57 protein-coding genes (2 of these 57 running past the window's edge) are annotated in these 54,223 nt (G+C 73.2%); 27 read left to right on the top strand and 30 right to left on the bottom strand.

Annotation, left to right across the window (positions count from 1 at the left end; genetic code table 11):
• A protein-coding gene (locus tag ACIQWA_RS33940; RefSeq protein WP_402489243.1) for a fatty acid desaturase family protein crosses the window boundary here: on the top strand, positions 1 to 424 show its 3' end. 623 nt of this gene lie to the left of the window's left edge; the window shows 424 of its 1,047 coding nt (coding positions 624-1,047); its start codon lies beyond the left edge, outside the window; it ends in the stop codon at positions 422 to 424.
• A gap of 153 nt (positions 425 to 577) precedes the next feature.
• Here the strand turns inward: ACIQWA_RS33940 and ACIQWA_RS33935 are convergent, their stop codons facing one another.
• From ACIQWA_RS33935 to ACIQWA_RS33925, 3 genes are all read right to left on the bottom strand, one after another.
• Entirely contained in the window at positions 578 to 1,750 is a 1,173-nt protein-coding gene (locus ACIQWA_RS33935) for a methyltransferase domain-containing protein (protein WP_402489179.1), read from the bottom strand.
• Between the two features lie 288 nt (positions 1,751 to 2,038).
• Positions 2,039 to 2,881, bottom strand: a complete 843-nt coding sequence (locus tag ACIQWA_RS33930; protein ID WP_402489177.1) for a helix-turn-helix domain-containing protein — start codon at positions 2,879 to 2,881, stop codon at positions 2,039 to 2,041.
• Positions 2,878 to 3,630 (bottom strand): DUF6879 family protein, encoded by a 753-nt coding sequence (locus ACIQWA_RS33925; protein WP_402489174.1) that lies wholly within the window; start codon positions 3,628 to 3,630, stop codon positions 2,878 to 2,880. The genes ACIQWA_RS33930 and ACIQWA_RS33925 overlap by 4 nt, the downstream gene beginning before the upstream one ends.
• Positions 3,631 to 3,790: 160 nt before the next feature.
• Between ACIQWA_RS33925 and ACIQWA_RS33920 the strand changes: the two genes are divergently transcribed.
• Positions 3,791 to 4,054: a DUF6879 family protein gene (locus ACIQWA_RS33920; protein WP_402489171.1), complete on the top strand. Its 264-nt coding sequence runs from the start codon at positions 3,791 to 3,793 to the stop codon at positions 4,052 to 4,054.
• A gap of 15 nt (positions 4,055 to 4,069) precedes the next feature.
• On the opposite strand, the gene ACIQWA_RS33915 is transcribed toward ACIQWA_RS33920, so the two are convergent.
• From ACIQWA_RS33915 to ACIQWA_RS33890, 6 genes are all read right to left on the bottom strand, one after another.
• Positions 4,070 to 4,777, bottom strand: coding sequence for a carbon-nitrogen hydrolase family protein (locus ACIQWA_RS33915; RefSeq protein WP_402489168.1), 708 nt, complete (start codon positions 4,775 to 4,777; stop codon positions 4,070 to 4,072).
• Positions 4,778 to 4,851: 74 nt separating this feature from the next.
• A complete protein-coding gene (locus ACIQWA_RS33910; protein ID WP_402489166.1) occupies positions 4,852 to 5,043 on the bottom strand; it encodes a DUF397 domain-containing protein in 192 nt (63 codons plus the stop codon).
• A 56-nt stretch (positions 5,044 to 5,099) separates the two neighbouring features.
• On the bottom strand, positions 5,100 to 5,291 hold the full coding sequence (locus tag ACIQWA_RS33905) for a DUF397 domain-containing protein (protein ID WP_402489163.1): 192 nt from the start codon (positions 5,289 to 5,291) through the stop codon (positions 5,100 to 5,102).
• A 29-nt stretch (positions 5,292 to 5,320) separates the two neighbouring features.
• Positions 5,321 to 5,527: a DUF397 domain-containing protein gene (locus ACIQWA_RS33900; protein ID WP_402489160.1), complete on the bottom strand. Its 207-nt coding sequence runs from the start codon at positions 5,525 to 5,527 to the stop codon at positions 5,321 to 5,323.
• A 57-nt stretch (positions 5,528 to 5,584) separates the two neighbouring features.
• A complete protein-coding gene (locus ACIQWA_RS33895) occupies positions 5,585 to 5,776 on the bottom strand; it encodes a DUF397 domain-containing protein (protein WP_402489158.1) in 192 nt (63 codons plus the stop codon).
• Entirely contained in the window at positions 5,769 to 6,632 is an 864-nt protein-coding gene (locus tag ACIQWA_RS33890) for a helix-turn-helix domain-containing protein (RefSeq protein ID WP_402489155.1), read from the bottom strand. The genes ACIQWA_RS33895 and ACIQWA_RS33890 overlap by 8 nt, the downstream gene beginning before the upstream one ends.
• Positions 6,633 to 6,896: 264 nt before the next feature.
• Between ACIQWA_RS33890 and ACIQWA_RS33885 the strand changes: the two genes are divergently transcribed.
• Both ACIQWA_RS33885 and ACIQWA_RS33880 read left to right on the top strand, forming a co-directional pair.
• Positions 6,897 to 7,262, top strand: a complete 366-nt coding sequence (locus tag ACIQWA_RS33885; protein WP_402489153.1) for an ATP-binding protein — start codon at positions 6,897 to 6,899, stop codon at positions 7,260 to 7,262.
• An 11-nt stretch (positions 7,263 to 7,273) separates the two neighbouring features.
• A complete protein-coding gene (locus tag ACIQWA_RS33880; RefSeq protein WP_402489150.1) occupies positions 7,274 to 7,537 on the top strand; it encodes a hypothetical protein in 264 nt (87 codons plus the stop codon).
• Between the two features lie 196 nt (positions 7,538 to 7,733).
• Here ACIQWA_RS33880 and ACIQWA_RS33875 read toward each other — a convergent pair whose 3' ends face one another.
• Positions 7,734 to 8,102, bottom strand: coding sequence for a nuclear transport factor 2 family protein (locus ACIQWA_RS33875; protein WP_402489148.1), 369 nt, complete (start codon positions 8,100 to 8,102; stop codon positions 7,734 to 7,736).
• Between the two features lie 70 nt (positions 8,103 to 8,172).
• Between ACIQWA_RS33875 and ACIQWA_RS33870 the strand changes: the two genes are divergently transcribed.
• Positions 8,173 to 9,048: a LysR family transcriptional regulator gene (locus ACIQWA_RS33870; RefSeq protein WP_402489146.1), complete on the top strand. Its 876-nt coding sequence runs from the start codon at positions 8,173 to 8,175 to the stop codon at positions 9,046 to 9,048.
• 65 nt (positions 9,049 to 9,113) lie between these two features.
• Positions 9,114 to 9,569, top strand: a complete 456-nt coding sequence (locus ACIQWA_RS33865) for a nuclear transport factor 2 family protein (RefSeq protein WP_402489144.1) — start codon at positions 9,114 to 9,116, stop codon at positions 9,567 to 9,569.
• Between the two features lie 9 nt (positions 9,570 to 9,578).
• Here the strand turns inward: ACIQWA_RS33865 and ACIQWA_RS33860 are convergent, their stop codons facing one another.
• A complete protein-coding gene (locus ACIQWA_RS33860) occupies positions 9,579 to 10,166 on the bottom strand; it encodes a TIGR03086 family metal-binding protein (RefSeq protein ID WP_402489141.1) in 588 nt (195 codons plus the stop codon).
• A 102-nt stretch (positions 10,167 to 10,268) separates the two neighbouring features.
• Between ACIQWA_RS33860 and ACIQWA_RS33855 the strand changes: the two genes are divergently transcribed.
• A complete protein-coding gene (locus ACIQWA_RS33855) occupies positions 10,269 to 11,060 on the top strand; it encodes a DUF6597 domain-containing transcriptional factor (protein WP_402489139.1) in 792 nt (263 codons plus the stop codon).
• Positions 11,061 to 11,072: 12 nt separating this feature from the next.
• On the opposite strand, the gene ACIQWA_RS33850 is transcribed toward ACIQWA_RS33855, so the two are convergent.
• From ACIQWA_RS33850 to ACIQWA_RS33830, 5 genes are all read right to left on the bottom strand, one after another.
• Positions 11,073 to 11,780, bottom strand: a complete 708-nt coding sequence (locus ACIQWA_RS33850) for a VC0807 family protein (RefSeq protein WP_402489136.1) — start codon at positions 11,778 to 11,780, stop codon at positions 11,073 to 11,075.
• 116 nt (positions 11,781 to 11,896) lie between these two features.
• The gene (locus ACIQWA_RS33845) at positions 11,897 to 12,886 is read right to left on the bottom strand and encodes an ABC transporter substrate-binding protein (RefSeq protein ID WP_402489134.1); all 990 of its coding nucleotides are present in this window, start codon (positions 12,884 to 12,886) and stop codon (positions 11,897 to 11,899) included.
• A gap of 70 nt (positions 12,887 to 12,956) precedes the next feature.
• A complete protein-coding gene (locus ACIQWA_RS33840; RefSeq protein WP_402489132.1) occupies positions 12,957 to 13,817 on the bottom strand; it encodes an ABC transporter ATP-binding protein in 861 nt (286 codons plus the stop codon).
• Positions 13,817 to 14,863, bottom strand: a complete 1,047-nt coding sequence (locus ACIQWA_RS33835) for a FecCD family ABC transporter permease (protein WP_402489130.1) — start codon at positions 14,861 to 14,863, stop codon at positions 13,817 to 13,819. Before ACIQWA_RS33835 ends, ACIQWA_RS33840 begins: the two co-directional genes overlap by 1 nt.
• The gene (locus tag ACIQWA_RS33830) at positions 14,860 to 15,891 is read right to left on the bottom strand and encodes a FecCD family ABC transporter permease (RefSeq protein WP_402489127.1); all 1,032 of its coding nucleotides are present in this window, start codon (positions 15,889 to 15,891) and stop codon (positions 14,860 to 14,862) included. Before ACIQWA_RS33830 ends, ACIQWA_RS33835 begins: the two co-directional genes overlap by 4 nt.
• A 99-nt stretch (positions 15,892 to 15,990) precedes the next feature.
• Here ACIQWA_RS33830 and ACIQWA_RS33825 point away from each other — a divergent pair, with 99 nt between their 5' ends.
• Positions 15,991 to 16,644 carry an HAD family hydrolase gene (locus ACIQWA_RS33825; protein ID WP_402489125.1) on the top strand — a complete coding sequence of 218 codons (654 nt, stop codon included), beginning with the start codon at positions 15,991 to 15,993 and terminating at the stop codon, positions 16,642 to 16,644.
• 24 nt (positions 16,645 to 16,668) lie between these two features.
• Here the strand turns inward: ACIQWA_RS33825 and ACIQWA_RS33820 are convergent, their stop codons facing one another.
• Positions 16,669 to 16,908, bottom strand: a complete 240-nt coding sequence (locus ACIQWA_RS33820; protein ID WP_360239341.1) for a hypothetical protein — start codon at positions 16,906 to 16,908, stop codon at positions 16,669 to 16,671.
• A gap of 498 nt (positions 16,909 to 17,406) precedes the next feature.
• Here ACIQWA_RS33820 and ACIQWA_RS33815 point away from each other — a divergent pair, with 498 nt between their 5' ends.
• The gene (locus tag ACIQWA_RS33815; RefSeq protein WP_350504961.1) at positions 17,407 to 17,790 is read left to right on the top strand and encodes a cold-shock protein; all 384 of its coding nucleotides are present in this window, start codon (positions 17,407 to 17,409) and stop codon (positions 17,788 to 17,790) included.
• 29 nt (positions 17,791 to 17,819) lie between these two features.
• Here ACIQWA_RS33815 and ACIQWA_RS33810 read toward each other — a convergent pair whose 3' ends face one another.
• From ACIQWA_RS33810 to ACIQWA_RS33795, 4 genes are all read right to left on the bottom strand, one after another.
• A complete protein-coding gene (locus ACIQWA_RS33810; RefSeq protein ID WP_402489120.1) occupies positions 17,820 to 18,677 on the bottom strand; it encodes a menaquinone biosynthesis family protein in 858 nt (285 codons plus the stop codon).
• On the bottom strand, positions 18,670 to 19,431 hold the full coding sequence (locus ACIQWA_RS33805) for a futalosine hydrolase (RefSeq protein WP_402489117.1): 762 nt from the start codon (positions 19,429 to 19,431) through the stop codon (positions 18,670 to 18,672). Before ACIQWA_RS33805 ends, ACIQWA_RS33810 begins: the two co-directional genes overlap by 8 nt.
• Positions 19,432 to 19,442: 11 nt before the next feature.
• Positions 19,443 to 19,973, bottom strand: a complete 531-nt coding sequence (locus tag ACIQWA_RS33800) for a hypothetical protein (RefSeq protein WP_360239332.1) — start codon at positions 19,971 to 19,973, stop codon at positions 19,443 to 19,445.
• Positions 19,974 to 20,056: 83 nt separating this feature from the next.
• Positions 20,057 to 21,421, bottom strand: a complete 1,365-nt coding sequence (locus ACIQWA_RS33795) for an MFS transporter (RefSeq protein WP_402489241.1) — start codon at positions 21,419 to 21,421, stop codon at positions 20,057 to 20,059.
• A gap of 599 nt (positions 21,422 to 22,020) precedes the next feature.
• Here ACIQWA_RS33795 and ACIQWA_RS33790 point away from each other — a divergent pair.
• Together ACIQWA_RS33790 and ACIQWA_RS33785 are read left to right on the top strand one after the other, a co-directional pair.
• On the top strand, positions 22,021 to 22,902 hold the full coding sequence (locus ACIQWA_RS33790) for a DUF3027 domain-containing protein (RefSeq protein ID WP_360239398.1): 882 nt from the start codon (positions 22,021 to 22,023) through the stop codon (positions 22,900 to 22,902).
• A gap of 334 nt (positions 22,903 to 23,236) precedes the next feature.
• Positions 23,237 to 26,533: a sacsin N-terminal ATP-binding-like domain-containing protein gene (locus ACIQWA_RS33785; RefSeq protein ID WP_402489112.1), complete on the top strand. Its 3,297-nt coding sequence runs from the start codon at positions 23,237 to 23,239 to the stop codon at positions 26,531 to 26,533.
• A 24-nt stretch (positions 26,534 to 26,557) separates the two neighbouring features.
• On the opposite strand, the gene ACIQWA_RS33780 is transcribed toward ACIQWA_RS33785, so the two are convergent.
• The 3 genes from ACIQWA_RS33780 to ACIQWA_RS33770 all read right to left on the bottom strand — a co-directional run bounded on the left by ACIQWA_RS33780 (position 26,558) and on the right by ACIQWA_RS33770 (position 29,749).
• Positions 26,558 to 26,767: a hypothetical protein gene (locus ACIQWA_RS33780; protein WP_402489109.1), complete on the bottom strand. Its 210-nt coding sequence runs from the start codon at positions 26,765 to 26,767 to the stop codon at positions 26,558 to 26,560.
• Between the two features lie 95 nt (positions 26,768 to 26,862).
• On the bottom strand, positions 26,863 to 29,322 hold the full coding sequence (locus ACIQWA_RS33775) for an HAD-IC family P-type ATPase (protein WP_402489107.1): 2,460 nt from the start codon (positions 29,320 to 29,322) through the stop codon (positions 26,863 to 26,865).
• A 52-nt stretch (positions 29,323 to 29,374) separates the two neighbouring features.
• Positions 29,375 to 29,749 (bottom strand): DUF2530 domain-containing protein, encoded by a 375-nt coding sequence (locus tag ACIQWA_RS33770; RefSeq protein WP_402489104.1) that lies wholly within the window; start codon positions 29,747 to 29,749, stop codon positions 29,375 to 29,377.
• Positions 29,750 to 29,933: 184 nt separating this feature from the next.
• On the opposite strand from ACIQWA_RS33770, the gene ACIQWA_RS33765 reads away from it, so the two are divergent.
• The 3 genes from ACIQWA_RS33765 (at position 29,934) to ACIQWA_RS33755 (ending at position 32,119) form a co-directional block, all read left to right on the top strand.
• Positions 29,934 to 31,394, top strand: coding sequence for an NCS2 family permease (locus ACIQWA_RS33765; RefSeq protein WP_402489101.1), 1,461 nt, complete (start codon positions 29,934 to 29,936; stop codon positions 31,392 to 31,394).
• Positions 31,395 to 31,502: 108 nt separating this feature from the next.
• The gene (locus ACIQWA_RS33760) at positions 31,503 to 31,703 is read left to right on the top strand and encodes a type II toxin-antitoxin system VapB family antitoxin (RefSeq protein WP_380611173.1); all 201 of its coding nucleotides are present in this window, start codon (positions 31,503 to 31,505) and stop codon (positions 31,701 to 31,703) included.
• Positions 31,700 to 32,119, top strand: coding sequence for a PIN domain nuclease (locus tag ACIQWA_RS33755; RefSeq protein WP_402489097.1), 420 nt, complete (start codon positions 31,700 to 31,702; stop codon positions 32,117 to 32,119). The genes ACIQWA_RS33760 and ACIQWA_RS33755 overlap by 4 nt, the downstream gene beginning before the upstream one ends.
• 64 nt (positions 32,120 to 32,183) lie before the next feature.
• On the opposite strand, the gene ACIQWA_RS33750 is transcribed toward ACIQWA_RS33755, so the two are convergent.
• Positions 32,184 to 32,633, bottom strand: a complete 450-nt coding sequence (locus tag ACIQWA_RS33750) for a VOC family protein (protein ID WP_402489094.1) — start codon at positions 32,631 to 32,633, stop codon at positions 32,184 to 32,186.
• Positions 32,634 to 32,763: 130 nt separating this feature from the next.
• Here ACIQWA_RS33750 and ACIQWA_RS33745 point away from each other — a divergent pair, with 130 nt between their 5' ends.
• Positions 32,764 to 33,687 carry a DUF4231 domain-containing protein gene (locus tag ACIQWA_RS33745; RefSeq protein ID WP_360239312.1) on the top strand — a complete coding sequence of 308 codons (924 nt, stop codon included), beginning with the start codon at positions 32,764 to 32,766 and terminating at the stop codon, positions 33,685 to 33,687.
• 194 nt (positions 33,688 to 33,881) lie between these two features.
• Entirely contained in the window at positions 33,882 to 35,591 is a 1,710-nt protein-coding gene (locus ACIQWA_RS33740; RefSeq protein WP_402489091.1) for a hydrogenase maturation protein, read from the top strand.
• 180 nt (positions 35,592 to 35,771) lie between these two features.
• Here ACIQWA_RS33740 and ACIQWA_RS33735 read toward each other — a convergent pair whose 3' ends face one another.
• Together ACIQWA_RS33735 and ACIQWA_RS33730 are read right to left on the bottom strand one after the other, a co-directional pair.
• The gene (locus ACIQWA_RS33735; protein ID WP_402489088.1) at positions 35,772 to 36,599 is read right to left on the bottom strand and encodes an MHYT domain-containing protein; all 828 of its coding nucleotides are present in this window, start codon (positions 36,597 to 36,599) and stop codon (positions 35,772 to 35,774) included.
• Between the two features lie 302 nt (positions 36,600 to 36,901).
• Positions 36,902 to 37,324 carry a VOC family protein gene (locus tag ACIQWA_RS33730; RefSeq protein ID WP_402489085.1) on the bottom strand — a complete coding sequence of 141 codons (423 nt, stop codon included), beginning with the start codon at positions 37,322 to 37,324 and terminating at the stop codon, positions 36,902 to 36,904.
• 122 nt (positions 37,325 to 37,446) lie between these two features.
• Between ACIQWA_RS33730 and ACIQWA_RS33725 the strand changes: the two genes are divergently transcribed.
• Positions 37,447 to 37,881 (top strand): MarR family transcriptional regulator, encoded by a 435-nt coding sequence (locus ACIQWA_RS33725; protein ID WP_360239300.1) that lies wholly within the window; start codon positions 37,447 to 37,449, stop codon positions 37,879 to 37,881.
• A gap of 79 nt (positions 37,882 to 37,960) precedes the next feature.
• Positions 37,961 to 39,535 (top strand): MFS transporter, encoded by a 1,575-nt coding sequence (locus tag ACIQWA_RS33720; protein WP_402489083.1) that lies wholly within the window; start codon positions 37,961 to 37,963, stop codon positions 39,533 to 39,535.
• A 74-nt stretch (positions 39,536 to 39,609) separates the two neighbouring features.
• Here the strand turns inward: ACIQWA_RS33720 and ACIQWA_RS33715 are convergent, their stop codons facing one another.
• Positions 39,610 to 40,176: a GNAT family N-acetyltransferase gene (locus tag ACIQWA_RS33715; protein ID WP_402489080.1), complete on the bottom strand. Its 567-nt coding sequence runs from the start codon at positions 40,174 to 40,176 to the stop codon at positions 39,610 to 39,612.
• Here ACIQWA_RS33715 and thpR point away from each other — a divergent pair.
• Positions 40,175 to 40,762 (top strand): RNA 2',3'-cyclic phosphodiesterase, encoded by a 588-nt coding sequence (gene thpR, locus ACIQWA_RS33710; protein WP_402489077.1) that lies wholly within the window; start codon positions 40,175 to 40,177, stop codon positions 40,760 to 40,762. The genes ACIQWA_RS33715 and thpR overlap by 2 nt on opposite strands.
• Positions 40,763 to 41,108: 346 nt before the next feature.
• On the opposite strand, the gene serC is transcribed toward thpR, so the two are convergent.
• Both serC and ACIQWA_RS33700 read right to left on the bottom strand, forming a co-directional pair.
• Positions 41,109 to 42,233: a phosphoserine transaminase gene (gene serC, locus ACIQWA_RS33705; protein WP_402489074.1), complete on the bottom strand. Its 1,125-nt coding sequence runs from the start codon at positions 42,231 to 42,233 to the stop codon at positions 41,109 to 41,111.
• 150 nt (positions 42,234 to 42,383) lie between these two features.
• Positions 42,384 to 43,484 (bottom strand): citrate synthase 2, encoded by a 1,101-nt coding sequence (locus ACIQWA_RS33700; protein ID WP_360239288.1) that lies wholly within the window; start codon positions 43,482 to 43,484, stop codon positions 42,384 to 42,386.
• Between the two features lie 416 nt (positions 43,485 to 43,900).
• On the opposite strand from ACIQWA_RS33700, the gene pdxH reads away from it, so the two are divergent.
• From pdxH to ACIQWA_RS33660, 8 genes are all read left to right on the top strand, one after another.
• Positions 43,901 to 44,533, top strand: coding sequence for a pyridoxamine 5'-phosphate oxidase (gene pdxH / locus ACIQWA_RS33695; RefSeq protein WP_402489238.1), 633 nt, complete (start codon positions 43,901 to 43,903; stop codon positions 44,531 to 44,533).
• Positions 44,534 to 44,741: 208 nt separating this feature from the next.
• The gene (gene fxsA, locus ACIQWA_RS33690; protein WP_350504982.1) at positions 44,742 to 44,936 is read left to right on the top strand and encodes an FxSxx-COOH cyclophane-containing RiPP peptide; all 195 of its coding nucleotides are present in this window, start codon (positions 44,742 to 44,744) and stop codon (positions 44,934 to 44,936) included.
• 133 nt (positions 44,937 to 45,069) lie between these two features.
• Positions 45,070 to 46,467, top strand: a complete 1,398-nt coding sequence (locus tag ACIQWA_RS33685; RefSeq protein ID WP_402489069.1) for a TIR-like protein FxsC — start codon at positions 45,070 to 45,072, stop codon at positions 46,465 to 46,467.
• Positions 46,464 to 50,477, top strand: a complete 4,014-nt coding sequence (gene fxsT, locus ACIQWA_RS33680) for an FxSxx-COOH system tetratricopeptide repeat protein (protein ID WP_402489067.1) — start codon at positions 46,464 to 46,466, stop codon at positions 50,475 to 50,477. The genes ACIQWA_RS33685 and fxsT overlap by 4 nt, the downstream gene beginning before the upstream one ends.
• 44 nt (positions 50,478 to 50,521) lie before the next feature.
• The gene (locus tag ACIQWA_RS33675) at positions 50,522 to 51,700 is read left to right on the top strand and encodes an FxsB family cyclophane-forming radical SAM/SPASM peptide maturase (RefSeq protein WP_402489064.1); all 1,179 of its coding nucleotides are present in this window, start codon (positions 50,522 to 50,524) and stop codon (positions 51,698 to 51,700) included.
• Positions 51,701 to 51,923: 223 nt separating this feature from the next.
• Positions 51,924 to 53,012, top strand: coding sequence for an aKG-HExxH-type peptide beta-hydroxylase (locus tag ACIQWA_RS33670; RefSeq protein WP_402489062.1), 1,089 nt, complete (start codon positions 51,924 to 51,926; stop codon positions 53,010 to 53,012).
• Between the two features lie 349 nt (positions 53,013 to 53,361).
• Positions 53,362 to 53,547 (top strand): hypothetical protein, encoded by a 186-nt coding sequence (locus tag ACIQWA_RS33665; protein ID WP_402489059.1) that lies wholly within the window; start codon positions 53,362 to 53,364, stop codon positions 53,545 to 53,547.
• 53 nt (positions 53,548 to 53,600) lie between these two features.
• Positions 53,601 to 54,223: the start of an FxsB family cyclophane-forming radical SAM/SPASM peptide maturase gene (locus ACIQWA_RS33660; protein ID WP_402489057.1), read on the top strand. The gene runs 1,780 nt beyond the window's last position; the window shows 623 of its 2,403 coding nt (coding positions 1-623); its start codon is at positions 53,601 to 53,603; the stop codon falls past the right edge of the window.

Genomic DNA, 54,223 nt, shown 5'->3' with positions numbered 1-54,223 from the left:
CTTCGCGGCCTACTTCGGCCTGGTCTTCGGCGCGCTGCCGTTCGGCAAGGCCCTGGCCTTCGTCGCCGTGCACCAGGCGCTGCTCGGCGTCTACCTGGGCTGCGTCTTCGCGCCGAACCACAAGGGCATGCTGATGGTGACGCCCGGGATGCGGCTCGACTTCCTGCGCCGCCAGGTGCTCACCTCACGCAACGTCCGCGGCGGGCCGCTGCTCGACGTGGTGATGGGTGGCCTCAACTACCAGGTGGAGCACCACCTGTTCCCCAGCATGCCGACCCCCGCACTCGGGCGGGCGGCCCGGATCACCCGGGAGTTCTGTGCGGAGAAGGACATCCCGTACTACGAGACCGGGCTGCTCCGCTCCTACCGGGAGATCCTCACCCACCTGCACCGCACGGGCGAGCCGATCCGCTCCGGCGACTGAGCGGCGCCGCCCGGGCCCGTGTGACGGGCTGCGGCGCGAGGCGGGGCGAGACGGGGCGAGGCGGGGCGATGCGCAGGAAGTCGGCGGGGTCGACTTCCTGCGCATCGGAGCGGTCACCAGGCCGCCCGGTGCGCGGGGTGGATGGACACCCCGTCAGGACTGGGGCAGCATCGAGCAGCCGGGGTCGTCCAGCCACACCTCCTGGCCGTCCGGCGAGACGGTGAGCCCGAACCGATCGAAGCCAGGACGGCCGTGCGCGGCCCACCGGCGCCAGGCGGCCTCGACCTGGTCCCAGAGCCGTCTGGGGCCGGACTGCACCACCTCGTACGTGGTGCGGTCGGGCTCCCAGTCGACGGTGGCCCAGGAGGTGACGGCCGTGTCGTGCAGCCACAAGGTGTAGCTGCCGTCGGCGTACCGCTCGACCAGGGGGAAGGCGTCCGGCACCTGCACGCCGACTGCGAACATCGCCGGCCAACTGCTGACGGCCTCCGGCGAGAGCGAGGTCGAGGACCGCACCCCGTCGGCCGGCCACGGGCCGGACAGGTACTCCAGGCTGTGCGGCCGGACGGTGCGCTGGCGGCGCAGCCGCATGAAGGCGGACGAGCCGGTGAACTGCCCGCTCGCCGTGCCGTCCGGGCCCACGGTGAGCCGGGCGATCGCCTCACCGCCGTACTCGGGCCCCCACGGCGCGACGACCACGGCCCCCGGGCGGGACTGCGCCACCCAGGCGTACGGGAGTTCGCGGACCGAGCAGGTGGCGATCACCCGGTCGAACGGCGCGCCAGCGGGGTGTCCCTGGAAGCCGTCGCCGACGACGCAGGTCGGGGTGAACCCGGCGCGGGTGAGGCGGAGTCGGGCGCCGGCGGAGACGTCTTCGTCCACGTCGACGGTGACGACCTGATCGGAGCCGAGCCGGTGGGCGAGCAGAGCGGCGTTCCAGCCGGTGCCGGTGCCGATTTCCAGCACCTGGTGGCCGGGGTCCACGGAGAGTGCGGCGAGCATCGAGAACACCATGGTCGGCATGGAGTTGGAGGACGTGGGGGTCGTGCCCCGGCCGGTGCCGCAGTGCGCGCCGTCGTCCCACTGGGTGGTGAGCGGGACGTCCGAGTAGACGGCGTTCCACCAGGCGGCCCGATCCACGTGCCGGTTCACGGCATCCCCCTGGCGGATCCCGTCCCCCTGGCCGGGCCAAACGAGCGTGGGGACGAACCAGTGCCGCGGCACGGCGTGGAAGGCTGACAGCCAGTCCGGGGTGAGCGACCCGTTCGCGGTGAGCGCGGAGGCCAGCCGGGCCCGGCCGACCTCCGCTTCGTGCTTCTCGCTCACGCGTCAGCGACCCGACGCCGGACCGCTGCCGTCCGAGGAGTTGCCCCCTCGTCGCTGCCGCCGCCCCCATGCTTGTTGCCGCTGCTGGAGTCGTCCTGCTGCCCGCCACCCTGGCCGTTCCCGGACCCGCCACCGTGCTTGCCGTCGCTGGACATGGGCATGTGCTTCCCCTTTCTTCGGCGATGCCTGATGCATCGTCAGGTGCAACGGTAGGTGGACGACAGGCCTGGAAGGACGGCTGATTCTCGAATATTCCGGCACCCGGCAGGTGCCTTTCTCGGGGATTCCTCAGACGGTTCCGAGCGCTCTACGGCAGCGTGTTATGACCTTGTGGGCGTCCGCGCCGTAGACCGCTGCGTTCTCCAGGGTCTCCCAGACGCGCAGGTACAGCGCCACGTTCTCGGGTTGGTCGAGCCAGAGCTCGGCGTGCCAGTCCTCGACGACGACGAGTCGTTCGTCGTGGATCCAAAATCCGTTGGCAGGTGGCAACTTGAGTGAAGCCTCGAACGGGACGATGCCGAGGGTGACGGTGTCCAGGCCGATCACGCCGCTGAGGCGATCGAGTTGCGCGGCCATGACGGCCGGCGGGCAGACCTGTGCGCGCAGGGCTGCTTCCCACATGATGATGTGGTACTTCTTGCCTGGCCGGTACAGGGCTTCCTGCCGCTTGATTCGAGCTCGAACGGCATCTTCTATGTCACGCGGCGACCGGTGCAGATCGACGTATCCGGTGAAGACGCGCCGGGCGTAGTCGGCCGTCTGGAGCAGGCCGGCGATCATGGAGTTCTCCCATGCGCGCATGACAGCCGAGCGTTCGTACTCAACGGTCAGCGTGTCCTGGACCGGGCGATGTCCGGCGGCCAGTTGTCTTCGCCAGGAGCGTGTTCCCGACTCGAAGGCTCGAAGCTTGGCCGACAACTCGGCGGCGGTGTGGGGTTGTCCGACGCCCTCGGCCCAGGCGTCGAGGTCGCCGTGTGTCGCCGTCTGTCGGCCGGTCTCCAGCTTGCTGACCTTGGACTGCGTCCAGCCGAGCCGGTCGGCCAGTTGCCGACCAGTGAGACCGCCCTCGGTCCGCAGCTCACGGAGCCGCTGACCGAGGGCGATCCTGGCTTGCTGGAAGTCGGTGCTCACACGTCGGACGGTACCCCAGTGCTGAACTCGCGACTCGGGATGGCGTAGTGCCAGGCGGCATCCCGGACCTGGCACGCACGGGCGACCTGCACCGGGTCGGTGATGAGCTCGATCTTGGTGATTTCGTCATCGTCGTCGAAGTGCAGCAGGGCGATGACGCGGGAGTCGAACAGCCAGGCGTCCTCGTGCGGGAGGTTCAGCCGCTCGGCGTCGGCCCGCCAGAGGTACCGGGTGTCCTCGCCGACGGCGTTGTTCCGCTCGGCGTTGTTGAGGAGGTAACGCTGCCCCAGGGTGGGCGGGTTGTCCATGATCCGGACTCGCTCGAACCGCTTTCCCAGGGCTGACTGTTCGCGGCGCGAACGGCACCAGGGGTGGTCGAGGTCCCACTCGGGGTCCAGCCCGGCGGCGAACCGACGGTAGGTCTCGCTCTGCTCGTCGGAGCGGTACTGGCGCCGGGTTTCCAGCCGGAAGGCGGTGTGCTGGAAAGTCGTGAACATTTCTTCGAACTCGTCATAGCTGATCAGCACGGGTTCGCGGGCCACGTCGCGCGGTCCGAAATCGGCGATCAGCGCGCGCGGTACGACCACGAAACCCTCGCTGGGTTTGACGTCACGGAGTTGGGCGATCTCGGCAGGGTCGGTCACGGCGTCGCCCTGGACGATCACGTCTCCGGTTTCCGCATCCTCGTAGAGGGTCGGGCATCCGCTGTGTCCCGAGGTGCTTCCGATGTACCGCAGTCGTCGGCTCATGGCCGGCTCCCTTCGCTGTCGGTCAGGCGAAGTCAGGATGCCCTCAACCTGCCTTGGCGCGGGCGGTGATTCTCGAATATTCGCCCATGGGGCTGGAGTTGTGCGCGTTGCGGATGCGAGCGTTCTCGGACGCAGGTCTCGTACTCGCGCGAAAAGGGCGATGCCGGTGCCCGAATTCGTGCCGCAGCGGAGGAACACCGAGTTCGCCAACGACGGATTCGATCACACCGCTCGGCGGTTGGAGGCCAGGACCGGATATCTCTCCGACCAGCGGATGCCTTCCTACGCCGAGTTCCTGCGCACGGGCGACACCGCCGGTGAGGTCGGCCATCCCTGGTTCGACAACGTCCGCCGGATGGCCGGCAATGCGGTCCGCCACGCGGAGTTCCGGTCTCGGCTGCCGGAGTTCAGGGGCGGCGGCTGAGCCCGGCAGGGTCCGCTACGGGATGTCGGCGATGGCGACCGTGGTGGAGTGGTCGTCGGCCTCGGTGAGGGGGGTGCCGTCCGGGGCCCAGAGGGCGGCGCCGCCGCAGCCGGTCCAGGGGCCGGAGGGGCCGACGTGGTTGGCGAGGACGACGTGCATGCCGGTGGACTTGGCGATGCCCGGGTAGACGGTGGCCCGCTCGTGGATGCCGCCGCCGGTGCCGTAGAGGGAACTGGCGAGGTGGATGGCGCAGCCGTCGGCGGCGCCCCGGCCGGTGAGGTCGGGGAAGTGGTTGTCGAAGCAGGTGGCGAGGGCGAAGCGGTGGCCGCCGAGTTCGAAGCGGCCGTCCTGGTCGCCAGCGGTGAAGATGCCCTGCTCGTTCTCGTAGAGATGCTGCTTGAGGTAGGCGGTGATCAGTTCGCCGTCGGGCCCGTAGACGTACGTGCCGATGGCGGGCCGGGGTCCGCCGGTGGGGACGGCGCAGTTGAGGACGATGGCGATGCCGGTGGCTCGGAGCGGGGCCAGGCGCGGGTCGTCGGGGGTGACCCAGAGGGCGGGGTCGGCGGCGAGGGCTTCGAGTTCGTAGCCGGTGAGGGCGAACTCGGGGAAGACGATCAGCTCGGCGCCCTGGGCGCGGGCCTGCTCGGCGAGGGCGACGAGCTGCCGGACGTTGGCGGGGATGTCGGCGGGGGTGCAGGACAGCTGAGCTGCGGCGATCTTCATGGCGGTCAGAATGGCACGGGCGGGGAGTGGGAAGTCGATGGGGTCGACTTCCCACTCCTGGGACGTGCGGAGGGTCAGGCGTGGTGGTCGAATTCGCCGGCCTTGATGCCGCTGAGGAGGGAGGAGAGGGCGCCCGGGGTGGTGCGGAGGATGAGGTGGCCCTCGTCGGACTCGCGGAGTTCGACGGCTTCGCCAACCGTGCGGACCTCGATACACGCGTTACTTGCACCGGAGTAGCTGGACCTCTGCCACTCTGACTTGCGCATTCGGCCCTCCTTGGCTCGGTTGGCCCGTCGCGCGGTCGGGCGCGACGGGCCGGAGGTTAGGTGTGGTGGTCGAATTCGCCGGTCTTGACGCCCTTGAGAAGGGCGGCGAGGGCGGCCGGGGTGGTGTGGAGGATGAGGTGCCCCTCGTCGGACTCGCGGAGTTCGATCAGGTCGCCCGTCGCACGGACTTCGACGCACTCATTGCCTGAGGCGCTGTAGCTGGACTTCTGCCACGCAGAATCACGCATATGGGCCTCCGTGGTTTGGGTTTGGCTCGTCAGCGGCTTGGAGGTTGGGCGTGGTGGTCGAACTCGTCAGCTTTGATGCCGTGGAGGAGGGCGGCGAGGGCGGCGGGGGTGGTGTGGAGGATGAGGTGGCCCTCGTCGGACTCGCGGAGTTCGACCGCCCGGCCGGCGGCACGCACCTCCACGCACTCGCTGGACGCCCCGCTGTAGCTGGACTTCTGCCACTCTGACTTGCGCATTCGGCCCTCCTTGGCTCGGTTGGCCCGTCGCGCGGTGGGCGCGCGACGGGCTGGAGGTTAGGCGTGGTGGTCGAATTCGCCGGTCTTGACGCCCTGGAGGAGGGCGGCGAGGGCGGCCGGGGTGGTGTGGAGGATGAGGTGCCCCTCGTCGGACTCGCGGAGTTCGATAGCGCCGTCTACGGCGCGGACTTCGACACAGGTGTCGTTTGCTCCGGAGTAGCTGGACTTCTGCCACTTGAACTTAGTCATGTTTGTCTTCCATCTCTGCCTTGACAGCTTGCATGAACGATCGAGACTCATCCTCCGACAAGGCGACGGACTCCATGCGGGCGAGAGTCTCCCGGAACGCGGCCAGGTGGGGTGGAGCGTCATAGAGGTGGTTGCCGTGGCCCGAGTCCATTTGGACAGTGTCGAGCTCGGGCACTGCACCGTTGGCGTAGGTGAAGTTCTCGCTGGGGCCGGGCAACGTCTCGATGTCGAACGGTACGACTCGGATCGAGATTCCCGGAGTGTAGGAGTCTTCGATGAGAGCGCCGAGCTGGTCGGCGAGGATCTTTGGACCGCTGAACTGCATCCGCAGTGCTGCCTCGTGGATGAACCCTGTGTAGGGAACGTCTCCGGACCTGATGATCTGCTGCCGCTGCATGCGGAAGGCGGTTCTGAGATCGACTTCATGAGGAGCTGGGGCGGGGAAAGCCCGACTGAAGACTGCCGAGGCGTAGGCGCTTGTCTGAAGTAGCCCAGGGAGGAAGGTGATCGTGAAGGTGGCGAGTCTTTGCGCGTGGCCCTCAACTTCGGCCACATCGAGGAAGTCGTCTGAGAGGGTGCCGCGATACTCCTCCCACCACCCCTTGCCTCGCTCACCGATGAGGGTGGCGAGAGCTTCGATGAGGGGCTCGTTGACACAGCTGCAGGCAGCGGCGATCACGCGCAGTCGGTCAGTGCTGATGCCGATTCTGCCTGACTCCATCTGCGTCACCTGGGCTGGGCTCATGCCGACCATCCGGCCAAGTTCAGTGCCGCCGAACCCAGCCTGCTCGCGCATCCTCCGAAGCTCGATTCCGAGTCGGCGCTGGCGGAGTGTTGGGTTCGAACGAGGAGGCATGGCTTCCTTCCAGGTGCAGTGTGGCCCAGTCTGCCGCGCTGGCTGAGCGCGAGGTCATCAGTTACCACCGTAGAGGGAACTTTCCGCGAGAGTAGTAATTTGGATACTCGTGTGCGTTATGGTCGATGTCACATCGATCCGACGGATCGTCAGTAACGCTTGCCAGCAAGCGCCGCAGAGCAGCCATGCCCATCTGCCTGGCCTGGCTCACGGCGACATCCATCCGCCGGATTCCCCTTCTCAACCACGCCCGGGAGAACTCCCATGCGTCACCTCAACACGCCCTCGCTCGCCCTGGGCCGTCAGGCCCTCCAGGACGCCATGGTCCGCCTCGGCTGGCCCGCCTCCACCATCTTCGAGGCCGAACTCTGCCTCTACGAACTCCTCGTGAACGCCTGGCGGCACGGCGCCACCCCCGCCCCCGTCGTCCAGATCCTCGCGATGACCCGCAACACCCTCCGGGTCTCCGTCTCCGACGAGAGCCCGCTCTTCCCCGGCCTCCACGCCCCCTCCGTCCTCGCCGAGTCCGGGCGCGGTCTCCAACTCGTCGAGGGCCTCACCACCCGCTGGGGCGTCGACCCCCGGGAGCACGGCAAGTCGATCTGGTTCGAGCTGGACGGTGCCCAGTGACCCGCCACCCCATGCAGCCCACCGACCCCCGGATCCGGGCCTTCACCGAGGACCACATCCTCAGCCTCCTCGCCGAACTCCACGAGCGCGGCCGCCGGTTCGGCCTGATCTTCCCCTCGGCCGCCACCGACCGGACCCTCGACGGCCGCGTCCTGGTCTGCTTCAACACGGCCCCGGCGTCGACCCTCCTCAACCTCCTCACGCTGCTCCTCGACGCCGACCGCGAGCGAGACCGGGACCGAGACCGCGACCGCGAGCGCCCGTGCGATTCCTGATCGCCGCCGCCTTCGCGACGCTCCTCGCCCTCGCGATCGCCACGGTCGCCCTGGGCGTCGTCACCGCCCTCCGCGCGGCCCCGCCCGATCCCGACGAGGACGCCTGAGCGCGAACAGCGGAAGAGGGCCGCCACCGCCCCCCGGCGATCACGACCCTCGTCTCCCGTGCTGTTCTGCCCGCCCCGCTCGGCCCTCCTCAGGCCTTCTTCTCGAATCCCGCCAGCACCTCGCGCGGGTCGAAGGTGACCCGGATCCGCGCGATCTTCCCGTCCTCCACGTGCATCCAGTTCGCCGTCGGCGCCGGCGGCGCGATGCTGGTGTTCAGTTCGAACCAGGTGATGACCTCGTCACCCTCCGCCACCCGCACCTTCACGTCGATCTTCTCCAGCACCTGACCGAGCCCCCGCAGCCCGCCCAGCGCCTGGTCGATCCCGGCCGCCTTGCCGAGCGGTCCCACGAAGTCGACGTCCTCGGCCAGCAGGCCCCGGATGGTGTCGAAGTCGCCCGCCTCCCAGGCGGTGAAGTAGGTCTCGGCCAGCTCTCGCGCGTTCTTCGTCGTCGTCATGCCTCCATCCTTCCGCGACCTCTCCCATCCGTCCAACAGATAGAACCGATGCCAGCTATCATCCTCAGATATGGAGATGCACCAGCTGCGCTACTTCGCCGCCGTCGTCGACGAGGGCTCCTTCACGGCCGCCGCAGCCCGCCTGCACGTCAGCCAGTCCGGCGTGAGCACCCAAGTCGCCAAGCTGGAAAAGGAGTTGGGCCAGCAGCTACTGGATCGCGCCGGCCGCCGCATCCATCTCACCCCGGCCGGGGAGGCCATCCTCCCGCTCGCCAAGAACGCCCTGGCCACCCTCGACGCCATCCGGCACACCGCCGCCGAGTTCGCCGACGCCGTACGCGGCCGGGTCCGGCTCGGCATGATCATGGGCTGCTCGATCCCGCCCTTCCTGGACACCGTCGCCGACCTCGGCCGCACTCACCCCGGCATCGAGCTGAGCCTCCACGAGGGCCACTCCGACCTGCTCCAGGCCCAGGTCCTGGCGGGCGCCCTCGACCTCGCCCTGATCGGTTACGCGGGCGAGGTGGCCGCCGGGCTGGAGGTCGGCGTGGTCGTGGACGACCCGATCGCCGCCGTCGTCCCCGTCGGCCACCGCCTCGACCGCCCCGGCCTGACCCTCGCCGACCTGCGCGGCGAGAAGATCCTCTGCCTCTCCCCGGGCACCGGTCTCCGCGCCGCCTACGACCGCTCCTGCGCCCAGCTCGGCCTTGATCCGCGCGTGGACATCGAGGCCAGCTCCCCGGCGGCCGTGCTCCGCCTGGCCGAGCGCGGCGCCGGGGTGGCCGTCCTCAGTGCCTCCGCCGTGGAGGGCCCCGGCCTGCGGGCCGTCCCGCTGACCGACGCCGGTACGAACGCCCGCCTCGGCCTGGTCGCCCGCCGCGACCAGCACTCCCCGGCCGTCCGCCTCCTCCACACCAAACTCACGACGGCGATGCGCACCGACTGAAACCGCTCGCCCCGCGCCGGCCCGTGATTGGGTGGCCTCCTGTGCCCGAGCCCGAGGAGGCCGCCGTGTCCCGCACGCCGCAGCAGATCTTCCAGAGCTACGTCCACGCCGGTGCCCTGACCCGCGACGCCGACGCCCTCGCCGAGTGCTTCACCGAGGACGGCGTCTTCGAGGCGCCACTGATGCCCGCCGGTGCCGCCTTCCCCCGCCGGCTGGTGGGCCGCGAGGAGATCCGCACCGCCATGGCGGCGTACTACGAGCAGCAGCAACAGGCCAAGAACGACCGCGTGCCGAACCTCGAGAAGTCCGGCTACGTGCTGCACACCACCGCCGACCCCGACGTGTTCATCGCCGAGATCGACACCGTCTTCGACGGGGACGAAAGCGGAGACGAGGGCAGGGACGAGGGCAGGGACGAGCGCAGGGGCGACGAAGTCGTCTCCCTGGTCCAGATCTTCCGCATCCGGGACGGCAGGATCGCCCGCCTCCGGGACTACTTCGCCCCCGCCCTCATGAGCTGACCGGGCCGGTCAGGCCTTCCAGCGCGGGTCACGACCCGAGGCCGCCAACGCGCGCTCCCACGCCGAGGCGTCCTCGGGCACCGCGACGGGCTCCGCGAACCCGCCGTACTGCCGGAACAGTTCGGCGTTCTCCGCGACGATCTCGCCCACCAGCAGTGCGAGTTCCTCGTCCACCTCGATCCGCTGCCCGACCGCCCGGGCCACGTCCCAGCCGTGCAGCAGCAGCTCCAGGAGCAGCATCCGGGCGATCCCCACCGCCGGGAACGGCGACCCGCCGAGGTCGACGTCCCCCTCCCAGGCCGCCGGGTCGCCCCAGGCCGCCACGGCCCGCTCCAGCTGCGCCGCGTACTCGGCGCGCCAGTCCGGGTCCGCCGTGAAGTCCCGCTCGATCAGTGCCGCGGGCAGTTCGGTGCGCCGGGCCCGGTGCTCCAGGCCGTGCGAGGTGTACAGCACCCAGTGGTTGATCAGCGTCCGGGCGTCGAACTCCCCACAGGGGGTCGGCGCGTCCAGGGCCACCCCGGCCGGGACGCCGGCGGCCACCTCGGAGGCGACGGCGGCGGCCCGGGCCAGGACGGGGTGCAGGGAGTGAGCGTTCATGCCCCGATCCTGCGCCGGGCCGCGCCGCCCGGTCTTGAAGAAACGCGACGACCTCGAAGAAGCGCGACGGTCCTGGAGAAACGCGACGACTAGCCTGGCCCCATGGCTGCCCCCGATGCCCCCGACCTCGGCCGCGGTGTGCTCCACCCGGCTCGGGCCGCCGAGCTGATCAGCGTGGAGCGGGTGGCGCCCGCGCCCGCCGTGGCGCGTTTCGTGGAGTTCTACTGGGTGGTCCGCTGGGACCTGGCCGGCCGGCCGCCGTACGAGCAGAAGGTGCTCGCCCACCCGAACGTCCACCTGGTCTTCGAGGCCCCGCGAGCCCGCGTCTACGGGGTGGACCGCTCGCTCTTCGTCCGCCGTCTCGAAGGCACCGGGCACGTGCTGGGCGTGAAGTTCCGCCCCGGCGCCTTCCGGCCCTTCGCGGGGCATGCGGTGAGCGCCCTGGCCGACCGGTCCGTCCCCGCCGCCGACTACTTCGGGCCCGGGGTGGACGAGGCCAACGCCCTGGTCCTGGAGGGCCCCAGCGCCGCGCGGGCCGATGCCTTCCTGCTGCCGCTCCTGCCCGCGCCCGACCCGGTCGCCGAGGAGGTCGCCGCGATGGTGGAGCGGATCACCGGCTCCCCGGACCTGCGCCGGGTGGACGACCTGGCCCGCGAGCTGGGCCTGACCGTCCGCCGCCTCCAGCGGCTGTTCGCCGAGTACGTCGGCGCCTCCCCGAAGTGGGTGCTGCGCCGGGCCCGGCTCCACGAGGCCGCCGAACGCGCCGCGGCGGAGGGGAAATTGGACCTGGCGGCGCTCGCCGTCGAGCTCGGCTACGCCGACCAGGCCCATCTCACCCGGGACTTCACCGCGACGGTCGGCATCTCGCCGTCCCGCTACGCGAGTTCGGGCTGAACTACGAACGACTCAGGCCGCCGGCGCCGACGCTGCCGTCGCAGCCGCGGCCGCCTCGGCGGCGGCCCGGCCACGGGCGCTGGCCCGCTTGGCGTAGGTGATGGTGAAGTAGATCAGCCCGCCGAGCACCGCGAACGGGAGGACGCTGTTGATGGTCACCACCGTGCCGTGCGAGAGCGTGTAGACGAACACGATCCGCAGCGCGGCCTCCAGGATGAACGCGATGCCCCAGACGATGGTCAGGTTGCGCTGCACCAGCCGGAAACCCGGGTACTGCCACATCGAATTCCACCAGGCGACCATCTCCGGGGTGCCGTCGGTGGCGAACTTGCGGCCGAAGTAGAACATGATCGGCTTGGGCGCCGCCAGCGAGGCGAGGTAGAGCACGCCGAGCAGGCCGGAGACGAAGGAGTCCTTGGCCAGCAGCATCTTCGGGTCGGTCGGGCCGACCAGCGAGACGACCAGCGTCAGCGCCACGAAGACCAGCGAGACGACGGCGAACTCGTCGATCCGGCGGTGCCAGGCGAGGTAGATCACCGTGTCGAGCACCGGGCCGAGGCCGGAGAGCAGGATGGCGGTGGACTCGCTGTAGCCGTGGTCGTGCAGCTGGTTGTAGATCATGATCGGCGCGACCACGTTGAAGGCGATGCTGATCAGCCAGCCGAGCGCGGCGGCCTTGCCCTTGCGGGCAGGAGCGGTCGGAGCTACCGCAGTTGACATGGTGGTGTCCCCCGGACGAAACGGTGTGAATGGGCGGCGCCATTGTGGCGGAAGTGCCGGTCGGCTGCACAACCCGGGGATGTCGACTAATCGTCAGTGGGCGGACCAGGCCCCGACTACGCCCCGAGGAAGCGCTGGAGCTCGTCCAGCATGAAGTTCGCCCCGGTGTACCCGATCCCCTGGAACCACAGCTGGTCGTCCACCGGGAACGCCCGGTGCGCCTTGACCGCCCCGAGGCCCTGCCAGCCCGGGCTCGCCAACGCCGCCTCCTCGCCCGCCCGCTCCGGATCGCCGTAGGTCGCGTACAGCAGCAGGTCGCCGTCCGCCTTGCCGATCTGGTCCAGTGGGATCTCGAAGTCGGACTGGTCGACGTTCTGCGCGTCCGGCCGCCCCACCTCGGCGTCGGCGAGCACCGATCCGGGGAAGCTCTGCCGCCCGAACAGCCGGATCCCGCCGCCCTCCGTGAACCGCACCAGGCTCACCTTGCGCCCGGACAGCTTCGCCGCCGCCAGCGCCCCCGCCACCTGCCCGGCGTGCTTCTGGTACGAGGCGGCGAAGGCCGCCCCGGCCGCCACCCGGCTCAACGCCTGGGCGTGCAGCTGGAAGTTCGCCTTCCAGGGCGCCCCGGTGGTCTGGGTGAGCACGGTCGGGGCGATCGCCCGCAGCTGCTCGTACCGGTCGCCGTCCCGGGTCTGGTTGGAGAGGATCAGGTCCGGCCGCAGCGCCCGGAGCGCGGCGAGGTCCGGCGCGCCGGCCGGGCCGACCAGCTGGACGCCCGCCGTGCGGGAGGCCGGCCAGTACGCGGGGAAGCCGGTGTCGGCGGCCGGGAGCGCGGCCCCGACCGGGGTGATGCCCAGGGTCAGTGCGGAGTCGAGCACGTCGGTGTCAAGCACGACCACCCGCACCGGCTCGCCCGGCACCTGCACCGGACCGGTCGCGGCGTTCACCGTCACCGGCGGCAGCGGGGTGGGGGAGGGCGTGCCGCTCGCCTCGAAGTCCGCGGCGGGCGGCTGGGAGCCCCCGGAGCCGCTGCACGCCGCGAGCGCGGCGGCCCCGCCGAGTCCGCCGAGCCCGGCGAGGAACGTACGGCGGGAGATCCGGGGCATCGGCGGGTCCTCGGGCGGTGAGGCTGCGGTGGGCCTGTCGATTATGTCCGAAATGGTGGTTGAAATGCCGTCAAGCGTCCACGGCCCCGGCGGTTTCGGCCGGTCCGCCGGTTCCGGCCGTTCCGGCGGTTCCGGCCGTCGCCGCCCACGGCGCCCCCGGCACGACCAGCGGAGTGCCCGTCACCGGATCCGGCACCACCACCGAGTCCAGCCCGAACACCTCGCGCACCAGCTCCGCCGTCACCACCTCGCCCGGCGGGCCCTCGGCGACCACCCGGCCGTCCCGCATCGCCACCAGGTGGTCCGCGTACCGGGCCGCCTGGTTGAGGTCGTGCAGCACGGCGACGACCGTCCGACCGCGCTCGACGTTCAGCCGGCGGACCAGGTCCAGCACCTCCACCTGGTGCGCGATGTCCAGGTAGGTGGTCGGCTCGTCCAGCAGCAGGATGTCGGTGCCCTGGGCGAGCGCCATCGCGATCCAGGCCCGCTGGCGCTGCCCGCCCGACAGCTCGTCCACGCTGCGCTCGGCCAGCTCAGCCGTCGAGGTGCGTTCCAGCGCCTCGGCGACGGCCGCCTCGTCCTCCGCCGACCACTGCTGCCACCAGCTCTGGTGCGGCTGGCGGCCGCGCGAGACCAGGTCCGCCACCGAGATGCCCTCCGGCGCGGTCGGCGACTGCGGCAGCAGGCCGAGCCGCTGGGCGATCCGCCTGGTCGGGATCCGGGCCAGCTCCTCGCCGTCCAGCAGCACCGCGCCGCGCACCGGCTTCAACAGCCGGCCGAGCGCCCGCAGCAGCGTCGACTTGCCGCAGGCGTTCGGGCCGACGATCACCGTGACCCGCCCGTCCGGGATGCCGACGTCCAGGCCCTCGACGACCGTGCGCGCCTCGTAGGCCAGGGTGAGGCCCCGGGCCTCCAAGCGGGGAACGGACATCAGGAACCTCCACGGCGGGAACGGATCAACAGCCACATCAGGTACGGCGCGCCGACCATGCCGGTCACCACGCCCACCGGCAGCTCGGTCGGGGCGAGCAGCCGCCGGGCCACCAGGTCCGCCAGGACCACCACCAGAGCCCCGGTCAGCGCCGAGCACAGCAGCGGCACCTGCGCCGAGCGGGCCAGCCGCAGCGCGATCTGCGGGGCCATCAGCGCCACGAAGTCCACCGGCCCGGCGGCGCCCGCCGCGCAGGAGGCCAGCACGATGCCCAGCAGCGCCATGCCCAGCCGGATCCGGTCCAGCCGCAGCCCGAGACCCACGGCCGTCGCGTCGTCGAAGGAGATCGACCGCTGCGCCCGCGCCGCCCACAGCGCCACCGGCAGGGCCGCCAGCAGCACCCAGGCGAGCCACCCGGCCTGGTCGAAGCCGGTGCCGTTCAAACTGCCGGTCATCCACACCTTCGCGGCCTGCGCCTGGAAGCCGTCGCCCTTGGTCAGGAAGACGGAGGTCAGCGAGGACAGCGCCACGCTGATCCCGATCCCGATCAGCACGAAGCGCTGGGCGTGCAGCCCCCGCCGCCAGGCCAGCGCGTACACCAGCAGCCCGGCCGCCAGTCCGCCGCCGACCGCCGCGTACGGCGCCTGCCCGGTGGAGCCGACCACGCCGTACGCCATCAGCCCGACCACGGTGACGGTCGCGCCCCAGGTCACGCCCACCACGTCCGGGCTGGCCAGCGGATTGCGGGCGACGGTCTGCACCAGCGCCCCGGCCAGCCCGAGCGCCGCCCCGACCAGCAGCCCCACCACCACGCGCGGCAGCCGGAACTCCCCGACCACCAGCTCGTCCGGACTCGGCTGCCCCAGCACCACCTTGACCACCTCGCCCGGTGAGACGGTCGACTCGCCCAGGCACAGCGAGGCCACCACCGTCGCCGCCAGCACGACCAGCAGCCCGACGGCGGCCAGCGCCGAACGCCGGTGCAGCAGGAAGGAGGCCCGCCCGGCCCGCACCACCGAGTAGCCCCGGAGCGAAACCGCGGTCATGCCGCCACCACCTTCCGCCGCCGCACCAGGGCCACCAGCACCGGCACCCCCACCAGCGCCGTCATCACGCCCGCCGGGACCTCCGAGGGCGGGAACAGCACCCGGCCGAGGGTGTCCGCGAGCAGCAGCAGGGCCGGGCCGAGGACGGCCGAGAAGGCGAGGATCCAGCGGTGGTCGGCGCCGGCCACCGCCCGGGCGGCGTGCGGCACGGCGAGGCCGATGAAGGCGATCGGGCCGGCCGCCGCGACCGCCGAGCCGGTCAGCACGGTGGCGCCCAGCGCGCCGACCGCCCGGACGGCGCCGGTCCTGGCGCCCAGCCCCTTCGCGGTGTCCTCGCCGAGCGCCAGCGCGTCCAGCCCGCGCGCCACCGCCACCACCAGCAGGGTGCCGACGGCCAGGAACGGCAGCAGCTGCCAGGCCACGTCGGCCGTCCGGCCGGACAGCGAGCCGACGTGCCAGAACCGGAACTGGTCCATGGTGGCCGCGTCGGTGGTCAGCACCAGGGTGTTCAGCGAGGCGATGAACGCGGACATCGCCGAGCCGGCCAGCGCCAGCTTGATCGGCGTGGCCCCGCCCCGGCCGCGCCCCGCCAGGCCGTACACCAGCACGGTGGCGAGCACGGCGCCCGCGAAGCCGAACCAGACGTACCCGGTGAGGGTGGAGACCCCGAAGCCCGAGATGGCGACCACCACGCCCGCCGCCGCGCCCTGCGAGACCCCGAGGATGCCGGGGTCGGCGATCGGATTGCGGGTCAGGCCCTGCATCACCGCGCCGGCCAGCCCGAGCGCGGCGCCCACGGCCAGCCCGACCACCGTCCGGGGCACCCGCAGCTCCCGGATCACCACGGCGTCGGCGGAGCCGCCGCCGTGCAGCAGCGCGTCGACGGTCGCCGACAGCGGCACCGTCCGGCTGCCGACCGCCAGGCTCAGCAGCACCGCGCCGGCCAGCACGGCCAGGGCGGCGGCGAGCCACAGTAGTCGGTGACGGGGTGTCCGCCGCTTGCCCGGTGGTGCGGTGGTGTCGGTCATGAGCCCTCTCCGCGGAAAACTCAGGTAAACCTAAGTTCCGCCTCGGAGGCGGGGCAAATCGCCTCGTCCCGGCCCGGGCCCGTTGGGTAGCCTGGCGGCATGCCCGCCACTGCGCCCGCCCCGCTCACCGTCGGCTTCGACCTCGACATGACGCTGCTGGACACCAGGCCCGGCATCCACGCCACCTACCGGGCGCTCTCCGCCGAGACCGGCGTCGCCGTCGACGCCGACCTGGTGGTCACCCGGCTCGGCCCGCCGCTGCTGGACGAGATCCGCAACTGGTTCCCGGCGGGCCAGGCGGAGCGGGCCGCCGCCCGCTACCGCGAGCTGTACCGCGAGCACGCCTTCGCCCCGACCGTGCCGCTGCCCGGCGCCCACGCGGCCGTCGAGGCGGTCCGCGCCCACGGCGGCCGGGTCGCCGTGATCACCGGCAAGTACGAGCCGAACGCCCGCCTCCACCTGGAGCACGCCGGACTGGACGCGGACGTCCTGGTCGGCGACCTCTGGGCGGAGACCAAGGGCCAGGCGCTGCGCGCGCACGGCGCGAGCATCTACGTCGGCGACCACCTCGGCGACATCGTGGGCGCCCGGCACGCGGACGCCGTCGCGGTCGCCGTGGCCACCGGCCCGTACGGCGCGGACGAACTGCGCGAGGCCGGGGCGGACGTGGTGCTCGCCGACCTCACCGGCTTCCCGGAGTGGCTCGACCGGCACCTCGGCCCGGATGCGTTCCGGGGCTCGGATACCTTCTAGGACTGCCGGGGCTCCGCGTACGTTCTAGGACTGCCGGGGCTCCGCGCGGTCGCGCTGGGCCCGGGCGTTCAGGAACAGCCCGGTCAGCGCGGACAGGAAGCCGGCCGGCATCAGCATGCTCAGCCAGTACATCGCCGTCGGCAGCGGCGTCAGGTGCAGGAACAGCGGGACGAAGGTGACCAGGGTGGCGAGCGCGCCGATGCCGAAGACCACCGTTCCGGCCTTGACGTACACGTCGCCGGGGTCGGCGCTCTGGCTGCTCACGTCCGCTCACTCCTCCGAACCGCGCCGGGCCGCCCGTCCGGGGCCCGGTCCGCGCCCCAGTCTGGCAGAACCGCCCCCGCGGCGGCCCACCGGAGCGGCTCGGTCACGTTGCGCAGTTTCCCGGCAGCGATGCGTTTTGATCCCTGCTGAGCGAGGGTATGCAGGGGGTGCCGAGGGGCGCTACAGGTGCGTCCCGTGTCCTCAGACCCGGGGGTGTGAGCCGATGGACTGCGCAGAACCGCGCCCCGGCCGTGCCAGTACCGGGTCGTCCGTGGCCGCGAGATCCCCGCGCTCCCGTCGGCCCGTCCGGCCCTCGGAACGCGGCCCGATCGCGGACCGCTGATGAGGCAGTGACGGACCATTAGTCTGCTCCTGACAACGCGCCGGCCGTGAGCGCCCACGGGCGCCGAGCCGAGGTCGGCCGTCTTTCTCCCCACACCACCCAGTGATCCCCGGCCAGGGCCGGGATCCCTCACACCCATTCGAGGACTGTTCGAGATGCCCACCGGCCAGGTCAAGTGGTTCAACGAGACGAAGGGCTTCGGTTTCCTGTCGCGCGACGACGGTGACGACGTCTTCGTCCACACCAAGGCGCTGCCCGCCGGTGTCACCGTGCTCAAGCCGGGCCAACGGGTCGAGTTCGGCGTGGTCGCCGGACACCGCGGGGACCAGGCGATGGCCGTGCAGCTGCTGGACGCACTGCCGTCGGTGGCCGCCGCCCAGCGCCGCAGCGCCGACGACATGGCGCCGATCGTCCAGGACCTGATCACCACGCTGGACGCGGTGCTGCCCGGCCTCCAGCGCGGCCGCTACCCGGCCAAGCCGACCGGCCAGAAGCTGGCCGGCCTGCTGCGCGCGGTGGCCGACCAGTTCGACGTCTGACGCCCGGGCCCTGGGACGAGAGACACGGCCTAGGACGGGAACGCGAGCGCACCCGGGTCGAGCGGGGGCACCAGCCCCTCCGCGGCGGCCCGGGTGAGCAGCGCGCGGACGGCCTGGTAGCCCTCCGCGCCGAGGTCGGCGGTGAACTCGTTGACGTACAGCCCGATGTGCTGGTCGGCCACGCCCGGGTCCATCTCCTGGGCGTGCGCCAGCACGTACTCCCGGCTGGCGGCCGGATCGGCCCAGGCCTGCCGGACGGACTCGCGGATCGTCGCGGCGAGCTCGCGCAGCCGCTCGGCGCCCAGCGAGCGGCGGGCCACGATCGCCCCCAGCGGGATCGGCAGGCCGGTCTCCGCCTCCCAGGCCTCACCCATGTCGGCCAGGCTGTGCAGGCCGTACTGCTGGTACGTGAAGCGGGCCTCGTGGATCACCAGGCCGGCGTCCACCCGCCCGTCCCGGACGGCGGGCATGATCTCGTGGAACGGCAGGACGACGATCTCGCCGAAGCCGCCCGGCACCGCCCGGGCCGCCCAGAGCCGGAACAGCAGGTAGGCGGTGGACCGCTCGGAGGGCACCGCGACGGTCCGGCCGGCCAGGTCCGCGGGCGAGGCCACACCCGGCAGGGTGAGCACCAGCGGTCCGCAGCCGCGCCCCAGCGCGCCGCCGCAGGGCAGCAGGGCGTACTCCTCCAGGACCCAGGGCAGCGCGCCGTAGCTGATCTTCAACACGTCCAGCTCGCCGCGCTCGGCCAGGCCGTTGGTGATGTCGATGTCGGCGAAGGTCACCTCGGGGGCGTCCGCCCCGGGGACGCCGCCGTGCGCCCAGGCGTGGAACACGAAGGTGTCGTTCGGGCAGGGCGAGTACGCGATGCTCAGCCGTTCAGCCACGGCCGGCCTCCTCGATCAGTTCTGGGACGGGCAGCGCGGCGAAGGCCCGCTCCAGGGCGGCCAGCGCCTCGCCGATCCGCCAGGCGGCCCGGTCGCGCGGGCCCACCGGGTTGGACACGGTGCGCAGCTCGAAGGCCGGCACGCCGAACCGGGCGGCGGCCTCGGCCACACCGAAGCCCTCCATCGCCTCGGCCGCGGCCCCCGGGTGCCGGGCGGCCAGCGCGGCGGCCCGCTCGGCGCTGCCGGTCACCGTGGAGACGGTCAGCACCGGGCCGGTCACGGCCCGGACGTCCCGGTCCGCCAGGGCCCGTCCGGCCAGGGCGACGACGGCCGGGGGAGGGGTGTGCCGGGCGGTGCCGAAGCCCAGCTCGGTGACGTCGGCGAAGCCCTCGGGGGTCTCGGCGCCGAGGTCGGCGGCCACGACCGCCGACGCCAGCACGGTGGCGCCGACCGGCGCGTGCGGGGCGAAGCCGCCGGCGATCCCGGCCGAGGCGACCAGGCCGTACGGACGGGCCGCCAGCGCGGCGCAGGCGCCCGCGGCGGCGGCCGCCGGGCCGACGCCCGCGGCCAGCACGTCCACCGGTGCGCCCGCGCAGCGGTGCAGGGTGCCGCCGGGCAGCGGCAGGTCGGCGGCACCGCCGGGCAGGCCGCGCAGCACCGCCTCGGCCTCGGCCGGCACCGCGACGACCACGAGCAGCCGGGCCCGTTCGGGGCCCGGCTGCCCGGGGTGCGCCTCGGAGACCGGTGCGGTCATCGCGGGGAGCGTCAGTCGTTCTTGGTGTTCAGCTGGAAGTACCAGACCGCGATCGGGCTCTCCGACTTCTTGTCGATCTCGACCACGGTGATCACGGTCTTGCCGCTGGAGTTCAGCACCTTGCCGGCGGTCTGGGAGCCGGAGAAGCTCGGGCCCTGGGCGTAGGAGAACAGGCTGGTCTGCCCGCCCTGGCTGCTGGCGCCGCCGTTGGTGGAGGCCCACCAGCCGGTCTTGGCCACGTTCGGGCTGACGCCCACGCCGATCCGGTCGCTCGCCCGCACGTCGGACTGCGGCAGGCTGCCGTCGCCCAGGGCCTGCTTGGCCTTGGTCTGGCACTGGTCCTGCTGGTCGTCGCTCAGCGGGCTGCCGTCGTTCCAGCACAGCGGATCCGCGGCGATCGACGTGGTGCCGACCTGGAGGGTGGCCCGGTGGGAGCTGTGCTCGGTCTGCCCGGCGGCGATCGCGACGGAGGTGCCCACCGTGGCGGCGCCGACCACGACGACGGCGCCGAGGGCGGCGATGACACGGGTATTGAGGCTCATGCGAGAGAATCTACCGGGCCCGGGCGATCACGCGACGCGGGGGTCGGTCACCGCGTGTTGCCCCGTCATCGGAACCGACCGGTTCAGGCCACCCTGGGGGCGGCCGGGTGGCGCCGCAGGCCCAGCCGCAGCAGCGAGCGGGCCGTCCACAGCAGCACCAGGCCGACCACCGAGGCGGCGATCGACAGGCCCAGCACCCCGTTCAGCGGCAGCACGATGCCGACCCCGCCGCCGACCACCCAGGACATCTGCATCAGGGTCTCCGAACGGGCGAACGCCGAGGTCCGCACCGCCTCCGGGACGTCCCGCTGGATCAGCGCGTCCAGCGCCAGCTTGCCCAGCGAGGCCGCCATCCCGGACACCGCGGCGACCAGAATCACCGTCACCACGCCGTACCAGAGCGCGGCCGCCGCCGTCACGCAGGTCGCCAGCAGCAGCATCGCGGTGACCGTCGCCTCCGGGCCCCGGGTGCGCAGCCAGGAGCCCAGCACCGAGCCCAGCGCGTTGCCCGTCCCGGCGGCCAGCGCCACCAGGCCCAGCGCCAGGGTCGGCCGCAGGCCGCCGATCGGGTCGGTGCGCAGCAGGAAGGCCAGGAAGAACACCAGGAAGCCGACCAGCCAGCGCATCCCCGCCATCGCCCGCAGCGCCAGCACCACCGAGGGGCCGACGGTGCGCAGCGAGGCCTTCACCTTGGGGGGCTTGTGGTGGATCAGGTGCGAGCCGCCGCCCGGCGCCTCGGCGGACACCTCGGCGTGCAGCACGGCCCGCTGCTCGCCCTTCGCCGAGTCCACCGTGTGCGGCAGGTGGAAGGCCATCAGGGTGCCGATCACGAACACCAGGAAGGCGCCGCGCAGCGGCCAGCCCGGCCCGATCAGGTGCAGCAGCCCGCCCACCGCGGCCGCCACCCCGGTGGCCAGCAGCCCGGCCAGGGTGACCCGGGAGTTCGCCTTCACCAGGGACAGCCGGCTCGGCAGCAGCCGGGGCACCACCACGCTGCGCACCACCCCGTACGCCTTGGACGCCACCAGCACGCCCAGCGCCTCCGGGTAGAGCGCGATGCCGCCGCCGGAGATGACCCCGGCCATCGTCCAGGCCAGCACGGCCCGGGCCAGCATCGACATCGCCATGGCGGCCCGGCGGCCGTGCGGCAGCCGGTCCAGCAGCGGGCCGATCACCGGGGCGAGCAGGGCGAACGGGGCCATCGTGATCAGCAGGTAGAGCGCGACCCGGCCGCGGGCCTCGCCGGTGGGGACGGAGAAGAAGATGGTGGAGGCCAGCGCGATGGTGATCAGCATGTCGCCGAAGGAGTTCAGCGCGTGCAGCTCGATCAGCTTCGCCAGGCCGGACTCGCCCGCGCCCTCGGCCGAGGTGGCCCGGCGGATCCGGCGGCCGGTGCCGTGCACCAGCTTGCCGGTGCCCAAGCCGGCGGCGGAGGCGGTGCGGACCAGGAAGTGGCGGCGGGGCTCGGAGGCTTCCTCGTCGAGGTTCTCGTCGAGGTTCCCGTCGGGGGAGTCCGGGGAGGCCGGGCCGGTTTCCGCGGCTTCGGTGGTTTCCGCGGCTGCTACGGAAGCGCGGGCCGGCTTCTCCAGACTGATCCGGGCGGCCGCGGACGGCCCGCCGCCCGCCACCGGCTGCGGTTCGCCCGCAGCGGGGACGGGAGACTGCTGTCGCGGCGCGACCTGCGCCTCGTCGGGGCTGCCGGCCTGCGAGGGGCGCAGTGCGTGCTGCGACGGGTTTTCGTCCGCCACAAGCCCATCCTGCCCCAGATTCGCCGGGGCGACGCGGGATTCGGCTCCGCTCGGCGCGGCCTTCGGAAGGCCCGGCTCCGCCCCGGACTGTGCCGGGGCGCCGACCGGCGGGTAGCCTGCCCCAAGGTCCGCCCGCGTGGGCGCCGGGGCGCCGGCAGGCCGGACGGGCGGCGCGGTCGGTACCCGTGGCGGCCCCAGGTCGCGCAGAATGGACGCGGGACTACCGAGCCGCGACGGAGAAGGCAACACGCCGTGGGCGACAGAAGAACTGGGAGAGAATCGACGCCGTGAGTGCTGCGATGCGAAGCCGTACCCCCGACCGGCTCTGTGCCGAGGCCGTCGAACTCGCCCGCCAGGCCGCCGAGGAGGCCGTCGGGCCCGAGGTCGTCGGCCCGCACCTCGGTGCGCAGGCGGAGGCCGACCGCGTCGTCACCCACAGCTTCGAGTGCCTGGACGCGGCCTACCGCGGCTGGCACTGGGCGGTCACCGTCGCCCGCGCCCCGCGCGCGAAGAACGTCACCCTGGACGAGGTCGTGCTGCTGCCCGGCCCCGACGCGGTGCTGGCGCCGGAGTGGGTGCCGTGGAGCGAGCGGCTGCGCCCGGGCGACATGGGCCCCGGCGACCTGCTGCCGACCGGCGCCGACGACGCCCGGCTGGAGCCCGGCTGGACCGGCGAGGACGAGCCCGCGCCGAACTCCGCGGTCGCCCTGGCCGCCGAGGAGGACGTGGTCGTCACCGACCCGCACGTCCAGCCCGCGCCGGCCCGCGCCCGGATCAACGCCGTCGCCGAGGAGCTCGGCCTGGGCCGCAGCCGGGTGCTCTCCCGGCTCGGCCTGCACCTGGCCGCCGACCGCTGGGAGAAGGTCCACGGCCCGCACACCCCGATGGCGCAGGCAGCCCCGGCCGCGTGCAGCAGCTGCGGCTTCCTGATCCCGATCGGCGGCTCGCTCGGACAGGCCTTCGGCGTGTGCGGCAACGAGTTCGGTCCGGCCGACGGCCAGATCGTCTCCTTCGCGTACGGCTGCGGCGGGCACTCCGAGGCGGCCGTCATCCCGGCCCCGCCGGCGCCGTCCGAGCTGATCCTGGACGAGCTGGTGGTCGAGCCGCTGCAGCTCCACCCGGACCGGGCCTCCGGCTCGGTCGAGCCGGACGCCCCGGCCGAGGAGCTCGGCCACTCCTGACGTTCCCCGGCCGCGGCCCGTCCCACTGAACCGGTGGGGCGGGCCGCGACGTTCTTGCTGGTAGGGGCGCCCGCCGGTGGCGGGGCCCCGCCCGCCTGCCGTCCGTGGGGATTCCCCCCAGCCCACGGGCGGCAGCAGGGCGGGCCGTCGGACCCGGCAGTGGGGTGCCGGCCCGGCGGTTCCGCCCCCTCCGTCTCCTCCGCGCCCCGCCTGCGGATTCCCGCGCCCGGCCGGGCCCCGCGACGCCCTCCGGACCGGGCGGTGGTCGGGAGCAGTCAGTGGGGCAGGGAAGAATGCCCTACGACGTACAGGGCGGCGGAAGGCGGCAGGTCCCGTGGAACCTCGGATCATCGGCAGCGGCACGGACGAGCACCTCGCGGACCCGTTCGGGAGCACCGCGCTGCGCCGACGGGTGCTGGACGCCTGGGCCGCCTCCCCGGCCCGGTTCCGGGAGGACGCCAACGCCGAGGAGGAGCTGGCGCTCGGCGGCTACCGCGACCGCCTGGTGGTCGAGTTGGCGCAGAACGCGGCCGACGCCGCGGTCCGGGCCGGGCGCGGCCCCGGGCGGCTGCGGCTGACCCTGGCCGACGGCGTGCTCGCCGCCGCCAACACCGGCGCCCCGCTGGACGCGGCGGCCGTCGAGTCGCTGTCCACCCTGCGCGCCTCCTCCAAGCGCGGCGAGGAGCCCGCCGTCGGCCGGTTCGGGGTCGGCTTCGCCGCCGTCCTCGCCGTCACCGACGAGCCCGCCGTGCTCGGCGCCGCCGGCGGGGTGCGCTGGTCGCTGGGCGAGGCCCGCTCGCTCGCCGAGGCGCAGCCCGCGCTGGCCGACGAGCTGCGCCGCCGGGACGGCCACGTGCCGCTGCTGCGGCTGCCGTTCGCCGCCGAGGGACCGGCCCCGGACGGCTACGACACCGTGGTGGTGCTGCCGCTGCGCGACGCCGCCGCCGAGGACCTGACCCGGCGTCTGCTGGCCGCCGTCGACGACGCCCTGCTGCTCACCCTGCCCGGCCTGTCCGAGGTCGTGGTGGAGACCCCGGAGGGCACCCGGACGCTCACCCGTGACGCCGCCGAGCCCCGCCCGGACGGCGTCACCGAGGTCACCGTCACCGACGACGGGGGCGGCCGGCTGCGGCGCACGCTCTGGCAGACCGCCGGCGCCACCGGCCGGCTGGCCGCCGAACTGCTCGCCGACCGGCCCACCGAGGAGCGCGCCCGCCCGTACTGGACGGTGACCTGGGCCGTCCCGGTCGAGGAGGACGGCACCCCGCAGCGGCCCGCCATCGCGCCGGTGCTGCACGCGCCCACCCCCAGCGAGGAGCCGATCGGCCTGCCCGCGCTGCTGATCGCCTCCTACCCGCTGGACTCCACCCGCCGGCACATCGCCCCCGGCCCGCTCACCGACTTCCTCACCGAGCGCGCCGCCGACAGCTACACCGACCTGCTGCGCGCCCGCGGCGCCGACCTCGGCTCGCTCGGCCTCGTCCCCGGGCCGCTCGGGCAGGGCGCGCTGGACAACGCGCTGCGCGCGGCGGTGCTCTCCCGGCTTCCCGGCACGCCGTTCCTGCCGCACCCCGGCGGCGTCGAGGAGGGCACGCCCGCGCTGCGGCCGCGCGACGCCACGCTGCTGGAGGGCGCGGACGGCTCGGTGGTGGAGGCGCTCGCGCCGATCTTCCCCGGCCTGCTGCCGGCCGGACTGGAGCGCCGCACCGAGCTGCGGGTGCTGAACGTGCGCCGGGTGCCGCTGGCCGAGGTGGTCGACCAGCTCGGCGGCCTGGACCGTGACCCGGCCTGGTGGCGCAACCTGTACGCGGCGCTCGGCGCGGCCGACCCGGAGGCGCTCGGCGCGCTGCCCGTGCCGCTCGCCGACGGACGGACCGTCACCGGGCCCCGGCGGGTCCTGCTGCCCTCCGAGGACGCCGACTGGGCGGCCTTCCCCGGCTACCCCGAGTCGCTGGCCGGGGCGCTCGCCGCGCTCGACCTGCGGCTGGCCCACCCCGAGGCCGCCCACCCGCTGCTGGCCAAGCTGGGCGCCGGCACCGCCACCCCGGCCGGGGTGCTGGACACCCCCGAGGTGCGGGCCGCCGTCGCCCGCTCCTACGACCTGGCCGACGACGACCTGGACGCCGCGCTGGAACTGGCCGACGCCGTCCTGGCCCTGGTGAAGGCCGCCGCCCCGGCCGTCGGCGAGCACCCCTGGCTGGCCCGGCTGGCGCTGCTGGACGACGAGGGCGAGCCCGCCCGCGCGGGCGAACTGGTGCTGCCCGACAGCCCGTTCGCCGCCCTCGCCCGCGAGGAGGACGCCGGCTGGGTGGACGACGAGCTGCTGGAGCGCTGGGGCCCCGAGGTGCTGGCCGCCGTCGGCGTGCTGGCCGACTTCGTGCTGGTGCGCGCCGAGGACGTGGTGCTCGACCCGGACGACCTGGAGCGGCTCGACCCGACCGCGCCCGCCGACCGGGCGGCCGGCGGCCACCCCACCGGGCTGCTGGACGAGGCCCCCGACGGGTTCGCCGAGTGGGCCGAGGACGCCCTGGAGGCGCTGAACGCCGACGAGGTGCTCGGTGTCCCGCCGGTGGCCGCCGAACTGCTGGCCGTGCGCGACCTCGACCTGGTCGACGACGACGCCTGGCCCGAGGCGCTCGCCGCGCTCGCCCGCCCGCCGTACCGGGACGCCGTGGTCAACCCGGTGCGCACCCTGCTGCCCGACGGCAGCTACGCCGACCTCCCGCCGTACACCGCCTGGTGGCTGCGCGACCACCCGGTGCTGGGCGGCCGGGAGCCCGCCGGGCTGCGCGCCGCCGGGGCCGACCCGCTGCTGCGCGGCCTGTACGACGAGGCCCGCACCACCCTGGACGACCAGTTCCTGCACGCGCTCGGGGTGCGCACCACGCTGGCCGCGCTGCTCGCCGAGCCGCACGGCCCGGACGAGGTGCTGGACCGGCTCACCGACCCGGCCGCGGAGGTCGGCCACCGCCAACTGCACGGCATCCACAGCGCGTTGGCCCGGGTCGACCGGGACCGGATCGAACCGCTGGACGTGGTGCGGGCGTTGCCGCCGCTGGATCCGGCCACCGGCCGCCGCCCGGACCACACGGTGCTGGTGGACGCCACCGAGGCGGTCGTCGCCGACGCCCCCGACCTGGTCCAACTGCTGCACCCGTACCCGCTGCTGCCGGTCGCCCCGGCGCTCGCCGCGGACCTCGCCGAGCGGCTGCACGTGTCGCTGGCCAGCGAGGTGGCCGGCGGACGGGTGCTCTCCGAGGGCGTGCTGCACCGGGTCCCCGCCGTGGTGCGGGAGCTGCTGCCGGGCTGCCCGGTCGCCTACGAGGAGCACGAGGAGCTGCTGGTGGTCGGCCCGGACGGCGGCGAGGCCGCCGTCGACTGGCGCTGGGACCACGCGGCGGACGCCCCCGAGCCGCCGTACGACCCGGAGCTGGCCGAGGCCGGCGACGAGGACGACGAGTTCGAGGTCCCGCCGGTGCCCGGGCTGCTGCACGCCGCCACCCCGGAGGGCCTGGCGGCCGGGCTCGCCTGGTCGGTCGGCCAGTGGCACCGGCGCTTCGAGGTGCTGGCCGCGCTGAGCGAGCCGGACCGGGCGTACGAGCTGTCCGCGGCCCGGGACTTCGAGGGCTGAGCTCGGTCGCCGCGCGGCCCGGGTTCAGCGGTCGCGCGGCCTGAGCCGCAGGTAGACGGTGGTGGTGACGGTCAACCAGACGGCGCCGAGCGTCACCACCGCCGCCGCCTTCACCGCGGGAGTCGGCCGGACCGTCAGGCCGACGCCCGCCATCGCCAACGCCGTCAGCCCGGCCGCCAGCAGCCCGCCCAGGAAGGCGATGAACGCCTCCAGATCCCCGCTCCTGCGTGCCATCGGGCACCCCCTCTCGGGGAAATGCTAAAGGCGCTGACGGGGCCGGGGCGGGTGGGCCACTCCGTGCCGCGGCGGGCGCGTCACTCCATGCCGCGTCACTCCATGCCGCGGCGCTTCATCCAGCCCCAGGCGAGCTCCAGGACGACGCCGCAGACCACGGCGATGGCCACGCCGATCCAGGGATCGCGGATGCCGACCAGGCGGAGCTGGAAGAAGTCGGACAGCGGGGGGACCAGCAGCACCAGCGCGAAGGCGAGGCCCATGGTGCCGATCAGCAGCAGGCGCCACCAGTTGTACGGGCGGGCGACGATGGCGAGCACCCAGATGGCGATCAGGAAGAGCGTCAGGGTGGCCACGCTGGTGTCGGCCTTGAGGTCGGTGGCGTGGTCGGCCCGGGCCAGCGCGTAGGCCACGAAGGTGCCGGTGCCGGCGATGGCGCCGCCCGGGACGGCCAGCCGCAGCACCCGCTTCACGAAGCCGGTGCGGGCCCGTTCGTTGTTGGGGGCGAGGGCGAGGAAGAAGGCCGGCACGCCGATGGTGAGGGTGGACAGCACGGTGGAGTGCCGGGGCAGGAACGGGTACGGCGAGTGGGTGAAGATCACCAGTAGCGCCAGCAGCACCGAGTAGACCGTCTTGACCAGGAACAGCCCGGCCACCCGCTCGATGTTGCCGATCACCCGGCGGCCCTCGGCGACCACCGAGGGCAGGGTCGCGAAGGAGTCGTTCAGCAGCACGATCTGGGCGACCGCCTTGGTGGCGTCCGAGCCGGTGCCCATCGCCACGCCGATGTCGGCGTCCTTGAGCGCCAGCACGTCGTTGACGCCGTCGCCGGTCATCGCCACGGTGTGGCCGCGGGACTGCAGCGCCCCGACCAGCTCGCGCTTCTGCTGCGGGGTGACCCGGCCGAAGACGCTGGTGCGGTCGGCGGTCTCGGCGAGCTGCTCCGGGTCCTTCGGCAGGGTGCGGGCGTCCAGCGGGCGGTCCGCGCCGGGCAGTCCGAGGTGGCCGGCCACCGCGCCGACCGAGACCGCCGCGTCGCCGGAGATCACCTTGGCCCGGACGTTCTGGCCCTCGAAGTAGCGCAGGGTGTCGGCGGCGTCCGCGCGCAGCCGCTGCTGGAGCACCACCAGGGCCAGCGGGCTGAGCCCGGCGGCCGGGTCGGGGGAGTCCAGCGGGTCGGGCGTGCGGCCGAGCAGCAGCACCCGCAGGCCCTTGGCGCCCAGCTCGTCCACCTCGGCGAGCGCCGGGTGCCCGGCGGGCAGCAGTACGTCCGGGGCGCCGAGCAGCCAGCTGGCCTCGCCGCCCTGGGGCTCCAGCAGCTGCACGCCGCTCCACTTGCGGGCCGAGGAGAAGGGCATCGCCTCGATCACCCGCCAGCCGTGGCCGCCCGGGCCGGCTCCGTCGCCGCGCCCGTACGCGTCGATCACGGCCTGCATGGACGGGTTGGGGCGGGCGTCGGCGCCGGCCATCACGGCGAGCGCGTGCTGGACGGTGTCCCGGTCGGCCGGGGCGGAGCCGCCGTCGGCGATCAGCCGCAGGTCGACGACGTCCATGCCGCCCTCGGTGAGGGTGCCGGTCTTGTCCAGGCAGACGGTGTCCACCCGGGCCAGGCCCTCGATCGCCGGGAGCTCCTGGACCAGGCACTGCTTGCGGCCCAGCCGGATCACGCCGATCGCGAAGGCCACCGAGGTCAGCAGCACCAGGCCCTCGGGGACCATCGGCACGATGCCCGCCACCATCCGGCGCACCGCCTCGCGCCAGTCGCGGCCCTCCACGGCCAGCTGGCTGATGATCAGACCGATCGCGGTGGGGATCAGCAGGTAGGTGATGAACCGCAGGATGCTGTCGATGCCGCTGCGCAGCTCCGACTTCACCAGGGTGAACTTGCTGGCCTCCTCGGCCAGCTGGGCCGCGTAGGCCTCCCGGCCGACCCTGGTGGCGGTGAACGCGCCCGCGCCGGCCACCACGAAGCTGCCGGACATCACCTGGTCGCCGGGCTGCTTGAGGACGGGGTCGGGCTCGCCGGTGAGCAGCGACTCGTCGATCTCCAGGCCGTCCGCCTCGGTGACCTCGCCGTCCACGATCACCTTGTCGCCGATGCCGAGCAGCACGGTGTCGTCGAGGACGATCCCGGAGACGGCGATCTGCTGGACGGCGCCGTCCCGGCGGACCTGCGGTCTGGCCTCGCCGATCAGGGCCAGGCTGTCCAGGGTCTTCTTGGCGCGCAGCTCCTGGATGATGCCGATCGCCGTGTTGGCGACGATGACCAGGCCGAACAGGCCGTCCTGGATCGGTCCGACGATCAGGATGATCCCGAACATGATGCCGATGATGGCGTTGAAGCGGGTGAAGACGTTGGCCCGGACGATCTCCCCGGTCGACCGGCTGGACCGGACCGGGACGTCGTTGACCTGCCCTTTCGCCACCCGTTCGGCCACCTCGGCGGCCGTCAGGCCGCCGCGCCGGCCGGGCAGCAGCCCGAGCGGGTGCGCCCCGTCGGGGCGGTCTCCGCCGGCCGGCTGCTGCTCTTCCGCGGGCTGGGCAGGCTGCGTCATGGCACCGACTCTACGGGCGCCTTATGTCCGATGCGTGCTACTAAAGGACTATTCAGTCCGACTGGGTGGCAGGGCCGGTGCCGTTCCCGGTGGCGCCCGTGCTGCCGTCCGTGCTGCCGTCCGTGGTGCCGTCCGTGCTGCCGTTCTTGCTGCCGTCCGCGACCTGCTCGGCGGTGGCCGCCTCGGCGGCGCGGCTGCGGGCGATCGCGTCCCGCCGGGCGCGGCAGTACCAGAGGCCGATCAGGCCGAGCAGGCCGCCGGAGAGGCAGATCCACGGCCAGGTGCCGTGGCCGTGGTCGGACAGGGTGCCCTGGAAGGGGAGCAGGGCGACGAAGGCGACGAACCACAGCACCGTGCCGGCGCCGACGATGGCGACGTCATTGGCCTCCAGCGGAGGGGGCGAGGGGTGCAGTGGCGTCTTGGGCATGGGGCCTAGCGTACGGTGCGCGGGGGCGTCGGGGGGTGCGGCGGGCGCCCCGGCGGTCAGGGGCGGGCTCTACGCGCGAAGATAGCGCGTGTGCGACCGGGAAACCATACTTGAAGGTCCACGCCCGGCCACCGTCGCCACGGGCGTTCTCCCCCTCCTCAGCTCCCCCACAGAGGACGCACGCATGCCTGTGGTCCAGCCGACCACCGAGTCGCCCGACCCCGCGGATTCCGCGCCCACGCCCCCCACCGGCGCCCTGGACCGCTACTTCAAGATCAGCGAGCGCGGCTCCAGCCTGCCGCGCGAGATCCGCGGCGGTGTCGCCACCTTCTTCACCATGGCGTACATCCTGGTGCTGAACCCGATCATCCTGGCCAGCGCCACGGACATGACCGGGGCCCACCTGGACAGCGCCCAGCTGGTCACCGCCACCGCCCTCACCGCCGGTCTCACCACCCTGCTGATGGGCGTGATCGGCAACGTGCCGATCGGCCTGGCCGCCGGACTCGGCGTCAACACCATCGTGGCGCTCCAGCTCGCGCCCAGGATGACCTGGCCGGACGCCATGGGCATGGTGGTGCTGGCCGGCTTCGCGATCATGCTGCTGGTCGCCACCGGCCTGCGCGAGCGGGTCATGAACGCCGTGCCGCTCGGCCTGCGCAAGGCCATCGCGATCGGCATCGGCCTGTTCATCAGCCTGGTCGGCCTGGTCGACTCCGGCTTCGTCAGCCGGATCCCGGACGCCGCCCACACCACCGTCCCGCTCCAGCTCGGCGGCAACGGCCACCTGCTCGGCTTCCCGGTGCTGGTCTTCGTGGTCGGCCTGCTGCTGACCCTGGTCCTGGTCATCCGCAAGGTGCCCGGCGCCATCCTGATCAGCATCGCGGCCTCCACCGTGCTCGCCGTGGTGATCGACAAGGTCGCCGACGTCCCGGCGCTCAAGTGGGGCCTCACCGTCCCCACCTGGCCCGGCAACCCGGTGGCCGCCCCCGACTTCGGGCTGGTCGGCAAGGTCAGCCTGTTCGGCGGCTTCGAGAAGGTCGGCGTCCTCACCGGCGTGCTGTTCGTCTTCACCGTGCTGATGTCCTGCTTCTTCGACGCGATGGGCACCATCCTCGGCGTCGCCGACGAGGCCCACCTGCTGGACGAGAAGGGCGACCTGCCGGGCATCAACCGGATCCTGATGGTCGACGGCATCGCCACCGCGGCCGGCGGCGCCACCTCCGCCTCCGCCAACACCTGCTTCGTCGAGTCCACCGCGGGCGTCGGCGAGGGCGCCCGCACCGGCTTCGCCTCGATCGTCACCGGCCTGCTCTTCGTGGTGGCGCTGTTCCTCACCCCGCTCGCCACCATGGTCCCCGCCCAGGCCGCCACCCCGGCCCTGGTCACGGTCGGCTTCCTGATCCTGGCGGGCTCCGTCAAGGAGATCGACTGGGCCGACTTCACCATCGCGATCCCGGCCTTCCTGACCATCGTGATGATGCCGTTCACCTACTCCATCACCAACGGCATCGGCTTCGGCTTCATCGCCTTCTGCGTGCTGCGCCTGGCCGCCGGGCGCGGTCGCAGCGTGCCGGTGCCGCTCTACGCGGTGGCGGCGGTCTTCGCCTTCTACTACCTGATGCCGGCCTTCGGCCTGCTCTGACGGCTGGTTCCGACGGCCCCGCACCCGGTTGGGTGCGGGGCCGTTTTCGATATCGGAAGTGCGCCTGGACCGATATCGTTTTCTTGTTGCCAGCCGAGGGAGGAAGCCATGGCGCGTACGGTGATCGACCTTGATGACGACCTTCTCGCCGAGGCGCAGCGTCTGTTCGGCACGACCACCAAGGTCGCCACGGTCAACGCGGCACTGCTGGAGGCCGTGAAGCTGGCCAGGCGGATAGAGCTCGCCGACGCCATCGCCAACGGGGAGTTCGACCTCCTCGACGAGTCGGGCAAGTCGGCGGCGGCGTGACCCGAGAGCGCTTCCTGATCGACAAGTCGGCTCTGGCGCGCTGGGGAAAGCCGACGGTGCGGCCGGTCCTCGACGATCTCTCACAGCGTGCACTGCTGGCGGTGAGCGCGGCAGTCGAGATGGAGGTCCTGCACAGCGCCCGAAGCGCGGCGGAGGCCGATCGGCTGAGCCATCTGCTCAGGGGCTTCGACTACCTGCCGTGCACCGACGAGGTCTGGGACCGAGCCAAGGACATTCAGCGCCGCGCCCTGTTCCGGGGAAACCTCCGTGCGCTGTCCATGGCCGACATGCTGATCGCTGCCACGGCTGAACGCCACGGGGTGACCGTCCTGCACTATGACGGCGACTACGACATGATCGCGGCCATCACCGGACAGTCCACTCGATGGGTCGTTCCGGCCGGGGTGGCTGACTGAGCCCTTCCCGCCGTGTCTCGAACGGCCCCGCACCCGGTTGGGTGCGGGGCCGTCGGCGTTCTGGTCAGTGGACGCAGAACTCGTTGCCCTCCGGGTCCTCCATGACTGTCCAGGCGCCGCCGGGTTCGGCGACCTCGCGCAGGACGGTGGCGCCGAGGGCTTCGAGGCGGGCGACGGTGGCCGCGCGCTCGCCCGGGCCGGGGTGGACGTCGAGGTGGAGGCGGTTCTTGCCCTGCTTGGGCTCCGGGACGGCCTGGAAGAGGATGCGGCGGCCCAGGCCGGTGTCCGAGGCCGGGTCGTACGGGTCCTCGGGGTGGCGGACGGCCGCGAGGGTGCGCCAGGCGGGGTGGCCGTCGACCTCGGTGCGGGCGTCCGGGGTGATCGCGCCGGCGTCCAGCAGCCGGGCGATCAGGGTGGCGTGGTCCTCGACGGTGTAGTCGAGGGCGGCGCCCCAGAAGGCGGCCTGGCGGTGCGGGTCGGCGCAGTCGATGACGAGCTTCCAGTGCAGCGGCATGTAACCGGTTATATCGGTTACGAGCAGGTGGAGCAATCACTGGTGGTCGGAAGGTGTCAAAAAGGCGACCGTGTAGGGCAGTTGGCGGCGGGCATACTGCCTGGACGGAGAAGGGGAGGGGACTCGACCGATGGTGCAACAGGATCCGCCCGGGGGCGTCGAGGGGCGACTGCTGCCGGAACTCTTCTGGCGGGCGGACAAGGCCTCGCTGGACGGACAGCGCGAGACGCTCCGCTGGCACCGCGGACTGATCGCCATGCTGGTGGTCGCCGCGCTGATCGGCTCGCTACCGGGCCCGGACCACAAGGGCGACGGCGATATCAAGCCACTGTTCTCGGTGGCCGCCTTCCTGATCGCCGGCTACTTCTGGTCCCGGCTGCGCCGCAGCAACCCGCAGGGTCGGTGGTACGAGGCGCGGGCGGCGGCCGAGTCGGTCAAGACGCTCGCCTGGAAGTACAGCGTCCGGGCCCGGCCGTTCGGCGGCGAGGCCGACTCGCCGGACGCCGACCGCGGCTACCTGCTCCAGGTCGAGGACGTGCTGCGGGCCTTCGAGGACCCGGAGATCGTGCCGCCCGGCAGCGTTCCGGAGATCACCGAGGAGATGCGGCGCGCCCGGGCCGACAGCCTCGTCGCCCGGCGCACCCTCTACCTGCGCACCCGGGTCGAGAGCCAGCGCACCTGGTACCGCTCCCGGGCCGAGTCCTGCGAGTCCCAGGCGGTCTCCTGGGGGCTCGGCATCGCGACGCTGATCATCATCGGCGCGGCGGCGGCGATCGCCCAGGCCACCGGCGCCCTGGAGGTGCACATCTTCGGCGCCAGCTCGGCCGCGGCCGCCGCGATCATCGCCTGGACCCAGCTCAAGCAGCTGCGCCCGCTGGCCGCCGCCTACCAGCTGGCCGCGCGCGAGCTGGAGAACGTCGGCAACCAGCTCTCCGACCTCGACCTCAGGACGCCGGACGCCGAGGAGCGCTGGGCCCGGCTGGCCGCCGAGGCCGAGGACGCCGTCTCCCGCGAGCACACCACCTGGCGGGCCCGCCGGGCCTTCCCTCGATAACCCCTCCCGTCCGGCGCGCCAGTCCAACTCCGGGGAGGGGCTGGGGAGATCCGGCGAAGCGGGGGCACGCCGAGGGCACAGGTGTGCGGGGTGCGTGAGAGTGGGGTGCCGAGGCACGGAACGTGACCATTACGTGTCCATGCCCTGGTTTCATCGCCTCCGCGCGACCCGCAGTCCCTGCCCGGAGGCCCCCTGTGCGCATTCTCCTGATCGCCACCGCGTTCAACAGCCTGACCCAGCGCGTCCACACCGAGCTGCGCGAGCGCGGCCACCAGGTCGCCGTCCAACTCGCCCTCGGCGACGAGCAGATGAGGGAGGCGGTGGCCCGGGTCGACCCGGAGCTGATCGTCTGCCCGATGCTCACCAGGGCCGTTCCGGAGGACATCTGGTCCACCCGGACGGTCCTGATCGTGCACCCGGGCCCGAAGGGCGACCGCGGCCCCTCCTCGCTCGACTGGGCGATCACCGAGTCCGCCCGGCGCTGGGGCGTCACCGTGCTGCAGGCCGTCGAGGAGATGGACGCCGGCGACATCTGGGCCTCCGTCGAGTTCGCCGTCCCCGAGTGCGGCAAGAGCGAGCTGTACCGGGGCGAGGTCGCGGACGCCGCCGCCGAGGCCGTCCTGCTGGCCGTCCAGCGGTACGAGGGCGGGCTGTTCACCCCCGAACCGCTGGACTACGCCCGCCCCGACGTACACGGCGAACTGCGGCCCTTCCTGCGCCAGGAGGCGCGCCGGATCGACTGGCAGCAGGACGACACCGCCACCGTGCTGCGCAAGCTGCGCGCCGCCGACTCCCAGCCCGGTGTGCTGGACGAGCTGTACGGGCGGGACTTCTTCCTGCACGGCGGCCACCCCGAGGACGAACTGCGCGGCCCCGAGCCCGGCGCCGTGCTCGCCACCCGGGACGGCGCGATCTGCCGGGCCACCGTGGACGGCGCGGTCTGGATCCCCCAGCTGCGCCCGCGCCGCACCCCGGGCGGGCCGGCCACCTTCAAGCTGCCGGCCGCCACGGTGCTCGCCGACGAGCTGCACCAGGTCCGCGAGGTGCCGGTGACCCCGGCGCAGGCCGCCCGCCGGGACACCTGGTCGGAGCTGCGCTACCACGAGGACGGCGAGGTCGGCTTCCTCGAATTCGCCTACGCCGGTGGGGCGATGAGCACCGAGCAGTGCCGCCGGCTGCTGGCCGCCTACCGCGCGGCCGCGAACCGGCCCACCTCGGTGCTGGTGCTGGGCGCGCCCCGGGACTTCTACTCCAACGGGATCCACCTCAACGTCATCGAGGGCTCGGCCTTCCCGGCGCTGGAGTCCTGGGAGAACATCAACGCGATGGACGACCTGGTCGAGGCGATCCTGACCACCGGCGACAAGCTGACCGTCGCCGCGCTGGCCGGGAACGCGGCGGCCGGCGGACTGATGATGGCGCTCGCCGCCGACGAGGTGTGGTGCCGGGAGTCGGCGGTGCTCAACCCGCACTACCGGCTGATGGGCCTGTACGGCTCCGAGTACTGGACGTACACCCTGCCCGCCCGGGTCGGCGCCGAGCAGGCCGAGCGGCTCACCACCGAGGCGCTGCCGGTCGGGGCCGCGCACGCCCGCCGGATCGGCCTGGTGGACCGCACGGCCGGCGGGGACGCGGCGGAGTTCCGCCGCTGGACGGCGCGGGAGGCCGCCCGGCTGGCCGGCTCGCCGGAGCTCACCGGACGGCTGGTGGACAAGAAGCGCCGCCGCGCCGAGGACGAGGAGGCCAAGCCGCTGGCCGAGTACCGGGCGGAGGAGCTGCGCCGGATGCACGCCAACTTCTACCGGGCGGGCGAGCCGTACCACGCGCTGCGGCGGGACTTCGTGCGCAAGGTCTGCCCGGTGGCCACGCCGGAGCACCTGACCGGGCTGCTCGGCCGGCCCTGAACCCGGGCGGCGACGCCTGGCGGTACGGCAGTGCCGTCCGGCGGTACAGCAGTGACGTCCGGCGCTACGGCAGTGCCGTCCGGCGGTACAGACAGCAAAATGACGTCCGGCCGGGGTGGGGGACCCGGTCGGACGTCACTGGTGGGGCCGCCCGCGACCCGGCGCGGGCGGCGGCCCGGTTCAGCGCCGGACGGTGGTCCGGCGCGACGGCTGCCGCTGCGGCGGGACGCGGGGCGTTCGCGGCGGCAGCGGGGCCGCCGGGCCGACGAGCAGCGGCTGGGTGCTGGGCTTGCTCGGGGAGACGGCGAAGGCCAGTGAGCCGAAGAACACGTAGCAGCCGAGCCCGACCCCGAGCGGGAAGATGAACTGCAGCGCCATCACCCCGCCCTGGGTCGACTGCGAGGCGTCGAGGCGGACCGAGAGCGCCGCCATGCCGGTGTAGTGCATCGCGCAGACCGCGACTCCCATCACCGGCGCCGCCGCCAGCACCGCGAGGGTGCCGCGGATGTTCAGCGCGGCCCAGAGCGCGGCCGTGGCGGCGAACACCGCGATGCCGATCGAGAGCCCGACCGTCACGTGGTCGTAGCCGAGCCGGCCGGGCAGCACCATCGCGGCCATGCCCAGGTAGTGCATCGCGGCGACCCCGAGTCCGGTGGTCAGCCCGCCGATCAGCAGGGACAGCACCGGGTGGCGCCGCCAGTACCCGACGGTGAACAGTCCGATGCCGACCACCGCGACGGCGACCAGCAGGCTGAGCACGGTGAGCCCCGGCTGGTAGGTGATCTCGGCGCCGGTGACGGAGAAGCCGAGCATCGCGATGAAGTGCATGGACCAGATGCCGGCGCCGAGCGAGGTCGAGGCGAAGAGCAGCCAGACGGCCCGGCTGCGGCCCGTGGAGACCAGTGCCCAACGGGCGCTGCGCAGGGCGACGAAGGCGCCGAGGCAGGCCACGAAGTACGAGACCGCCGGTGTCACCCAGCCGTGGTCGGCATGATGGATCTCACCCAATTGAGCTCCCTGGACGAGGGGTTGAGGGCGCCAGGGTTCGGGCGGAGGCGGTCGGCGGGGTACCGGGGAACGGGTGGGACGCGCGCGGACGGGCACGGAGGGGGCTCCGCCGAGGGGAGACCTGGCGTGGTGATGCCCCTGACAACCCCGGAGAGTAGCCACTGACGGGTGGTCGCACAAGGTTCGCGATTTTCGTGAAGTCCCAGGTCAGGAAGGACCTTTACGCGGCCTGCAAGATCTCGGCACCAAGCCCTGACATCGCCTGCGCACGGTCTCCGGGCGCCTTGGGGCGCTTTGGTGCGTTACTCCAGCGGGGCCAGCCCGAACGGGTGCCCGGCTGGGTCGATCAGCACCTTGAGCGTGCGGCCGTGCTGGTAGCTCGGCTCGGTGGCGCCGAGCGCCAGGGCCTTCGCGGTGGACTCCTCCAGGTCGTCCACGTAGAAGTCCAGGTGGAAGTGCTTGCTGCCGTCCGGTTCGGTCCACGGCTCCGGCCGGTAGTCGGTCACCCGGCCGAACCCCAGCGGGCTGCCGCCCTCCGGGTTGTCCAGGATCGCGAAGTGCTCGTCCACGTGACGGGTCTCCCAGCCGAGCAGCTCGCCGTAGAACGAGGCCAGCGCGACCGGGTCGGCGCAGTCGATGGTGACCATGGCGAGCCGGGCGAAGCCGGAGTCGTCCGGCACGGACTGTGCGGATTGCGCGGGTTGCTCGGAGGCGAGGTCGGACATGTCTGGTCGGCCCTTCCGGGAGGCGGGAACGATCACCCCTCACCAATATGGCACCCGGCCGATCCTCCGGCGCGGTGGGAACCCGTTTTTCCTTAGCGAGAGTAATGACGTAAGCTAAAGAGATGCCCGAGATGTCCGAGCAGGACCTCGCAGCGATCTCACAGCTGCGGTCGTCCACGATGCGCCTCTCCCGACGACTCAAACACCAACGGGTGGAGGAGTCGCTGAGTCCCACCGAGATGGGAGTGCTGGGCACCCTCGCCCGGTGCGGGAAGGCGACGCCGGGTGAGCTCGCCCGGAAGGAGCACGTGCAGCCTCCTTCGATGACCAGGATCGTCGCGATGCTGGAGGAGAAGGGGCTGGTGCGGCGCGAGCCGCACCCCGAGGACCGCCGCCAGGTGGTCGTCAGCAGCACCGAGCAGGCCGAGACGATCCTCGCGGAGAGTCGTCGGCGCCGAAACGTCTGGCTCGCCGAGCTCGCCCAAGGGCTCGACGACGAGGAATGGGCCGTCCTCAGGGAGGCCGCGCCCGTGCTCTACAAGCTCGCCCACCTGTAACTCGTACAGATCGAGGCACACCGACCCCGGCCGGCCGCCGGGAGGAGAAGGAGCCCGCATCACCGCAGGACCGACCATCATGACCAGGAGCGCGACGGCCCCCGCCAGGGCCGTCGCGCCGCGAGGGGAGACCACCGTGACACCGCCGGCCGCAGCCAGCGCCGCCGCCCGTACCGACGACCCGACCAACGACCCCGCCGCGGACCGCACCGCGGCCGCCGACGCCCAGGCCCCCGCCCCCAGCGGGCTGCCCGGCAGCGGCGACGACGACCCCGACGAACGCACCGCGGCGGACCCCGCCGCTCAGCGCCGGACCCACCCGGCCGCATCTCCCGCAGGAGCCCGCTTCACCAGGCCCGGGGGGATGTTCTCCTCCCTGCGCGTTCGCAACTACCGCTACTACTTCGCCGGCCAGGTGGTGTCCAACACCGGCACCTGGATGCAGCGGATCGCCCAGGACTGGCTGGTCCTGAGCCTCACCGGCAGCCCGCTCGCGGTCGGCATCACCACCGCCATGCAGTTCCTGCCGATGCTGCTGCTCGGCCTGTTCGGCGGCGTGCTCGCCGACCGGATGCCCAAGCGCCGGCTGCTGATCTACACCCAGGGCGCGATGGGCCTGCTCGCCGCCGGCCTGGCCGTGCTGACCGTCGGCGGCGTGGTGACGCCGTACTACGTGTACGCCTTCGCCCTGCTGCTCGGCCTGGTCACCGTGGTCGACAACCCGACCCGGCAGGCCTTCGTGTCCGAGATGGTCGGCCCCAAGGACCTCGCCAACGCCGTCAGCCTGAACGCCGCCAACTTCCAGACCGCCCGGCTGGTCGGCCCCGCCGTCGCGGGCCTGCTGATCGCCGCGGTCGGCAGCGGCTGGGCGTTCGCCGTCAACGCGCTGTCCTTCGCCGCCGTGATCGGCGGACTGCTCGCGATGCGCGAGTCCGAACTGCGCCCCACCGAGCCGATCGCCCGCGAGAAGGGCCAGCTGCGCGAGGGCCTGCGCTACGTGAAGGAGCGGCCCGAGCTGCTCTGGCCGATGGTGCTGGCCGGCTTCATCGGCACCTTCGGCTTCAACTTCCCGACGCTGCTCTCCGGGTTCGCGTACGACACCTTCAAGGTCGGCGCCGGCCAGTACGGCCTGCTGAACACCGCGATGGCCGTCGGCTCGCTGGCCGGCGCGCTGCTCGCCGCCCGCCGGGGCGCGCCCCGGCTGCGCCGGCTGGTCGGCGCGGCACTGGCCTTCGGCACCCTGGAGGTGGTCGCGGCCTTCGCGCCCGACTACTGGACCTTCGCGCTGCTGCTGACGCTGATCGGGGTGTTCGGGCTGAGCTTCAACACCTCGGTCAACTCCATGCTGCAGCTGTCCACCGACCCCGAGATGCGCGGTCGGGTGATGGGCCTGCTGGTGCTGGTCTTCACCGGAGGCACGCCGATCGGCGCCCCGGTCGTCGGCTGGGTCACCGCCTCGTACGGGCCCCGGCTGGGCCTGCTGGCCTGCGGCGTGGTGTCCGCGCTGGCGGCCGGCGCGGTCGGCCTGGTGCTGGCCCGCAGTGCGGACCTGCGGGTGCGGTTCGACCTGCACCCCGGTCGCGGCGGGCGGGTGGTGGCCGTCGTGCCGCGGGCCGTCCCGGCGCGTACGCCGGAGCTGGCCGCGGCCTGCTGATGATGGGCTGATGGATGAGCTGATGGACCGTCAGGACACCTCGGGGCTTGGCCTCGAAGTGTCCTGACGGCGTGTCAGAGACGGATCTCCAGCAGCTGGCCGGGCCAGGTGCCGGTCGGCAGCTCGACCTCGAAGCCCGCGGTCTCGGTGAAGCCGAGCGCCCGGTACTGGCCGACCAGCTTGCGGTCGTCGCCCGCGTAGCAGTCCACCCGCAGCAGGTCGAGGCCGCGCCGACGGGTCTCCTCGACCGCGTCGGCGATCAGCGCCGCGCCGATGCCGGAGCCCTTGCGGCTGCGGTCGGTGACCAGCAGGCGGACGAACAGCTCGGGCTCCGCCGAGACCGGGACGAACTTCCCCCGCTGCTCGGCCAGCACGCAGCAGCCGATCGTCCGGCCCTCGTCGTCCACCGCGATGCGGACCAGGAACGGCTCCTCGGCGTACGAGGTGACCTGGTCGATCCGGGCCCGGTCGGTGCTGAACGGCCGGTCGCCCCACTGGCCGGTGCGCTTCCCGGCGGCCAGCCAGGAGACGGCGCCGTCGAGCAGGGACAGGATGTCGGGGACGTCCGAGGGACCCCCGTTGCGGATCTTCATGGACATCCGTTCTACCCGGAACGGCCGGGCGAGGGAAGCTTGGATCATGAGATTGTTCGTCGCTGTCCTGCCTCCCGTGGAGGCGCTCCAGGGGCTCTCCGACGCGGTCGCGCCGCTGCACGGGCTGCCCGGGGCGGACCGGCTGCGCTGGACCACCGTCGAGGGCTGGCACCTGACCCTGGCCTTCCTCGGCCAGGTGCCGGCCGAGCGGCTGCCGGAGCTGGAGACCGCCCTGGCGGCCGTCGCCGAGGTGCACCCGGCCCACCCGCTGCGGATCGCCGGGGCCGGCCGGTTCGGCGACCGGGTGCTCTGGGCCGGGGTCGAGGGGCGGACCTGGGCGCTGCGCCGGCTCGCGGAGGCCGTGGCCGGGGCCACCGCCGAGTTCACCGGGGAGGCCGACGCCTTCGCCTTCCACCCGCACCTCACCCTGGCCCGGGCCGGCTCCTCGCGCGGACAGCGGCGGGCCGTCCAGCGGGTCGCGGCGGCCGAGCTGGAGGGGCTGGCGGCGGCGCTGGCGGACTACCGGGGGCCGGAGTGGGAGGCGGCCGAGCTGCACCTGATGAAGAGCGACCTGGCCGGGGGGTTCGCCCACTACGAGTCGCTGCGCTCCTGGGCGCTGGCCGACTGGGGCTGAGGGAGCCGACCCGGGGCCGAGGGGTTCGGGGCGGGGCCGAGGGGGCCGACCCGGGGCCGAGGGGTTCGGGGTGGGCCAGCGTGAGGTGGGGGTGTGAGCCGCAGGTACGCTCGTTGACCGTGGATCCCAAGACTCGAATGCGCATCGTCTCCGGCACCCTGGTGCTGCTGCTGGTCGTCGTACTGATCAGCTCGCTGGTCGGCAAGTAGCCCGGGCGGCCCCGGAGGGGCTCGGAGGGGCCCCGGAGCGGCTCGGCGCGGCCCCGGAACGGTTGCGGACCGGCCCCGGGAACGGAGAGAGGGCCACCGCCCGCAGGCGGTGGCCCTCAGCCGTGTCCTCGGGGGTCTCAGCCGGCCAGCTGCTCGACCACGTGGTCGATGCAGTGGGTGAGCGCCTCGACGTCCGCCGGGTCGATCGCCGGGAACATCGCGATGCGCAGCTGGTTGCGGCCCAGCTTGCGGTACGGCTCGGTGTCCACGATGCCGTTGGCACGCAGTGCCTTCGCGACCGCGGCGGCGTCCACCGACTCGTCGAAGTCGATGGTGCCGACCACCTGGGAGCGCTCGGCCGGGTTCGCCACGAACGGGTTGGCGTAGGAGGACTTCTCGGCCCAGGCGTACAGCCGGGACGAGGAGTCGGCCGTACGGGCGACGGCCCAGTCCAGCCCGCCGTTGCCGTTGATCCACTCCAGCTGGTCGGCCAGCAGGAACAGGGTGGCGAGCGACGGGGTGTTGTACGTCTGGTCCTTCGACGAGTTGTCGATGGCCGTCGGCAGGGAGAAGAACGGCGGGACGTAGCGGCCGGAGCCGGCGATCTCGGCGGCGCGCTCCAGGGCGGCCGGGGAGAAGGTGGCCAGCCACAGGCCGCCCTCGGAGGCGAAGGACTTCTGCGGGGCGAAGTAGTAGACGTCGGTCTCGGTGATGTCCACCGGCAGGCCGCCGGCGCCCGAGGTGGCGTCCACCAGCACCAGGGAGCCCTCGTCCGCGCCCACCGGACGCTTGATCGGCATCGCGACGCCGGTCGAGGTCTCGTTGTGGGTGAGGCCGTAGACGTCCACGCCGGCCTCGGCGACCGGCAGCGGGTGGGTGCCCGGGGCGGTCTTGATCACCGTCGGCTCGGCCAGCCACGGGGCGGCCTTGACCGAGGAGGCGAACTTCGAGGAGAACTCGCCGAAGTCCAGGTGCTGGGACTTCTCCCGCACCAGGCCGAAGGCGGCGATGTCCCAGAAGGCGGTGGAGCCGCCGTTGCCGAGGACGACTTCGTAGCCCTCCGGCAGCGAGAACAGGCTGCTCACGCCCTCGCGCACGCGCTTGACCAGGTTCTTCACCGGGGCCTGGCGGTGCGAGGTGCCGAGCAGGGAGGTCTGGGTGGCGGCGAGGGCACTCAGGGCCTCGGGGCGCACCTTGGACGGTCCGCAGCCGAAACGGCCGTCTGCGGGCTTGATGTCAGCGGGGATCTGGATCTGAGCCACGCGCGCAGCCTACCGGCGCGGGACTCGCCCGGGATACGGTCGTCCGCCCGCTGAGACTGTGATCTTCGCTGCCCGGGGACGCCGACAGCGGGCCCGGCCGGAGCCGGACCCGCTGGTCAGAGGCGTTCGATCGGCCGCTCGGGCGCGGGGTCAGTGCGCGATGGCGTCCCAGCCCTCGATCTCCTCGGGGCGGCGCGGGCCGGGGCCGATGTAGCGCGCGGAGGGGCGCACGAGGCGACCGGTGCGCTTCTGCTCCAGGATGTGCGCCGACCAGCCGGCGGTGCGCGCACAGGTGAACATCGAGGTGAACATGTGCGCGGGGACCTCGGCGAAGTCCAGCATGATCGCGGCCCAGAACTCGACATTGGTGGCCAGCACGCGGTCCGGACGGCGGTTGTGCAGCTCCTCCAGCGCGGCCTTCTCCAGCGCCTCGGCGACCTCGAAGCGCGGCGCGCCGAGCTCCTTGGCGGTGCGGCGCAGCACGCGGGCGCGCGGGTCCTCGGCGCGGTAGACGCGGTGGCCGAAGCCCATCAGGCGCTCGCCCTTGTCCAGCGCGTTCTTGACCCAGGTGGTCGCGTCACCGGTGCGCTCGATCTCCTCGATCATGCCGAGCACGCGGGACGGGGCACCGCCGTGCAGCGGGCCGGACATCGCGCCGACCGCGCCGGAGAGCGCGGCCGCGACGTCGGCGCCGGTGGAGGCGATGACCCGGGCGGTGAAGGTGGAGGCGTTCATGCCGTGCTCGGCGGCCGAGGTCCAGTAGGCGTCGACGGCCTTGACGTGCTTCGGGTCCGGCTCGCCCCGCCAGCGGATCATGAAGCGCTCGACGACCGTCTCGGCCTTGTCGATCTCGCTCTGCGGGACCATCGGCAGGCCCTGGCCGCGGGCGGACTGGGCGACGTAGGACAGTGCCATCACGGCGGCCCGGGCGAGGTCGTCGCGGGCCTGCTCGGCGGAGATGTCCAGCAGCGGCTTGAGGCCCCAGACCGGGGCGAGCATGGCGAGCGCGGACTGGACGTCGACCCGGATGTCACCGGAGTGCACGGGGATCGGGAAGGGCTCGGCGGCCGGCAGGCCGGGGTTGAACTTGCCGTCCACCAGCAGGCCCCAGACGTGGCCGAAGGAGACGTGGCCGACCAGGTCGTCGATGTCGACACCGCGGTACCGCAGGGCGCCGCCCTCGCGGTCGGGTTCGGCGATCTCGCTCTCGAACGCGACGACTCCCTCAAGCCCGGGTACGAAATCGGACATGCGACGGCTCCTTCAGTTCTGCGATCGGTGCCCCGCCGTGGTGGGGCGGCGCTCCAGTGACCGAATCGTGGTTGGCACTCGGTGCCAGAGTGACAGGCACGGGGTGCATTGCGCCATACACCACCGCGGTGATGTTTCCCGTGGGACCACTTGACTTTCCCGTCGGGGGTCGGTCGTGCCCGGGGGACTCCCGGAACCAAACACCAGGTTCCGGACAATTCCCCGTACGGCGGGCAGCAAGCGGTGGCGAGTCACCATATCTCCGACCGGGGTTCGTCCGGAGGTAGCGGTGCCGGTTGCTTGTCGTACGGGATGATGTTGGCGTGCAGACCCCGGAACGCGCCCAGTCGACGCCCCTGAGCCCCGCCACCCGGACCCCGGCCGACGAGCCCCGCCGCGGTCCGGACCCCACCGTGATGCGCAAGCACTACGTCCACGAGGGCCTGGCCGAGGAGCAGCTCGCGCCCGAGCCGATCGGGCAGTTCGCCCGCTGGTTCCACGAGGCGGACGAGGCCGGGGTGGTGGAACCCAACGCCATGGTGCTCTCCACCGCCGACGAGCGGGGCCGGCCCAGCTCGCGCACCGTCCTGCTCAAGGGCTTCGACAGCCGCGGCTTCGTGTTCTTCACCAACTACGGCTCCCGCAAGGGCTCCGAGCTCGCCGCCAACCCGTACGCCGCACTGCTGTTCCCGTGGATCGCGCTGGGCCGCCAGGTGATCGTCCAGGGGCCGGTGGAGAAGGTCGGCCGGGACGAGACCGCCGCCTACTTCCGCACCCGGCCGCACGGCTCCCAACTCGGCGCCTGGGCCAGCGAACAGTCCAGCCCGGTCGAGAGCCGCGCCGTCCTCGAACAGCGCTACGCCGACCTGGAGCGGCGCTACCCCGAGGGCGAGGGCGTCCCCGTCCCGCCGTTCTGGGGCGGCTACCGGGTCGTCCCGGAGGCGGTCGAGTTCTGGCAGGGGCGCGAGAACCGGCTGCACGACCGCCTCCGCTACCTCGCCGACCCGGCCGGCCCCGGCGGCTGGCGGGTGGAGCGCCTCTGCCCGTGACGGCGGGGGGCCGGGTGGTCACGGCGGCGCCGTGCGTCCGGGTGGCGGGCCCGGGCGTGGCGGGCGGCCGGATCTGATGAACCGTCACCGTTTTGTGTAGAATGTGCGCGTCGTGGACCGGGGTCGAGGATTCCTCGGCCGCGGGCCCGCTCGTGCCTGTGTGATCGGGTCGTGCCTGCGTGCATCCTAGTGAGGGACTAAGGGACTGATGGGCGTCACCGGTGCGGAAACCGTCGCGGGCCTCGACTCCGACCTGGTCGACGTCGCCGCCCTGCCGCTCGACGAGCTCGACGCCCTGCCCGACACCGTCCTCGGCGACCTGCTGCGCAGGGTCGTGGCGGACGCCCTGACCCCCGGGGCCGAACCGCTCGCCGCGTTCCAGTCGGCGCTCGAACTCCGCTGACCCCGCCGCTGACCGCCGGTTAAACCCCCCGAGGCGGGCGAATTCACCAACTGGCCCACCCGCTGGTGCGGTTGACGACATGCTGGGTAAGAAACCAGCGCCGTCACAGCACCGTCAGGGTCGGGGGGAACAGGTGAGTGAACGGGAGCAGCAGCAGCGCCCGTACTTCTTCTTCAGCTACGCGCGTCGGGACTTCGAGGCGGGGGACGCCTTCGTCGACCAGTTCTTCAACGACCTGAGGGACGAACTCGGGCGCATCCTCGGACCGGCCGTCCAGGCCGACGAACTCGCCTTCCGGGACACCGAACGGCTCCGGCTGGGCGACGAATGGGCCGAGAAGCTCGCGCTGATGCTCGGCCGCAGCCGGACCATGGTCGCGCTCTACTCCCCGGCCTACTTCGCCAGCCTCTACTGCGGCAAGGAGTGGACGGCCTTCCGCGGCAGGGTCCGGCGCCACCACGAGGAGACCGCGGAACTGGTCTCGGCGCTGATCCCGGTGCTCTGGGAGCCGGTCGCGCCCGGGGACCTCGTCACCGAGGTCACCAGGATCCAGTGGGCCCAGCCGGACATGGGCGAGGCCTACGCCCGGCACGGCCTGCGCGCCCTGCTGCGCACCGCCCAGCAGGACGCCTACCGGCAGGTCGTCCGGGTCGTCGCCGGACGGGTCCGGGACGCCGCCGTCCGGCGGCTCGCCGAACTGCCCGAGTTCGACCTGGAGGCCGTCCGCGGCTACTTCCCCGGGCCGGCCGCGCCGCCGCCCGCCGCCGAACCCGGCATGGTCCGGCTGTTCATCGCGGCCGGCCGGGCCTCGGAGGCCGCCGCCGAGGGCGGCTCCCGCCCGGGCGGCTGGTACGGGGCCAGGCCGTGGAACTGGACGCCGTTCTACCCGCCCGCCCAGCCCTCGCTGGCCTCCCGCGCCCAGCAGGTGATCACCAACGCCGGGCACATCACCACGCTGGAGGAGGTCGGCGCCGGGCTCGGCGAGAAGCTCGACCAGGCCCGGGAGGACAGCCAGGTCAGCGTCCTGCTGGTGGACCCGTGGGCGGCCGAGAACGAGCGCTACCGGACCGCCCTGCGCGAGTACGACGACCAGAACCACCCGGTCACCGGCGTGGTCGTGCCGATCGGCGGCAGCGACCCGGACGGGGAGCGCGAACCGCCGTGGACCGGCGTGCGCGCCGTCTTCCGCCGCAACTGGTTGCGCCGGCGCGACCCGGAGCACTTGTTCCGGGTCAAAGTGAGCCAGGAGAGCTTCGACAGCGACCTCGCCATCATGGTGACGGTTGCCCAGAACAAGCTCATGGACGACAACTTGGATTGGGGGGACGATGGCGGCGACGCCTTCGGCTTCGGCCCGGGCGGCGGCCCGGACATGCCGGGCCTCGCCATTCCGGCCGGTCCGCCCGGCCCCTCCGGTCCGCCGCGGAGCCCGTCCGCGCGCCGGGAACCCGAACCGCCACCGAAGGACCTGCCCGGCCAGCGCCCGGGCAGCCACGACGGCTCAGTCCCGCTGAGGGGAGACGGACGATGAGCATCGAGCCCGGCACGGAGCCCGGACGCGGCGGACCGGGATCGGTCGTCACGTTCTACTCCTTCAAGGGCGGCACCGGCCGGACCATGGCGCTCGCCAACGTCGGCTGGATCCTCGCCAGCCGGGGCCTGCGCGTCCTGGTGGTCGACTGGGACCTGGAGGCGCCCGGCCTCCACCGCTACTACCACCCGCTGCTGGTCGACCCCGAACTCCACTCCACCGACGGCCTGATCGACCTGCTGCGCGGGTACGTCAGGCAGGCGCTGCCCTCCGCCGCCGGGCCCACCGGCCAGTCCCCGGCCGCCTGGCTGGACGAACCCGGGCGGCTGGACGGCTACATCTGCGGCCTCGCCCTCGACCTGCCGGCCGGCGGGCGGCTCGACTTCCTCCCGGCCGGCCGCCAGAACGCCGCCTACGCGGCCGCCGTCACCAGCTTCAACTGGCGCAGCTTCTACCACGGCCGGGACATCCGCGGCGGCGAGTTCCTGCGCGAACTGCGCGAACGCTGGGCCCGCAACTACGACTACGTGCTCATCGACAGCCGCACCGGGGTCAGCGACACCTCCGGCATCTGCACCGTCCTGATGCCCGACACCGTGGTCGACTGCTTCACGTTCAGCGCCCAGAACATCCGCGGCGGCGTCGACGCGGCCAAGGCCATCGCCGAGGCCGAGGAACGGGCCATCCGGGTCCTGCCGGTGCCGATGCGGGTCGAGGACGCCGAACAGGAACGCCTCGAAGCCGGCCGGGACTTCGCCCGCGAGGCCTTCGCCCCCTACCTCGGCCGCTGGCTGCCCGGCGACCGCCGGGCCGCCTACTGGGCCGACGTCGAAGTGCCGTACAAGCCCTTCTACGCCTACGAGGAGGTGCCCGCCACCGTCGCCGACCGGCCGCAGGAGGCGCGCAGCCTGCTCAACGCCTTCGAGCGGCTGGCCGAGTGGATCACCGACGGGCGGGTCCGCTCGCTGCGCCCGCTCGGCTCCGAGGCGCGCCGCCGACTGTACGGCGCCTACCTGCGCTCCGCCCGGGCGGTGCCCCGCCAGGTCTACGTCAGCTACGCGCCCGAGGACCGGATGTGGGCCGAGTGGGCGGCCGGCACCCTCACCCGCTTCGGCTACCAGACCTCCCTGCACAACGCCGCCGAACCGTACACCGGCCAGCGGCCGCCGGAGGTCGCCGGACCGCTCGACGGCCAGGGCCGGCTGCTCGCGCTGCTCTCGCCCGAGTACACCGCGCTGCCCCGGGCCGGTGAGGTCTGGCAGCTCCTCCAAGGGCGTGAACTGCCTTCCGGCACCTCGGCGTTGGTCGCCCTGCGGCTGCAGGACTCGGACGAGCCGGTGCCCCGGCCGTTCATCGGCCAGGCGGTGCCCGACCTGGTCCGCTCCTCGGCGACCGGCGCCGAGGCCCAGCTGTACGGCGAACTCGGCCCGCCGCCCGGCAGCAACCGCCAGTTCGACACCGACAGCGGCGAGTTCCTCGCCCCCGCCCGCTTCCCCGGCACCGCCCCGCAGGTCCAGGACGCGCCCTCGCGCAACGCCGCCTTCATCGGCCGCGGCAAGCTGCTCGAACTGCTCCGCAACCGCTTCACCGGCGGCCCCGCCGCCGTCCTCAGCCAGGTGCTCTACGGCTTCGGCGGCGCCGGAAAGTCCCAGATCGCGGCCGAGTACGCGCACCGCTTCAAGTCCGCCTACGACGTCATCTGGTGGGTGCCCGCCGAGGAGCCCGCCAACATCCCGCAGAAGCTCGCCGAACTCGCCCCCCGGCTCGGCGTGCCCACCAGCGACGACGTCGCCCACACCGCCGCCGCCGTCCTGGACGCACTGCGCCGTGGCCACCCGTACCGCCGCTGGCTGCTGGTCTTCGACAACGCCGGCACCCCCGAGGAACTCGCCCCCTGGCAGCCCGGCGGCTCCTCCGGCGGGCACGTGCTGATCACCTCGCGCAACCAGGGCTGGGCCCGGCACGCCGGCCTGGTCGAGGTCGACGTCTTCCTGCGCGAGGAGAGCATCCGGCTGCTGCGCCGCTTCAACGGCGGCCTCTCCCCGGAGGATGCCGACCAGGTCGCGCACCGCCTCGGCGACCTCCCGCTCGCCGTCGGCCAGGCCGCCGTCTGGCTCCAGGAGACGTCGATGCCGATCGCCACCTACCTCGAACTGCTCGACGACGAGCTCACCGAGATGCTCGAACGCACCCGGCTGCGCCCCGCCGAGTACCCCCACTCCGCCGCCGCGACCTGGCGCATCTCGGTCGAGGAACTGCGCCGGATGAACGCCCCGGCCGCGCAGATACTGGAGCTCTGCGCCTTCTTCGGGCCCGACGCCATCCCGATGCGGCTGCTCTACAGCCGGGCCGTCACCCGCGCCCTGCGGCTGTCCCCGCGCGCGCCGCGGGACAAGCTCGCGATCGGCGAGTTCCTGCGCGCCATCAACCGGTTCGGGCTGGCCCGCACCGACCAGGGCAGCGAGACCATCACCGTCCACCGGCTGGTCCAGGCCGTGCTCCGGGACCAGGTCGAGGAGGAGCGGCAGGCCGAACTGCGCGGCGTCGTGCACGCGGCCCTGGCCACCGCCAACCCCGGCGACCCGGACATCCCCGCCAACTGGGCCGAGTACGCCGAACTCCTGCCCCACCTCTGGCCGTCCGGCGCCGTCGACAGCGGCGACGAGGACGTCCGGCAGTGGATCATCGACTCGGTCCGCTACCAGTGGAAGCGCAGCCTGCACGAGTCCGGCCGGGAACTCGCCGAACGGGCCCTGGAGCACTGGCGCGCGGACGGCTACGGCGGCGCCGGCTTCGACGTCGACAACGACGCCCAGACGCTCATGCTGCGCACCCAGCTGAGCAACATCCGCCGCTCCCAGGGGGCCCTCCAGGAGGCCTACGAGATGGACCGGGACATCCTGGAGCGGTTCACCGCGACCCTGGGCCCGGAGCACTCCCACACCCTCGCCGTCGCCAGCAGCCTCGGCGCCGACCTGCGCTTCCTCGGCCGCTACGACGAGGCCAGGGCGCTCGACCGCAGGACCCTGGACGCGGCGCGGCGCACCCTCGGGCCGGACCACCCGCGCACCCTGATGATCACCAACAACCTGGCCGTCTCCGACTACCTGGCCGGGGACCGCTACGCCGCCCTGGAGCGGCACCGCAGCAACTACCTCCAGCAGCGCGACGCGCTCGGCGCACACAGCCTCTACGCCCTCTCCTCCGCCTCCAACTACGCCCGCGACCTGCGCGAGACCGGCCGGCTGCGGGAAGCGCTGGACCTGCTGGAGGAGACCGTGCGGATCTACCAGCAGACCATCGGCGACAGCCACACCGACACCCTGCGGGCCCGCAAGAACCTCGCCGTCGCGCTGCGCCGGGCCGGGCGCTACCACGAGGCCCTGGAGATCGACGAGGACATCTACCAGCGCTACCTGGACATCAACGGCCCCGAACACCCGGACACCCTGGCGGCCGCCACCAACCTGGCCAGCGACCTCAACGCGCTCGGCGACACCGAGCGGGCGATCCCGTTGGCCGAACGGGCCCTCGCGCGGTACCGCGACTACCTGGGCGAGAACCACCCGGTCACGCTGGCCGGCGCCAACAACCTCTCGGTCTACCTGCGGCTGGCCGGCCGGGCCGCGGAGGCCCGGGAACTGTCCGGGCGCACGCTGGCGCAGTTCCGGACCGTCCTCGGCCCGGACCACCTGTACATCCCGATCGCGATGATGAACCACGCGAACGACCTGGCGCTGGCCGGCGAGATCCGGGCCGCGCTCGCCCTGGAACAGGAGGCGGAGCCGCTGATGACCAGGGCGCTCGGCCCGGACCACTACGACTCGATCGGCATCAACTCCAACCTCTCGCTGTCCCTGGCGGCGGTCGGGGAGAGCGAGCGGGCCGCCGAACTGCGGGCCGACTGCATCCGGCGGGCCCGGATCACGCTGGGGGAGGAGCACCCGACCACCGTCGCCGTGAAGGCCGGCACCAGGCTCGACTCGGACGTGGAGCCCCCGCACGTGTGACGGGCGATCAGGAGATGCCGCCGGGCGGTGCTAGGTTCACGCGCATGGTGCCGTTCCGGCAGTTCCTGCTGAAGATCCACAGCCGCTGCAACCTCGCCTGCGACTACTGCTACGTGTACGAGGGTGCCGACCAGAGCTGGCGCGACCGGCCGCGGCGGATGGAGCTCGCCACCGTCCGCCGCACCGCCCGGAGGATCGCCGAGCACGCGGCCGAACAGGGGCTCGACGAGGTCTCCGTGGTGCTGCACGGCGGCGAGCCGCTGCTCGTCGGCGCGGCCCACCTGGACGCCCTGCTCGCCGAGTTGGCCCGGATCGCCGAGGCCGGGCCGCGCGTGCGGTTCAGCCTGCAGACCAACGGGCTGCGGCTGCTGGACGAGCCCGCGCTGCTCGACGTGCTGCACCGCCACCGGGTCGGCGTGGCCGTCTCGCTGGACGGCACCCGGGCCGACCACGACCGGCACCGCCGGCTGCCCTCCGGCGCCGGCAGCTGGGAACGGACCGCGGCCGCGGTCCGGCTGCTCGGCTCCGGGCCGCACCGGGAGCTGTTCGCCGGCCTGCTGTGCGTCGTAGACCTGGCCGCCGACCCGGTCGCCACCTACGAGGCGCTGCTGGAGTTCGCCCCGCCCAGGCTCGACCTGCTGCTGCCGCACGCCACCTGGCAGAGCGGGCCGCCGGGCGTCCACCGCGGCCTCCCGACCGGGCCGCCCGGCCCCACCGACCCGGCGCCGTACGGGGAATGGCTGATCGCCGCCTTCGACCGCTGGTACGACGCGCCGCACCGGGAGACCGGGGTGCGGCTGTTCGAGGAGCTGTCCGTCCTGCTGCTCGGCGGGCGGGCCGCCAGTGAGGCGGTCGGGCTGGCACCCGTCGACCTGGTGGTGGTCGAGGCGGACGGCACCGTCGAGCAGGCCGACAGCCTCAAGGCGGCCTACGACGGAGCCGCCGGGACGGGCCTGGACGTGTGGCGGCACGGCTTCGCCCGGGCGGCCGCCCACCCGGCCTTCCGGGCCCGCCAGCGGGGCCTGGCCGGGCTCGGGCCGGAGTGCGCGGCCTGCCCGCTGGTGCGGGTCTGCGGCGGCGGGCTCTACGCCCACCGCTACGCCGGGGACGGCTTCGCGCACCCCTCGGTGTACTGCGCCGACCTGGACCGGCTGATCCGGCACATCGCGGGGCGGCTGCGGGCCGGGGTGGCGGAGCTGGCCGGGGCCGGACAGCGGCGGTAGCGGGGCGGCGTCGGACGGTGGCGGTAGCGGGGCGGCGTCGGACGGTGGCGGTAGCGGGGCGGCGTCGGACGGTGGCGGTAGCGGCGCGGTCGGCGAGGGGCGTGCTCACCCGTCCGGGTCATGCACGGGCCCGGACCGGCTGAGTCGGCGTCGCGCGGGGAAACTGCGGGCGGACCGGGCGGGGCGCCCGGCGATCCAGGAGACCTCACGAGAGGACAGACCGGTGACGGGTACGGGCGAGGCGGTGGCGGCCGGGGTGCCGGGCGCACGCGCGAAGCAGGGGAGCGGCGCGGCCGGAAGCGGTGCGGCCGGGCTGCCGCGGCACGGCCTGGACCGGGCGACCTTCCGGGCGATCGCGGCCGCCCGGGGCGGGCCGGAGGCCGTCCGGCTGCTGCGCGCGGGCCAGTTGAGCAAGCGGGCGCTGCTACTGCTGGCACTGCGCCGGACGGCGCCGCAGGACGAGGGCTACCGGGAGGCCTACCGCGCGGTGTGCGAACTCCAGCGGGCCGACCGGGCGCGCTGGGAAGAGGTGCTGCTGCGACCGGAGTTGGACGCCTGGGCGGCGGACTGCCTGCGTGCTCTCTCGCTGGACCAGGAGGCGCCGCTGGACGGGCTGGGCGAGTTCCTGCGGGTCGGGGCCGGGCCGGCGCTCGACCTGGAGTGCGAGGGGCTGCGCTGGGCGCCGGTGATCGACCACCTCGGGCCGCGCCGGGTGGACTACGGGCGCCCTTCCACCGGTCCGTTGTCGGCCGCCGAACTGAGCCGGTGGGAGGAGCAGTTGGCGACGGCTTGGGAGATCCTGGTGCGCCGGCACCGCCGGCACGCGGAGGCCGTGGCGGCCTGCGTCGCCGTGGTGGTGCCGTTGCGGCCGGCTCCCGGCGGGGAGGCGTTCAGCGCCGCTGCCCGACGGGCGTACGGGGCGGTGGCGGCCTCGCGGCCGGCCGAGCCGGTCCTGCTCGCGCTGGCCCTGGTGCACGAGTTCCTGCACGTCCAACTCGGCGCCCTGCTGGACCTCGTACCGCTCCACCTGCCCAATGGCCCGGCGGTCTACCACGCCCCCTGGCGGCCCGATCGGCGCCCGGCCGGTGCGCTGCTCCAGGGGACGTACGCGCACCTGGGGGTGGCCTCGTTCTGGGCGGCCGAGGCTGCCGCCGGGGTGAGTGAACCGGCCCGCGCGGAACGGGAGTTCACCTGCTGGCGGGCGCACACCCTGACGGCGGCCCGGACTCTGCTGGAGTGCGGCGAACTCACCCCGAGCGGAAGGGAGTTCACCGAGGAGCTGGCGCGTTCCGTCCGTGAGCTGGGGCCCTGAGGCGCGGCGCTCCGGAGGGATTCGGCCGGCCGGGCGACGGTGCGGCGGCGCCCGGGAGCGCCGGCGGGGGCGCCGCCCGTACCTCCGGCGCGCATCCGTACGGAGGCGGGCCGAGAGGCTCGAACGCCTGCTCCGGTCAACGCGCTTCGGCGCGCGCGATGGCGAATCGCGCGACCGCTGAACGGGTGAATTCTCGGGCTTCCGCGCGCCGTGGTACGGCGTCGGCTGGTTGGGCAGACCAACTTGGGGAGGCAAGGTGCCGCGCGGAGACCGCGCGGGCACTACATTGGTCGCAACCGGGTGACCTACCCGGACTCGGCAGGTCCTAACCGCGCCTAAGGAAACGAATATGACTCCGGTAACCAGCACCAGGCCGGCCCGTAACCTCACTGACTCTCAGGAGACGCCGGAACGCCCGTCCCTCGCCGAGCTCGCCGCCCTGGGTGCGGAGGAACTCGCCGCCCGGCTGCAGCGCGCCCTCCCCGGCGCGGAATCCGGCCTCGTGCCGGTCGCGGCCTTCAACTCCTCGATCTGACCCGCGCCGGAACCTCGAAACGGACCCCAGGCCGAGCTGAACCCGCCACACCCATGACGACGCGAATTCCGGTGCCACTGACGCAATTCGTGGTCAAGATGCACAGCCGGTGCGATCTCGCCTGCGACCACTGCTACGTCTACGAGCACGCGGACAGCAGCTGGCGCTCCCGCCCCAAGGTGATCGGGGAGGGGATCCTGGCCAAGGCCGCCGAGCGGATCGGTGAGCACGCGGTCGCCCACCGGTTGTCCGCCGTCCGGGTCGTCCTGCACGGGGGAGAACCCCTGCTCGCCGGCCCGGACCGGTTGCGCCGCGCGGCCGAAGCGCTCCGGGCGGCGCTCCCGCCCGGCTGTGCCCTCGACCTGCGCATCCACACCAACGGCGTGCTGCTCAGCCGCGCGTTCTGCGAGCTGTTCGCGGAGCTGGACCTCAGGGTCGGCGTCTCGCTGGACGGCGACAGGGCCGCCAACGACCGGCACCGGCGCTTCGCCGACGGGCGGAGCAGTCATCCACAGGTGCTGCGGGCGGTCGGGCTGCTGAACGAGCCCGAGTTCCGGCACCTGTTCGCCGGGCTGCTGTGCACCATCGACATCGAGAACGACCCGGTGGCCGTGTACCGGGCGCTGGTCGAACTGCGGCCCCCCGCCGTGGACTTCCTGCTTCCGCACGCGACCTG

It is taken from the genome of Kitasatospora sp. NPDC098652, from assembly GCF_044760155.1.
Lineage (GTDB): Bacteria > Actinomycetota > Actinomycetes > Streptomycetales > Streptomycetaceae > Kitasatospora.
This window is presented reverse-complemented; position numbering and strand designations above follow the sequence as displayed.

Bases quoted from the DNA above. Each gene is read 5' to 3' on its own strand.
- ACIQWA_RS33745 (WP_360239312.1), top strand. From the start codon at position 32,764: ATGGTGCAACAGGATCCGCCCGGGGGCGTCGAGGGGCGACTGCTGCCG.
- ACIQWA_RS33750 (WP_402489094.1), bottom strand. From the start codon at position 32,633: ATGCCGCTGCACTGGAAGCTCGTCATCGACTGCGCCGACCCGCACCGC.
- ACIQWA_RS33915 (WP_402489168.1), bottom strand. From the start codon at position 4,777: ATGAAGATCGCCGCAGCTCAGCTGTCCTGCACCCCCGCCGACATCCCC.
- fxsA (WP_350504982.1), top strand. From the start codon at position 44,742: ATGGGCGTCACCGGTGCGGAAACCGTCGCGGGCCTCGACTCCGACCTG.
- ACIQWA_RS33890 (WP_402489155.1), bottom strand. From the start codon at position 6,632: ATGCCTCCTCGTTCGAACCCAACACTCCGCCAGCGCCGACTCGGAATC.
- ACIQWA_RS33730 (WP_402489085.1), bottom strand. From the start codon at position 37,324: ATGTCCGACCTCGCCTCCGAGCAACCCGCGCAATCCGCACAGTCCGTG.
- ACIQWA_RS33700 (WP_360239288.1), bottom strand. From the start codon at position 43,484: ATGTCCGATTTCGTACCCGGGCTTGAGGGAGTCGTCGCGTTCGAGAGC.
- ACIQWA_RS33900 (WP_402489160.1), bottom strand. From the start codon at position 5,527: ATGCGCAAGTCAGAGTGGCAGAAGTCCAGCTACAGCGGGGCGTCCAGC.
- ACIQWA_RS33910 (WP_402489166.1), bottom strand. From the start codon at position 5,043: ATGCGCAAGTCAGAGTGGCAGAGGTCCAGCTACTCCGGTGCAAGTAAC.
- ACIQWA_RS33840 (WP_402489132.1), bottom strand. From the start codon at position 13,817: ATGTCCGTTCCCCGCTTGGAGGCCCGGGGCCTCACCCTGGCCTACGAG.
- ACIQWA_RS33780 (WP_402489109.1), bottom strand. From the start codon at position 26,767: ATGGCACGCAGGAGCGGGGATCTGGAGGCGTTCATCGCCTTCCTGGGC.
- ACIQWA_RS33790 (WP_360239398.1), top strand. From the start codon at position 22,021: ATGCGAAGCCGTACCCCCGACCGGCTCTGTGCCGAGGCCGTCGAACTC.
- ACIQWA_RS33925 (WP_402489174.1), bottom strand. From the start codon at position 3,630: ATGAGCCGACGACTGCGGTACATCGGAAGCACCTCGGGACACAGCGGA.
- ACIQWA_RS33715 (WP_402489080.1), bottom strand. From the start codon at position 40,176: ATGATCCAAGCTTCCCTCGCCCGGCCGTTCCGGGTAGAACGGATGTCC.
- ACIQWA_RS33880 (WP_402489150.1), top strand. From the start codon at position 7,274: ATGCAGCCCACCGACCCCCGGATCCGGGCCTTCACCGAGGACCACATC.
- ACIQWA_RS33885 (WP_402489153.1), top strand. From the start codon at position 6,897: ATGCGTCACCTCAACACGCCCTCGCTCGCCCTGGGCCGTCAGGCCCTC.
- thpR (WP_402489077.1), top strand. From the start codon at position 40,175: ATGAGATTGTTCGTCGCTGTCCTGCCTCCCGTGGAGGCGCTCCAGGGG.
- pdxH (WP_402489238.1), top strand. From the start codon at position 43,901: ATGCGCAAGCACTACGTCCACGAGGGCCTGGCCGAGGAGCAGCTCGCG.
- ACIQWA_RS33770 (WP_402489104.1), bottom strand. From the start codon at position 29,749: ATGCCCAAGACGCCACTGCACCCCTCGCCCCCTCCGCTGGAGGCCAAT.
- ACIQWA_RS33895 (WP_402489158.1), bottom strand. From the start codon at position 5,776: ATGACTAAGTTCAAGTGGCAGAAGTCCAGCTACTCCGGAGCAAACGAC.
- ACIQWA_RS33720 (WP_402489083.1), top strand. From the start codon at position 37,961: ATGACCAGGAGCGCGACGGCCCCCGCCAGGGCCGTCGCGCCGCGAGGG.
- ACIQWA_RS33675 (WP_402489064.1), top strand. From the start codon at position 50,522: ATGGTGCCGTTCCGGCAGTTCCTGCTGAAGATCCACAGCCGCTGCAAC.
- ACIQWA_RS33830 (WP_402489127.1), bottom strand. From the start codon at position 15,891: ATGACCGACACCACCGCACCACCGGGCAAGCGGCGGACACCCCGTCAC.
- ACIQWA_RS33845 (WP_402489134.1), bottom strand. From the start codon at position 12,886: ATGCCCCGGATCTCCCGCCGTACGTTCCTCGCCGGGCTCGGCGGACTC.
- ACIQWA_RS33870 (WP_402489146.1), top strand. From the start codon at position 8,173: ATGGAGATGCACCAGCTGCGCTACTTCGCCGCCGTCGTCGACGAGGGC.
- ACIQWA_RS33850 (WP_402489136.1), bottom strand. From the start codon at position 11,780: ATGTCAACTGCGGTAGCTCCGACCGCTCCTGCCCGCAAGGGCAAGGCC.
- ACIQWA_RS33760 (WP_380611173.1), top strand. From the start codon at position 31,503: ATGGCGCGTACGGTGATCGACCTTGATGACGACCTTCTCGCCGAGGCG.
- ACIQWA_RS33905 (WP_402489163.1), bottom strand. From the start codon at position 5,291: ATGCGTGATTCTGCGTGGCAGAAGTCCAGCTACAGCGCCTCAGGCAAT.
- ACIQWA_RS33920 (WP_402489171.1), top strand. From the start codon at position 3,791: ATGCCGGTGCCCGAATTCGTGCCGCAGCGGAGGAACACCGAGTTCGCC.
- ACIQWA_RS33775 (WP_402489107.1), bottom strand. From the start codon at position 29,322: ATGACGCAGCCTGCCCAGCCCGCGGAAGAGCAGCAGCCGGCCGGCGGA.
- ACIQWA_RS33765 (WP_402489101.1), top strand. From the start codon at position 29,934: ATGCCTGTGGTCCAGCCGACCACCGAGTCGCCCGACCCCGCGGATTCC.
- ACIQWA_RS33725 (WP_360239300.1), top strand. From the start codon at position 37,447: ATGCCCGAGATGTCCGAGCAGGACCTCGCAGCGATCTCACAGCTGCGG.
- fxsT (WP_402489067.1), top strand. From the start codon at position 46,464: ATGAGCATCGAGCCCGGCACGGAGCCCGGACGCGGCGGACCGGGATCG.
- ACIQWA_RS33835 (WP_402489130.1), bottom strand. From the start codon at position 14,863: ATGACCGCGGTTTCGCTCCGGGGCTACTCGGTGGTGCGGGCCGGGCGG.
- ACIQWA_RS33855 (WP_402489139.1), top strand. From the start codon at position 10,269: ATGGCTGCCCCCGATGCCCCCGACCTCGGCCGCGGTGTGCTCCACCCG.
- ACIQWA_RS33800 (WP_360239332.1), bottom strand. From the start codon at position 19,973: ATGAGCCTCAATACCCGTGTCATCGCCGCCCTCGGCGCCGTCGTCGTG.
- ACIQWA_RS33665 (WP_402489059.1), top strand. From the start codon at position 53,362: ATGACTCCGGTAACCAGCACCAGGCCGGCCCGTAACCTCACTGACTCT.
- ACIQWA_RS33805 (WP_402489117.1), bottom strand. From the start codon at position 19,431: ATGACCGCACCGGTCTCCGAGGCGCACCCCGGGCAGCCGGGCCCCGAA.
- ACIQWA_RS33860 (WP_402489141.1), bottom strand. From the start codon at position 10,166: ATGAACGCTCACTCCCTGCACCCCGTCCTGGCCCGGGCCGCCGCCGTC.
- ACIQWA_RS33815 (WP_350504961.1), top strand. From the start codon at position 17,407: ATGCCCACCGGCCAGGTCAAGTGGTTCAACGAGACGAAGGGCTTCGGT.
- ACIQWA_RS33875 (WP_402489148.1), bottom strand. From the start codon at position 8,102: ATGACGACGACGAAGAACGCGCGAGAGCTGGCCGAGACCTACTTCACC.
- ACIQWA_RS33825 (WP_402489125.1), top strand. From the start codon at position 15,991: ATGCCCGCCACTGCGCCCGCCCCGCTCACCGTCGGCTTCGACCTCGAC.